At 67.0% G+C, this 41021-nt stretch carries 42 protein-coding genes; 15 read left to right on the forward strand and 27 right to left on the reverse strand.

Annotation, left to right across the window (positions count from 1 at the left end):
* Positions 1-199 precede the first annotated feature (199 nt).
* Positions 200-1288, reverse strand: a complete 1089-nt coding sequence (dinB, locus tag D7Y61_RS20045) for a DNA polymerase IV (RefSeq protein ID WP_180868845.1) — start codon at positions 1286-1288, stop codon at positions 200-202.
* A 190-nt stretch (positions 1289-1478) separates the two neighbouring features.
* Between dinB and fabA the strand changes: the two genes are divergently transcribed.
* Complete coding sequence (gene fabA / locus D7Y61_RS20050; RefSeq protein ID WP_049432293.1) at positions 1479-1994, forward strand: 3-hydroxyacyl-[acyl-carrier-protein] dehydratase FabA; 516 nt, start codon at positions 1479-1481, stop codon at positions 1992-1994.
* Complete coding sequence (fabB, locus tag D7Y61_RS20055; RefSeq protein WP_180868847.1) at positions 1994-3202, forward strand: beta-ketoacyl-ACP synthase I; 1209 nt, start codon at positions 1994-1996, stop codon at positions 3200-3202. The genes fabA and fabB overlap by 1 nt, the downstream gene beginning before the upstream one ends.
* Before the next feature lie 99 nt (positions 3203-3301).
* On the opposite strand, the gene D7Y61_RS20060 is transcribed toward fabB, so the two are convergent.
* The 3 genes from D7Y61_RS20060 to D7Y61_RS20070 are packed head-to-tail and all read right to left on the reverse strand — an operon-like array spanning position 3302 to position 5744.
* Complete coding sequence (locus D7Y61_RS20060) at positions 3302-3985, reverse strand: HAD family hydrolase (RefSeq protein ID WP_180868849.1); 684 nt, start codon at positions 3983-3985, stop codon at positions 3302-3304.
* Positions 3982-4683: a pseudouridine synthase gene (locus tag D7Y61_RS20065; protein WP_180868851.1), complete on the reverse strand. Its 702-nt coding sequence runs from the start codon at positions 4681-4683 to the stop codon at positions 3982-3984. Before D7Y61_RS20065 ends, D7Y61_RS20060 begins: the two co-directional genes overlap by 4 nt.
* Positions 4680-5744: a class I SAM-dependent methyltransferase gene (locus D7Y61_RS20070; protein WP_180868852.1), complete on the reverse strand. Its 1065-nt coding sequence runs from the start codon at positions 5742-5744 to the stop codon at positions 4680-4682. Before D7Y61_RS20070 ends, D7Y61_RS20065 begins: the two co-directional genes overlap by 4 nt.
* Before the next feature lie 158 nt (positions 5745-5902).
* On the opposite strand from D7Y61_RS20070, the gene D7Y61_RS20075 reads away from it, so the two are divergent.
* Complete coding sequence (locus tag D7Y61_RS20075) at positions 5903-6166, forward strand: hypothetical protein (RefSeq protein WP_005407925.1); 264 nt, start codon at positions 5903-5905, stop codon at positions 6164-6166.
* A gap of 85 nt (positions 6167-6251) precedes the next feature.
* Here D7Y61_RS20075 and D7Y61_RS20080 read toward each other — a convergent pair whose 3' ends face one another.
* Both D7Y61_RS20080 and D7Y61_RS20085 read right to left on the reverse strand, forming a co-directional pair.
* Positions 6252-6545 (reverse strand): DUF3247 family protein, encoded by a 294-nt coding sequence (locus D7Y61_RS20080; RefSeq protein ID WP_180868854.1) that lies wholly within the window; start codon positions 6543-6545, stop codon positions 6252-6254.
* Between the two features lie 43 nt (positions 6546-6588).
* Positions 6589-8577, reverse strand: coding sequence for an ATP-binding protein (locus D7Y61_RS20085; protein WP_180868856.1), 1989 nt, complete (start codon positions 8575-8577; stop codon positions 6589-6591).
* A gap of 243 nt (positions 8578-8820) precedes the next feature.
* On the opposite strand from D7Y61_RS20085, the gene D7Y61_RS20090 reads away from it, so the two are divergent.
* The gene (locus D7Y61_RS20090; RefSeq protein WP_180868858.1) at positions 8821-9384 is read left to right on the forward strand and encodes a DUF3016 domain-containing protein; all 564 of its coding nucleotides are present in this window, start codon (positions 8821-8823) and stop codon (positions 9382-9384) included.
* Positions 9385-9474: 90 nt separating this feature from the next.
* Here the strand turns inward: D7Y61_RS20090 and alr are convergent, their stop codons facing one another.
* Together alr and D7Y61_RS20100 are read right to left on the reverse strand one after the other, a co-directional pair.
* The gene (alr, locus tag D7Y61_RS20095) at positions 9475-10542 is read right to left on the reverse strand and encodes an alanine racemase (RefSeq protein ID WP_180868860.1); all 1068 of its coding nucleotides are present in this window, start codon (positions 10540-10542) and stop codon (positions 9475-9477) included.
* On the reverse strand, positions 10521-11825 hold the full coding sequence (locus D7Y61_RS20100; RefSeq protein ID WP_180868861.1) for a D-amino acid dehydrogenase: 1305 nt from the start codon (positions 11823-11825) through the stop codon (positions 10521-10523). Before D7Y61_RS20100 ends, alr begins: the two co-directional genes overlap by 22 nt.
* Positions 11826-11974: 149 nt before the next feature.
* Here D7Y61_RS20100 and D7Y61_RS20105 point away from each other — a divergent pair, with 149 nt between their 5' ends.
* Positions 11975-12454, forward strand: coding sequence for a winged helix-turn-helix transcriptional regulator (locus D7Y61_RS20105; protein WP_005407919.1), 480 nt, complete (start codon positions 11975-11977; stop codon positions 12452-12454).
* A gap of 51 nt (positions 12455-12505) precedes the next feature.
* Here D7Y61_RS20105 and D7Y61_RS20110 read toward each other — a convergent pair whose 3' ends face one another.
* Both D7Y61_RS20110 and D7Y61_RS20115 read right to left on the reverse strand, forming a co-directional pair.
* Positions 12506-12688 (reverse strand): lana protein, encoded by a 183-nt coding sequence (locus tag D7Y61_RS20110; RefSeq protein ID WP_180868863.1) that lies wholly within the window; start codon positions 12686-12688, stop codon positions 12506-12508.
* Between the two features lie 124 nt (positions 12689-12812).
* On the reverse strand, positions 12813-13187 hold the full coding sequence (locus D7Y61_RS20115; RefSeq protein ID WP_180868865.1) for a classical arabinogalactan protein 4: 375 nt from the start codon (positions 13185-13187) through the stop codon (positions 12813-12815).
* 141 nt (positions 13188-13328) lie between these two features.
* Here D7Y61_RS20115 and msrB point away from each other — a divergent pair, with 141 nt between their 5' ends.
* The 5 genes from msrB (at position 13329) to D7Y61_RS20140 (ending at position 16611) form a co-directional block, all read left to right on the forward strand.
* Complete coding sequence (gene msrB, locus D7Y61_RS20120; protein WP_005412124.1) at positions 13329-13796, forward strand: peptide-methionine (R)-S-oxide reductase MsrB; 468 nt, start codon at positions 13329-13331, stop codon at positions 13794-13796.
* 91 nt (positions 13797-13887) lie between these two features.
* Complete coding sequence (motA, locus tag D7Y61_RS20125) at positions 13888-14742, forward strand: flagellar motor stator protein MotA (protein ID WP_126928770.1); 855 nt, start codon at positions 13888-13890, stop codon at positions 14740-14742.
* A 3-nt stretch (positions 14743-14745) separates the two neighbouring features.
* Positions 14746-15684, forward strand: coding sequence for a flagellar motor protein MotB (gene motB, locus D7Y61_RS20130; RefSeq protein WP_180868867.1), 939 nt, complete (start codon positions 14746-14748; stop codon positions 15682-15684).
* A gap of 143 nt (positions 15685-15827) precedes the next feature.
* A complete protein-coding gene (locus D7Y61_RS20135; RefSeq protein WP_180868869.1) occupies positions 15828-16322 on the forward strand; it encodes a hypothetical protein in 495 nt (164 codons plus the stop codon).
* Between the two features lie 13 nt (positions 16323-16335).
* A complete protein-coding gene (locus tag D7Y61_RS20140) occupies positions 16336-16611 on the forward strand; it encodes a DUF4031 domain-containing protein (RefSeq protein ID WP_180868870.1) in 276 nt (91 codons plus the stop codon).
* Between the two features lie 618 nt (positions 16612-17229).
* Here the strand turns inward: D7Y61_RS20140 and D7Y61_RS20145 are convergent.
* The gene (locus D7Y61_RS20145; protein ID WP_106549758.1) at positions 17230-17772 is read right to left on the reverse strand and encodes a DUF6630 family protein; all 543 of its coding nucleotides are present in this window, start codon (positions 17770-17772) and stop codon (positions 17230-17232) included.
* A 90-nt stretch (positions 17773-17862) separates the two neighbouring features.
* Between D7Y61_RS20145 and D7Y61_RS20150 the strand changes: the two genes are divergently transcribed.
* The gene (locus D7Y61_RS20150; protein WP_180868872.1) at positions 17863-18111 is read left to right on the forward strand and encodes a DUF3297 family protein; all 249 of its coding nucleotides are present in this window, start codon (positions 17863-17865) and stop codon (positions 18109-18111) included.
* 49 nt (positions 18112-18160) lie between these two features.
* Here D7Y61_RS20150 and D7Y61_RS20155 read toward each other — a convergent pair whose 3' ends face one another.
* The 3 genes from D7Y61_RS20155 to D7Y61_RS20165 all read right to left on the reverse strand — a co-directional run bounded on the left by D7Y61_RS20155 (position 18161) and on the right by D7Y61_RS20165 (position 21158).
* Complete coding sequence (locus tag D7Y61_RS20155) at positions 18161-19810, reverse strand: Na+/H+ antiporter (protein WP_180868874.1); 1650 nt, start codon at positions 19808-19810, stop codon at positions 18161-18163.
* 117 nt (positions 19811-19927) lie between these two features.
* A complete protein-coding gene (locus D7Y61_RS20160) occupies positions 19928-20716 on the reverse strand; it encodes a dioxygenase family protein (RefSeq protein ID WP_180868875.1) in 789 nt (262 codons plus the stop codon).
* 31 nt (positions 20717-20747) lie between these two features.
* Positions 20748-21158: a DoxX family protein gene (locus D7Y61_RS20165; protein ID WP_180868877.1), complete on the reverse strand. Its 411-nt coding sequence runs from the start codon at positions 21156-21158 to the stop codon at positions 20748-20750.
* Between the two features lie 95 nt (positions 21159-21253).
* Here D7Y61_RS20165 and D7Y61_RS20170 point away from each other — a divergent pair, with 95 nt between their 5' ends.
* Positions 21254-22135, forward strand: coding sequence for a LysR family transcriptional regulator (locus D7Y61_RS20170; protein ID WP_180868879.1), 882 nt, complete (start codon positions 21254-21256; stop codon positions 22133-22135).
* Positions 22136-22363: 228 nt separating this feature from the next.
* Here the strand turns inward: D7Y61_RS20170 and D7Y61_RS20175 are convergent, their stop codons facing one another.
* On the reverse strand, positions 22364-25426 hold the full coding sequence (locus D7Y61_RS20175; protein WP_180868881.1) for a bifunctional diguanylate cyclase/phosphodiesterase: 3063 nt from the start codon (positions 25424-25426) through the stop codon (positions 22364-22366).
* A gap of 176 nt (positions 25427-25602) precedes the next feature.
* On the opposite strand from D7Y61_RS20175, the gene D7Y61_RS20180 reads away from it, so the two are divergent.
* Positions 25603-27714 carry a M13 family metallopeptidase gene (locus D7Y61_RS20180; protein WP_180868884.1) on the forward strand — a complete coding sequence of 704 codons (2112 nt, stop codon included), beginning with the start codon at positions 25603-25605 and terminating at the stop codon, positions 27712-27714.
* Between the two features lie 113 nt (positions 27715-27827).
* On the opposite strand, the gene D7Y61_RS20185 is transcribed toward D7Y61_RS20180, so the two are convergent.
* Both D7Y61_RS20185 and D7Y61_RS20190 read right to left on the reverse strand, forming a co-directional pair.
* Positions 27828-29000, reverse strand: a complete 1173-nt coding sequence (locus D7Y61_RS20185) for an MFS transporter (protein ID WP_180868886.1) — start codon at positions 28998-29000, stop codon at positions 27828-27830.
* A complete protein-coding gene (locus D7Y61_RS20190; RefSeq protein WP_180868888.1) occupies positions 28997-30211 on the reverse strand; it encodes an MFS transporter in 1215 nt (404 codons plus the stop codon). Before D7Y61_RS20190 ends, D7Y61_RS20185 begins: the two co-directional genes overlap by 4 nt.
* A 133-nt stretch (positions 30212-30344) precedes the next feature.
* Here D7Y61_RS20190 and D7Y61_RS20195 point away from each other — a divergent pair, with 133 nt between their 5' ends.
* Entirely contained in the window at positions 30345-30932 is a 588-nt protein-coding gene (locus D7Y61_RS20195; protein WP_180868890.1) for a TetR/AcrR family transcriptional regulator, read from the forward strand.
* A 153-nt stretch (positions 30933-31085) separates the two neighbouring features.
* Here the strand turns inward: D7Y61_RS20195 and D7Y61_RS20200 are convergent, their stop codons facing one another.
* Positions 31086-32015: an oxygenase MpaB family protein gene (locus D7Y61_RS20200; protein ID WP_180868892.1), complete on the reverse strand. Its 930-nt coding sequence runs from the start codon at positions 32013-32015 to the stop codon at positions 31086-31088.
* Positions 32016-32324: 309 nt separating this feature from the next.
* On the opposite strand from D7Y61_RS20200, the gene D7Y61_RS20205 reads away from it, so the two are divergent.
* On the forward strand, positions 32325-32939 hold the full coding sequence (locus D7Y61_RS20205; protein ID WP_180868893.1) for a hypothetical protein: 615 nt from the start codon (positions 32325-32327) through the stop codon (positions 32937-32939).
* 39 nt (positions 32940-32978) lie between these two features.
* Here the strand turns inward: D7Y61_RS20205 and D7Y61_RS20210 are convergent, their stop codons facing one another.
* From D7Y61_RS20210 to D7Y61_RS20250, 9 genes are all read right to left on the reverse strand, one after another.
* Entirely contained in the window at positions 32979-33323 is a 345-nt protein-coding gene (locus D7Y61_RS20210) for a hypothetical protein (protein ID WP_180868895.1), read from the reverse strand.
* 18 nt (positions 33324-33341) lie between these two features.
* Positions 33342-34112: a LytR/AlgR family response regulator transcription factor gene (locus D7Y61_RS20215; protein ID WP_180868897.1), complete on the reverse strand. Its 771-nt coding sequence runs from the start codon at positions 34110-34112 to the stop codon at positions 33342-33344.
* Positions 34102-35361: a histidine kinase gene (locus D7Y61_RS20220; protein WP_180868898.1), complete on the reverse strand. Its 1260-nt coding sequence runs from the start codon at positions 35359-35361 to the stop codon at positions 34102-34104. The genes D7Y61_RS20215 and D7Y61_RS20220 overlap by 11 nt, the downstream gene beginning before the upstream one ends.
* A gap of 174 nt (positions 35362-35535) precedes the next feature.
* Positions 35536-37185 carry a M28 family metallopeptidase gene (locus D7Y61_RS20225; protein ID WP_180868900.1) on the reverse strand — a complete coding sequence of 550 codons (1650 nt, stop codon included), beginning with the start codon at positions 37183-37185 and terminating at the stop codon, positions 35536-35538.
* Positions 37186-37427: 242 nt separating this feature from the next.
* The gene (locus tag D7Y61_RS20230; RefSeq protein WP_180868901.1) at positions 37428-38714 is read right to left on the reverse strand and encodes an RNA polymerase sigma factor; all 1287 of its coding nucleotides are present in this window, start codon (positions 38712-38714) and stop codon (positions 37428-37430) included.
* A 45-nt stretch (positions 38715-38759) separates the two neighbouring features.
* Entirely contained in the window at positions 38760-39116 is a 357-nt protein-coding gene (locus D7Y61_RS20235; protein ID WP_180868902.1) for a DUF1428 domain-containing protein, read from the reverse strand.
* Between the two features lie 23 nt (positions 39117-39139).
* Positions 39140-39550 (reverse strand): VOC family protein, encoded by a 411-nt coding sequence (locus D7Y61_RS20240; protein WP_180868903.1) that lies wholly within the window; start codon positions 39548-39550, stop codon positions 39140-39142.
* Positions 39551-39584: 34 nt separating this feature from the next.
* On the reverse strand, positions 39585-40007 hold the full coding sequence (locus D7Y61_RS20245) for a VOC family protein (protein WP_180868904.1): 423 nt from the start codon (positions 40005-40007) through the stop codon (positions 39585-39587).
* 65 nt (positions 40008-40072) lie between these two features.
* Positions 40073-40486, reverse strand: coding sequence for a YciI family protein (locus tag D7Y61_RS20250; protein WP_180868905.1), 414 nt, complete (start codon positions 40484-40486; stop codon positions 40073-40075).
* Positions 40487-41021: the final 535 nt, after the last annotated feature.

The following is a 41021-nucleotide window of genomic DNA, read 5'->3' on the forward strand; positions in this document are numbered from 1 at the left end:
CTGTTTCCTGAGAGKGGGSGGGGKGGGTCCGGTKGCGGGGGACGCCGTAAACCCGTCCTTGGGGGCTTGGCTGCGGCATCCATGCCGCGGACACCCCCGCAACCGGACCCACCCCGCCTTCAACAGTTCCCTGCGATCTGTCTGGCTGGCATGGCCTGCTTTTGGTGGGTGTCGACCTTGGTCGACACATGGATCAGCTTCACGGGGAATCGTTGGGTTCGTGCTCGAACAATTCCCCCTGCACCACCGGCTCCTTTTCGCGGAAGCCACCCAGCCCGACGCCGACCAGGCGGTAGCGCGTCTCGGCCGGCAGATCGACCCTCGCGCGCAGCGACAGGGCGATGTCACGCAGCTCTTCCATCGATTCCGGCGGGCGCTCGGGGGTGAAGCTGCGGGTGAGGATGCGGAACTGCGCGGTCTTCAGTTTCAGCACCACGGTGTGGCCGACGCGTTCGGTCTTGCGCGTGGCATTCCAGGTCTTCTCCGCCAGCTGCACGATCGCTTCGGTCAGATCCTCCAGAAGCAGGTCTTCGGCAAAGGTGTCCTCCGAGGAAATCGACTGCACCTGCTGGTCCGGTTCCACCGGGCGCTCGTCGATGCCGCGTGCGCGGTTGTACAGACTGCGGCCGAAACTGCCGAACGCCTCTTCCAGATCGATCAGTGCCCACTGCCGCAGGTCGCCGCAGGTGACGATGCCGCGCGCAGCCAGCTTGCCTTCCATGACCTTGCCGACGCCGGGCACGCGGTTCACCGGCAGCGGCAGCAGGAACGCGTCCACCCGCTGCGGTGGAATCACGAACTGGCCATCGGGCTTGCGCCAGTCCGAAGCGATCTTGGCCAGGAACTTGTTCGGCGCGATCCCGGCTGAAGCGGTCAGGTTCGTCTCCTCGCGGATCTGCGCACGGATGGTGCGGGCGATGTCGGTGGCCAGTTCGATGCCGCTCTTCGGCTCGGTCACGTCCAGATAGGCCTCGTCCAGCGACAGCGGCTCGACCAGGTCGGTATGGCGCAGGAAGATCGCGCGTACCTGTTGTGACACCGCCTTGTAACGTGCGAAGTCCGGCGGCACGAAGATCGCATCCGGGCACAGGCGTTCGGCACGCACCGCGGGCATCGCCGAACGCACGCCGAACACGCGCGCCTCGTACGAGGCCGCGCACACCACCGAGCGTGCGCCACGCCATGCCACCACCACCGGCTTGCCGCGCAGTGACGGATCGTCGCGCTGCTCCACCGACGCGTAGAACGCGTCCATGTCAACGTGGATGATCTTGCGCAGTCGGGTCATGTCAGGTGGAAGAGGCGGAGGCGTGCTGGGCGGGCCACACGCCGAAGTATGGTCGTTGCACATCAACAGGATGCGCGTATTCCCTTGAAAACACTACGGTTGCGTACGGTTGAAATGTTTGATCGCCGCAGATTCCACGGGCATCCTCAGGCGCTTGTTTCCCTGTTCTTCGCTTCCAGGATTGTGCTTCATGACCCGTCTCCACGCGTTCAACCGCGAACAGCTGCTGGCCAGCGCACGCGGTGAACTGTTCGGCACCGCCGCCGGCCGTCTGCCCAACGACCCGATGCTGATGTTCGACCGCATCACCGAAATCCGCGAGGACGGCGGACCGCATGGCAAAGGCATGGTACGCGCCGAACTGGATATCCGCCCGGACCTGTGGTTCTTTGGCTGCCACTTCATCGGCGACCCGGTGATGCCCGGCTGCCTGGGCCTGGATGCAATGTGGCAGCTGACCGGCTTCTTCCTGACCTGGCTGGGCGCCCCCGGCAAGGGCCGCGCGCTGGGCTGTGGCGAAGTGAAGTTCACCGGCCAGGTGTTGCCGGACGCCAAGCTGGTGCGCTACGAGATCGACATCAGCCGCGTCATCAACCGCAAGCTGGTGATGGCCCAGTCCGATGCCCGCATGTACGTGGACGACCGCGAAATCTACAGCGCGCGCGACCTGCGCGTCGGCCTGTTCACTGAAACCGGGAGCTTCTGATGCGTCGCGTCGTCATCACCGGCATGGGCATCACGTCCTGCCTCGGCAATGATCTGGATACCGTTTCGGCCGCGCTGCGCGAAGGGCGCTCGGGCATCACCGCCCTGGCCGACCACGCCGAAGCGGGCCTGCGCAGCCAGGTCGGTGGCCGCGTCGACCTCGACCTGGACGCACTGATCGACCGCAAGCAGAAGCGCTTCATGAGCGATGCGGCGGCCTTCGCCTACCTGGCCATGCGCGATGCCATCGCCGATGCCGGGCTCAGCAACGAGCAGGTCAGCAGCCTGCGTACCGGCCTGATCGCCGGTTCCGGTGGTGGTTCCAGCGAATGGCAGATCGGTGCGGTCGACCTGCTGCGCGAACGTGGCGTGCGCAAGGTCGGCCCGTACATGGTGCCGCGCACGATGTGCTCGACCGTCTCGGCCTGCCTGGCCACGGCCTACCAGATCAAGGGCGTGAGCTACTCGCTGTCGGCCGCCTGCGCGACCTCGGCGCACTGCATCGGCGCCGCCGCGGACATGATCCGCCATGGCGCGCAGGACATCATGTTCGCCGGTGGCGGCGAAGACCTGCACTGGTCGATGAGCGTGATGTTCGATGCGATGGGCGCACTGTCGACCAGCTTCAACGACACCCCGGCCAGCGCCTCGCGCCCGTACGACAAGGACCGCGACGGCTTCGTCATCGCCGGTGGCGGCGGCATGCTGGTGCTGGAAGACTACGACCACGCCATTGCCCGCGGCGCACACATCCACGCCGAACTGATCGGCTATGGCGTCACCTCCGACGGTGCCGACATGGTCGCCCCGTCCGGTGAAGGCGCGGTGCGCTGCATGAAGATGGCGCTGCAGGGCGTTGATCGCCCGCTGGACTACCTCAACACCCACGGCACCTCGACCCCGCTGGGCGATGTCACCGAGCTCAACGCGATCCGCGAAGTGTTCGGCGATGCGGTACCGCCGCTGTCGTCGACCAAGGCGTTGTCCGGCCACTCGCTGGGTGCAGCGAGCGTGCATGAGGCGATCTACTGCCTGCTGATGATGCGCGACGGCTTCGTCGCCGGTTCGGCCAACATCGGCGAGCTCGACCCGAAGGTGGAAAGCTTCCCGATCCTGCACGAAAGCCGCGCGCAGCAGCTGGATACGGTGATGTCCAACAGCTTCGGCTTCGGTGGCACCAACGCCGCGCTGGTGTTCGGGCGGGTGTGATGGGAACAGGCGTGCCGACCAACGGTCGGCACCCACCAGGGCAGTAAAGAGTGCCAACCAAGGTTGGCACCCACCGTCAGGGGCGGTTGGCACCCACCGTTACTTCGGCAACAACGGCACCAGCAATGCGTGCGCGTCCACCAGCGATCCAACGATGCGGTGGCCCAGGGCACGCAGCTCTTCGTCCGGATGCACAAGGTCCGGCACCTGGATCACGGTCATGCCGGCGGCCAGCGCCGCGCGCGTACCGGCCGGTGAATCCTCCAGCGCCAGGCAACGCTCAGGCGCCTGGCCCAGCCGCTGTGCGGCCAGCAGGTAGATGTCCGGCGCCGGCTTCGGCCGCGCCACGTCACCACTGGTGATCACCGCATCGAAGTACGGGAGCAATCCGGCAGCGGCCAGCTTGCGGTTGGCCCGTGGCTGCCGCGTGGTGGTCGCCACCGCGCGCGGAATCGCATGCGCCTTCAGCAGTTCCAGCAGGTCCAGAATGCCCGGCCGCAACGGCAGGCCGGTCTGCGTGCGTGCTTCATATAATTCATGACAACGCGCGGCCACCGCCTCGATCACGCTGTCCTCGATGCCCTGCGCGCGCAGGAGCGCGTGCGAATCGCGGTCGCCAAGGCCGACCATGCGCAGGAACACCGCCTCGTCCAGGCCCAGCCCGAACCCGTCGGCGGCCTCGCTCCAGCAGGCCAGCGAAACCCGCTCGCTGTCGATCATCAGGCCGTCCATGTCGAAGATGACGGCGTCGGGAAGAAACGGCAGCGCAGCGATGGTGGTCATGGAGCAAACAGCGTATCCAGGTCGGTGGGGGTGAGCTGCCGCCATTGCCCTTCGTCCAGTCCCTGCAGGTCCAACCCGCCGACACGACTGCGGTTCAGGGCCTGCACGTGGTTGCCGGTGGCGGCGAACATGCGGCGTACCTGATGGTAGCGGCCTTCGTGCAGCACCAGGCGCGCGCGACGGGCGTCCAGTACTTCCAGTTCAGCCGGCAGCAGGGGCGTCTTCTCGGACTCCAGCATCAGCGTGCCGCTGGCGAACAGCGCCACCTCGTCACCGCGCAGGTCGTCGCTCAACTCGACCTCATAGACTTTCGGCAGCTTCGACTTCGGCGAGATGATCCGGTGCAGCAGGCCACCGTCATCGGTCAGCAACAGCAGGCCGCTGGTCTCGCGGTCGAGGCGGCCGACCGTGGACAGCACCGGATCACGGTCGCGGAAGCGCGGCGGCAGCAGGTCGTAGATCAGGCGGCCGGTGTCCTTGGTCGAACAGGTATAGCCCGCCGGCTTGTGCAGCGCGATCGACAACCCGGCCGGTGGATCCAGCGGTTCGCCATCAACCCGGATGGCCTCGTGCGGCACCTGGTCGTCGGCGTACAACACCTCGCCCTCGGCATCGGTGACGCGGCCTTCGCGGAACATCCACTGCACCTGCTTGCGGCTGCCGTAACCCAGGTTGGCGATGTGCTTGACCAGTTTCATCGGCCTTTCCCCTTCACCGCTTCAACCAGCTTGAAGCCGTCGCGCTCGGCAACCACGCGCACCGCGCCGAAGCTGTCGTTGAGGGTGTGCTCGTACGGCAGATGGCGGTTGGCCACCACGTACAGGCGCCCGCCCGGGCGCAGTGCCTGCGCGGCCACGGCGATGAAGCGCTGGCCGATGTCCGGGCGATCGGCACGCGACGGCGTGTGGAACGGCGGATTGCTGATGATGACGTCGTAGCCTGGCTCGACGCCGGCGGTGACGTCACGCCACAGGAACCGCAGCGGCAGCGCGCGTGGCGGCGGCGCCAGATTCAGTTCGGCCAGTGCAAGCGCACGCTGCTCGGCCTCGTACAGATCCAGCGCAGTGATCTTCGGGCAGCGTTCCAGCAGTTCGCGCGACAGATAGCCATAACCGGCGCCGAGGTCTGCGGCACGACCGGCGAGGTCGGCCGGCAGATGCTCGGCCAGCAGCGCGGACGCCGGATCGATGCGATCCCAGGCGAACACCCCCGGACGGCTGAGGAAGCGGCCACCGACGATCGGGCGCACGGCGTCCAGCGCCGACCAGCGCTTGGCCAGGTCAGCGTCGTGCTGGCCCTGCAGCGGGGCGGTCCAGTACACGCGGCAGTGGTTCTTGGTCAGGCTGCCACCCAGGCCGGTCAACTGCTTGAGGTCGCCCTCGCCCGAGCGCGCGCCTTCGTTGTTGGACTGGCAGGCAACGATACGGCCGCCGTCGGCCACCAGCGCCAGCGCGCGGGCGAACAGCGCACGGGCTTCCTCGCGCTGGCGCGGCGGCAGTACCAGCACCAGCGGGTAGCGGCCCTTGCCCGCCTCATCATCCAGCTGGCCGCTGACGGTCCAGCCGGCGGCCTGCTGCAGCGGCTGCGCGAACGGGGCAAAGCTCTGCTCACAGTGCACTTCGCGGTTGCCCGCCACCTCGCGCAGCGGCCAGCCGTCGCGGGCACGCAGGAAGGCCACCGGGCCCTCGGGCCAGCGCAGGGCGCCTTGGGAGAACGGCAGGAACAGGGTCTGCAGGGGGGCGTCGTCGCTGGAGGCCATCGGCGCGGGTACTTCAAGCGTGAGGGCCGTCCATTGTACCGGCTTGGCCGGGCCGGCCCCGCCAGGCCTCTTTGCGAAACCCGAACGGGCCCTTGATGTGCCAGCAACATTGAAACGTTCAGGGTAGAGGCTCCCCCGGAAACCTCAGGAGAACCTGCATGCGAGCCTTGTTCGTCGGTGGCGTGGTCGACAACAGTGAAATGGACCTGGAAGGCAGCCATCCGCCCGTGCATTACCCCGAGGACACCGGCGGCGGCCACTCACGCTATCGGCTGCACCAGGTCGGCCACGGCGCCGACGGCAGCGTGGCCTATGCGGTATACGGTGCACCGGACCTGGCCGATGACGAGGTGGCGCGGGTGGCCGAGGAACGTGCCTATGCGCGCCGGTTCGAGGCGACGCCGACATTGTTCGAGCACTGACACATCTGCAGCGCCCGAGCCCACGCTCGGGCGGCGGCGCAGCCGCGCAGACGACAGCCGAGCATGGGCTCGGCGCTACATCGGATCAAGGCGCCCGGGGTGGCAGGCGATTGACGCTGGCGATCTCGTCCAGCCACACGTGGTGCTGCTGCACCGGCGTGTCGTAGTCGTCCAGCCGCAACTGCCCGTTGCTGCCTTCATCACCGGCATCGTTGCGGTACTGCTGCACGGTCGGCTTCACCGCCACCGTGCCGAGCAGGCGACGGCCATCATGCAGGATCGATTCCACCTGCGTTTCGCCTTCCAGCTGCGGCAGCAGGGCTTCCAGGCGCGCGATCTGCGCCGGATCGGTATGGATGCGGGGAGCTGTACGGGACATCGGCGACCTCCTGCGTGCAGGGTCGCCGACCAGCCGTGAATGTTCAGTGCAGCGCGCTGTCGGCGCGCGGCACCTGCACCTTGCGGACCGCAGACACCAGCTGCGCCACCGAGTAGGGCTTGGCTACATGCTCCTGGAAACCGGAGGCCAGCGCACGACGACGGTCATCGGCACGCGCAAGCGCGGTAACCGCCACTGCAGGCAGCGTTGCCGCATCCACGCCCATGTCCTCACGCAGCGTACGTACCAGCCCATAACCGTCCATGCCCGGCAAGCCGATGTCGGTCAGCATCACGTGGTACTGCAGGTGGCCGGTGTCGGCCAACAGCGCCAGCGCTTCACCCGCCGAACTGGCTGCCGATACGCTGGCACCCTGCTCTTCCAGCATGCGGCGCAGATACTCCAGCACTTCCGGCTGGTCTTCCACCGCCAGCACATGCATGCCGCGCAGCGGATACGGCTCCACGATCACCGGTTCGGCGATCGGCCCGCTGATCACTTCACGCAGTGGGCGCCGCTCGGCATCGGGAATGTGCTTGGGCAGGCGCACGGTGAAGGTGGCACCGTGGCCATGGCCCTCGCTGGCAGCAGTGACCGTCCCCCCGTGCAGTTCGACCAGCTGTTGCACGATCGCCAGGCCCAGGCCCAGGCCGCCATGGCGGCGGGTGGTGGTGCCGTCGGCCTGGCGGAAGCGGCTGAACAGATGGTTGAGGAATTCCGGCGCGATGCCGTCGCCGGTATCGCGCACGGTGATCATCCAGTGGTTGCCATCGGCCTGCAGCTGCAGGTCGATGCGGCCCTCCGCCGGGGTGAACTTGATTGCGTTCGACAGCAGGTTCCAGAACACCTGCTGCAGGCGGGTGGCATCGCCCAGAACCAGGCTGGGCTGTTCGGGCAGCTGCAGGTGCACATCCAGCGCCTTGCCTTCCGCTACCAGTTCCTGCGCGCCGATGGCTTCGCCAAGCAGCGTGCGCAGCTCCAGCACTTCCACTTCCAGCTGCACCTTGCCCAGCAGCATGCTGCTGAGGTCGAGCATGTCCGAGATCAGCCGCTTCTGCGCACCGGCGCTGTTGGCGATCACGTTCAGGCCCTTGTACAGCGGGCTGGTGTTGTCCACGCGCTGCAGCAGCAACTCACTCCAGCCCAGGATGGTGGTCAGCGGCGTGCGCAGCTCGTGCGACAGCGTGGCCAGGAATTCGTCCTTCAGCCGCGCCATGTTTTCCGCAGCGCTGCGCGCGGCGCGCTCGGACTGCAGCAGCTCCTCGCGCGCCAGTTCGATTTCACGGCGCTCGGTCACGTCAGGGCTGCTGCCGGCCAGACCGATGAAGCGCCCCATCCGCGAGAAGCGCGGGCGCGCGTTCATTTCAAGCCAGCGCCATTCGCCATCGGCACGGCGGGCACGCACCAGCGCGTGCATTGAACGCTGCGCCTTCAAGGCTTCCTGCAGTTCGTACTCGAACACCGAAGCGTCATCGGGATGCACCAGGCCACGCCACACATCCTCCGGCACGCGCGTTTCGTCTCCGCCGAAGAATTCGCTGAAGGCACTGTTGACGAAGCGCGCATGGCCACGTTCGTCGAGCACCCACACCGGCATTGGCAGGCCATCGGCCAGGGCACTGAAGCGGGCCTCGCTTTCGCCAAGCTCCACTTCCATCTGCTTGCGCGCCGTGATGTCGAAGAACAGGATGCCGACCTTGTCCTCACCCGGCCGTCCCACGCGCACCGCGTCGACCGCGAACGAACGCCCCAGCGCGCGCGCTTCCATCTCGAACTGGGCCGGGCGGCCGCTGCGCGCGACCTCGCCGTAGATGCGGAACCAGTCCTGCTCGTGGTTCGGCTCCAGCGCCGTCATGCGCTGCCCGCGCGCATCCTTCAGGCCGGTATGGCGCTCGAAGGCGTCGTTGACTTCGATGAAACGGTAGTCCACGGCGCGTTCGCCCTCGAACAGCACCTGGATCACGCAGAAACCGGCGTTGATGCGCTCAAGCACGCCATGATGCAGGTCGGGTTCGGGCGCCGGCACCATCATCGGTGGGCGCTCCACGAGGGGCGGCAGTGTGGACAAGGGCGTCTGTGCAGGCCGGATTGGAGGCACAGCATCTTCCAAAGGACGTATTCACAGCGTCAAGCGCCGTCAGTCAGGGTTGACGAGGATGAATTGGCGGCAACCGCCCTTGCGCGTGACGCATTCGGCCATTGCCGTAGTCCAACAGCAGGATCACACTCGATCTGTGATCAACATCGCCCCAGTAAGGGGACGCAGGAGACCGTCATGAAACGCGCACTCGCGATTGCCCTGCTGGCAGGTGCCCTGGTGGCGGGCGGCGCCCAGGCTGCAGCTCGCACCGTAACCGATACCGACGCCCCTCGTGCGCTCCAGGCCGATGGCCCGGTCAGCGTGAAATGGGACGATCCGGCGAAGTTCACCGAGATCCGCCAGAGCAGCAACCGCTTCGAGGCCGAGCGCGGCGACTGGGTACAGCAGCTGGCCCGCTACGTGCAGACCACCGCTGCCAAGCCGTTGCAGCCGGGCCAGACCCTGGACGTCACCCTGGTGGACATCAAGCGTGCCGGCGACTATGAGCCGTGGCACGGCCCGCGTGGCCGCGACATCCGCATCATGCGCGACATCTACCCGCCGCGGATCAGTCTGCAGTACACGTTGAAGGACGCCAGCGGGCGCATCGTCAGCGAAGGCGACGCACGCCTCAGCGATACCGGCTACCTGCACAACATCGGGCTGAAGAGTGACAGCGACCCGCTGCGCTACGAGAAGCGCCTGATCGATGACTGGGTCAAGCGCCAGCTGGCCAGCCAAGCCACCGCTGCGCGGTAAGGCCCCTCGGTAGGTGTCGACCTGGGTCGACACGCATTACACGGTGCCGACCAAGGTCGGCCGCTACCGAAGCCGAGCGTGGGCTCGGCTCTACACGTACACCTTCGCCACGCGCTTGACCGCGCACGGCAGCTGGTACGCGCTCACGCCGCAGCGTGGCGCCAGTTCGGACAGCGTCGGTGCACTGCCCCACAGTTCCACAACGCTGCCGACGCCCGCCTGCGCATGCGCGGTCAGGTCCACGGTCAGCATGTCCATCGACACGCGCCCGATCAGGGCTCCCGGCTGGCCGTCGATCAGCACCGGCGTGCCATTCGGGGCGAACTGCGGATACCCATCGGCATAGCCCAGCGCCACCACGCCAACGCGGGTGCGCACCTTGGACACGAAGCGCGCGCCATAGCCCACCGGCTCTCCGGGCTCGATCCAGCGCTCGGCAATCACCTTGGACTGCATGGTCATCACCGGGCGCAGGCGTTCGGTCAGCGTGGTGTTGTCCGGCAGCGGGTTGGCGCCGTACAGCATCAGCCCCGGGCGCACCCAGTCGCTGCGTACATCCGGCCAGCCCAGCAACGCCGGCGAGTTGCAGACGCTGGTCTCGCCTTCCAGGCCATCGATGGCGCGCGCGAAGGTCGCGGCCTGTTCATGGGTGCGTTCGCTGTCCAGCTCATCGGCGCGCGCCAGGTGGGTCATCAGCACGATGCGCTCGACCTGCGGCAGCGCCGACAGGCGTGCATGCGCGGCACGGAAGCTGTCCACGTCCAGGCCGAGGCGATGCATGCCACTGTCCAGCTTCAGCCACACCGTCAACGGGCGCGGGCTGTCGAAGGCAGCAACGGCCTCCAGTTGCCACGGCGAACCGACGGCGAACCAGAAGTCATGCTCGGCCACCAGCGCCATGTCGCTGGGCTCGAAGATGCCTTCCAGCAGCAGGATCGGCGCACGGATGCCGGCCTGGCGCAGTTCCAGCGCCTCTTCGATGGTGGCCACGCCGAAACCATCGGCCTCGCCTTCCAGCGCCTGCGCACAGCGCACCGCGCCATGGCCGTAGGCATCGGCCTTGATGATCGCCAGGGCCTTGCCACCGCCCAGTTCACGGGCCAGCCGGTAGTTGCTGCGCAGGGCGCCCAGATCGATCAGCGCGCGGGCAGGACGCATGTGCGGTTCTCGTGTTGCGGCGCGTGACCGTACTGGCCGTAGCGGAAAATATCCAGGCCTTCGGTGCTGATCTGCGGCTGGCGCGCGCTCATCAGGTCGGCCAGGTAGCGGCCTGAGCCGCAGGCCATGGTCCAGCCCAGCGTGCCGTGGCCGGTATTGAGGTACAGGTTGCGGAACGGCGTGGCGCCGATCACCGGCGTACCGTCCGGCGTGGCCGGGCGCAGGCCGGTCCAGAACTGCGCGCGCGACAGGTCACCGCCCTTCGGGTAGAGGTCGCTGACCACCAGCTCCAGGGTCTCGCGGCGGCGCTGCGACAGCGACAGGTCGAAGCCGGCCACTTCGGCCATGCCACCGACGCGGATGCGGTCGTCGAAACGGGTGACCGCCACCTTGTAGCTTTCATCGAGGATGGTCGACGTGGGTGCCATCGCCGGGTCGGTGATCGGCAGGGTCAGCGAGTAGCCCTTCAGCGGGTACACCGGCAGGCGCATGCCCAGCGATGCGACCAGCGCCGGCGAATAGCTGCCGAGCGCGACCACGAAGCGGTCGGCGGTTTCCAGCTTGCCGTCAATGCGCACGCCGGTGATGCGGTCGCCATCGACCTCCAGGCCGGTGATGTCCTGGTCGAAGCGGAACTCGACACCGGCATCCACGCACATCTGCGCCAGGCGGCGGGTGAACAGCTGGCAGTCGCCGGTCTGGTCACGCGGCAGGCGCAGCGCGCCGACCAGGCCGTCAACGTGGGCCAGGGCCGGTTCGGCCTGGATGATGCCGGCGCGGTCCAGCACCTCGTACGGCACGCCGTACTGGGCCAGGATCTCGATGTCCTGCGCCGAGGCATCCAGCTGCTGCTGGGTGCGGAACAGCTGGGTGGTGCCCAGGTCGCGGCCTTCGAACTCGATGCCGATCTGCGCGCGCAGTTCGTTCAGGCAGTCGCGGCTGTACTCGGACATGCGCACCATGCGCGCCTTGTTGATCGCGTAGCGCACATGGGTACAGTTGCGCAGCATCTGCCACAGCCAGCGGTACTGGGCCAGGTCCATGCCCGGCTTGATCGCCAGCGGCGCGTGCTTCTCGAACAGCCAGCCGATGGCCTTCTTCGGCACGCCCGGTGCCGCCCACGGCGAGGTGTAGCCGAACGACAGCTGGCCGGCATTTGCGAAGCTGGTCTCCAGCGCCGGGCCGGGCTGGCGGTCGATGACCGTGACTTCAAACCCGGCCTGTCGCAGGTACCAGGCACTGGTGGTGCCGATCACGCCGCTGCCGAGAACTAGGACTCGCATGGGACTTCTCCAACCCGATCATTCCCTGCACTGGAGCGTGCCGGGACCATAATTGGGGAAGTATAGACAGCCGATACCAGTTGATTTGCCTGATTTGCAATAGACCGGCAGGATGTTCTCCTGCAATTCATTCCCCAAGGTTGACGGCCATGGCCACCCGTACCCGCGAACTGGACAAGATCGACCGCAAGATCTTGCGCATCCTGCAGGCCGAAGGCCGCATCTCCTTCACCGAACTGGGCGAGCGCGTCGGCCTGTCCACCACTCCGTGCACCGAGCGCGTACGCCGGCTGGAGCGCGAGGGCGTGATCACCGGCTACCACGCCCACCTGGACCCTGCGGCGGTGAAGGCCAGCCTGCTGGTGTTCGTGGAGATCAGCCTGGCCTACAAGTCCGGCGACATCTTCGAGGAATTCCGGCGTGCGGCCCTGAAGCTGCCGAACGTGCTGGAGTGTCATCTGGTGTCGGGCGACTTCGATTACCTGCTGAAAGCACGGATCAGTGAAATGGCCTCCTACCGCAAGCTGCTCGGCAGCACGTTGCTGACACTGCCGCACGTACGTGAGTCGAAGAGCTACATCGTGATGGAAGAGGTGAAGGAAACGCTGAGCCTGCCGATTCCGGATTGAGCCGAGCGTGTGGGGTCAGATCCCGCAACGCGGGCTCTGACCCCGGATCCGTCAGCGCTGCTGCGGATGCTTCTGCGAGCGCTGCTCCTGCTGCCTGCCGCCCTTGTGCGGCTGCTGCTGATCCATCTGCTGCTGTTGCTGCTGCTGTTGCTGCGGGTTGCGGCCCTGCGGTTCCTTGCCGGGATGACGGTTCTGCTGGTTTTTCATGATCGCGATCCAATGGACAAAGGACATGCGGCGGCGGGATGCCGGCGCAGGGCCACGGTGGTCCCGGGACGGTTAATCACAGGCGAAAAAGCAGTGATCGGCAGGATCTTGTTTTCGGAGGTTCAGCTGCGCCGCCGGGCATGGCGCGGCGCTATCGGATCTGCTGCCCGTCGCCCTGCGGCACGCTGTCGTAATAGCGCCCCGTGCGCGAGTCGAACACGCGGTTGGGACCGGCCGGGCGCACCCCGGGAATGATGCGGCCATTGCGGTCGTAGACCTTGTCGGCCGGTTTCGGCGACGGCGACGGCGCGACCTGTGCCGGACCGGTGGACTTGATCGGCTGCGCCGGCTGCGGCGAAGGCAATACCTGCGGTTGCGGGCGTGCAGCCTGCGGCGGCGGCGCCACCGGCGGCGGGCTCACGCGGGTCGCGCCACGCGTGGCGGTCGGGCTGGAGGACGTCGGCATCTGGGCCTGGGCGAACAGCGGCAGCAGGGCCATCAACAGCAGGGGAAGGCTCGGTTTCATGTTCACGCTCCGGCGTGGATCGTCTTCACCATGCGCCTGCCCCCGTGTGCCCGCCATGAACGGCCATCACACTTGCAAGGTCGCGCCTTCACCCCCACGTTCTCCCGCATCCCCAGGCCATCGACCCCACGGAGCGCCGCCATGACCGCCTTCGACCTGACGCCCCCCACTGCCACCCAGACCGAGGCGCTGGTCGCCGGCCTCAGCAGCGAGGAGCGCCGCGTGCTGCTGCAGCACGGCACCGAGGCACCGTTCTGCGGGGTGTTCCTCGACAACAAGCGCGAGGGCGTCTACTGCTGCCGGCTGTGCGCGCTGCCGTTGTTCCGCTCCAGTACCAAGTTCGATTCCGGTACCGGCTGGCCCAGCTTCTTCGCGCCGTTCGACCCGGCGCACGTGCGCGAGATCCGCGATACCAGCCACGGCATGGTGCGCACCGAGATCACCTGCGCCCGCTGCGGCAGCCACCTCGGCCACGTATTCCCGGACGGTCCGCCGCCGACCTACGAGCGCCACTGCCTGAACTCCGTCTCACTTTCGTTCACCGGCAATGGCGAGCCCTGGCCCGACCCGTTGCAGCGTGGCGGCGCAGAAAGCGGCGTGGCGGGCTGAAACACCCCGCTGACCGGTTTCACAGAATTCCCTCTTCAGAAATCCGGGCGATGGGCCGACAAGGAGATATCCCCTCTCCTTGCGTCGCCCCATGCTCATCATCGTTGGATTCCTGGTCGTCATCATCAGCGTGCTCGGGGGCTACCTCGGGGCCCACGGACGCCTGGGTGCCCTCTGGCAGCCCTACGAGCTGGTCATCATCGGCGGCGCCGCGCTCGGCGCCTTCCTGGTCGGTACCCCGGCCAAGACGGTCAAGCAGACCCTGCAGGCCATGGTCGGCGTGTTCAAGGGCCCGCGCTACAAGCAGCAGGACTACATCGATGTCCTCAGCCTGCTCTATGAACTGCTCAACAAGGCCCGCCGCGAAGGCTTCATGGCGCTGGAAGACCATGTCGAGCGCCCGGCCGAGAGCGCGCTGTTCGGCAACTACCCCAAGGTGCAGGCCGACCACCACCTGATCGACTTCATCACCGACTGCCTGCGCCTGATGATCGGCAGCAACATCGAGCCGCACGAGCTGGAACCGCTGCTGGAACTGGAGCTGGAAAAGCACCACGCCGAGGCGATGGCACCGTCGCAGGTGATGAACAAGGTCGCCGACGGATTGCCCGGTTTCGGCATCGTGGCGGCGGTGCTGGGCATCGTCATCACCATGGGCTCGATCGGCGGCGACATCGTCGAGGTCGGCGGCCACGTGGCCGGCGCGCTGGTCGGCACCTTCCTCGGCATCCTGCTGGGCTACGGCTTCGTCGGCCCGATGGCGGCCGCGATGGAAGCGCGCGCCGAGCAGGACAGCCGCATCTACGAATCGGTCAAGACCGCCCTGCTGGCCTGCCTGCGTGGCTACAACCCGAAGATTGCGCTGGAATTCGCCCGCAAGACGCTGCCGTCGAACGTGCGCCCGGCCTTCTCCGATTTCGAGCAGCACCTGAAGACGGTCAAGTAAGCCATGGCCGAGACCAAGCCCACCGTCATCGTCCGCCGGGTCAAGAAGGCCGGCCACGCCGCCCACCATGGCGGTTCGTGGAAGGTGGCCTATGCCGACTTCGTGACCGCGATGATGGCGTTCTTCCTGGTGCTGTGGCTGATGGCCACCACCAACAAGAACGACCGTGCGGCCATTTCCGAGTACTTCCGCAACCCCAGCCCGCTGAGCGGGCAGAACGCCACGCCGGCGCCCGGCATGGCCGGCCCGGGGGGCGCCAGCACCTCGATGATCAAGCTCGGTGGCGCCACCGACATCTCGCGGGGCAGCAGCAACGATCCCTTCCAGAACCAGAAGGAAGCAGTATCGCAGCCGGTGGACCAGCAGCAGCGCGACAAGCAGCAGCTGGAAGCACTGATGAAGGAGCTGCAGGAAGCGATCAGCAGGAGCCAAGCGCTGGAACCGTTCAAGGACCAGCTGCTGCTGGACCTGACCCCGGAAGGCCTGCGCATCCAGATCGTGGACAAGCAGAACCGGCCGATGTTCGACCTTGGCAGTGCCACGCTGAAGCCGTACACACAGCAGATCCTGCACGAGCTGGCCGAGTACCTGAACCATGTGCCGAACCGGATCAGCCTGACCGGCCATACCGACATCACCGCCTATTCGGCCGCGCGCGGCTATGGCAACTGGGAACTGAGTGCCGACCGTGCAAATGCCGCACGCCGCGCACTGGTGGACGGCGGCCTGGAGGACAGCAAGATCACCCGCGTGGTCGGCCTGTCCTCGTCGGTGCTGTTCGACAAGGCCGATCCGCAGAACCCGATCAACCGCCGCATCAGCATCGTGGTGATGACCCAGGCCGCCGAAGCGGCCGCCCTGGCCGGTGCCGGCCCGCAGGTGGGGCTGTCGGCTCCCACGGCCGATCCGGATGTGCAGGCCGCGCAGGGTCCAGCAAAGTAATTGGTGGGTGCGGACCTTGGTCCGCACATCGGGCACAGAGCGTGCGGACCAAGGTCCGCACCCACCAAGGCCATGCCCGGCGAGCGCACCCTGCAGCACCCGCTACAATGGCGGTCTTTCCGTTCCCAGGTGATCCCACCCCCATGTCCCAGAATTCCAAGGCCAAGCGCGACAAGCGCAAGAAGCAGCAGGCCAAGCGCCCGTTCCTGCGCCTGAACGCCCAGCAGCAGGTGCAGAACCATGCCGTGCTGACCAACGAAGACGGCCAGGTGGTCGCCGCCATCGGCCTGCAGGGCCGTGAATGGCTGCTGGCCATTGGCGGCCAGACCATGGGCAACGCCGAAAACCCGGTGCCGATGCTGGCCATGCTCAAGCACCTGTCCAACGTGCAGGAAAAGGAAGGCCGCAAGGTCAACCTGGAATACTCCGAGCTGCTGCAGAAGCTGCTGGACACCCTGGCTGCCGAATCCGGCCAGACCGCCGACGAGTACCTGGACAAGCTGGTTGCCGAGTTCGAGACCGTCGAAACCGAAGAAGGCGAAGAAGCCGCTGAGGCCGCCGAAGGCGATGTGGTTGAACCTGCTGCCGATGCCGAGGCCACCCCGGCCGCTGACAGCGACAGCAAGCCGCAGGCCTGAACCGGCCGCGGCGGTGACGGTCTACGTCGATGACGCGGTGCATCCCTGGCGCGGACAGCGCTGGGCGCACCTGATGGCCGACACCCTTCCCGAGCTGCACGCCATGGCGGCGCAGCTCGGCATTCCACCGCGGGCCTTCCAGAACAAGGCCAGCGGTGCCCATTACGATGTCACCGCCGAGCTGCGCGCACAGGCGATCACGCTCGGTGCACGGGCCATTTCCCGGCATACCGACCGCGAGCTGGTCAAAGCGGTGATCGCCAACGCCAGGGCGCAGTACTCGCCATAGGCCGCGCCAGGCGACGACCGGGTAGAGCCGACTGGGTAGAGTCGACTGTCAGTCGACTATCGCGCGCAGCGCGGGGKTTTCGCGGCCGGATGGGAGAGCAGTCGACYAACAGTCGAMTCTACCCCGTCGGGCCAYGCCGCCCACTACGATGTCACCGCCGAGCTGCGGTGATCGCCAACGCCAGGGCGCAGTACTCGCCATAGGCCGCGCCAGGCGACGACCGGGTAGAGCCGACTGGGTAGAGTCGACTGTCAGTCGACTATCGCGCGCAGCGCGGGGKTTTCGCGGCCGGATGGGAGAGCAGTCGACYAACAGTCGAMTCTACCCCGTCGGGCCAYGCCGCCCACTACGATGTCACCGCCGAGCTGCGGTGATCGCCAACGCCAGGGCGCAGTACTCGCCATAGGCCGCGCCAGGCGACGACCGGGTAGAGCCGACTGGGTAGAGTCGACTGTCAGTCGACTATCGCGCGCAGCGCGGAGTTCTCGCGGCCGGATGGGAGAGCAGTCGACCAACAGTCGACTCTACCCAGTCGGGCCTCCCCGGCGGAGCGCCCCCGGTCGGGCCGCGTCCAGCGGACCACCCCGCCAGGCCGTGCCCGGCGGATCGACCCATCAATCAGAACGGGTCGCTGCCCAGCCGGATTTCCACGTTCAGCAACGAGCACAGTGCCAGCATCGCGTCATCGTCGCGGGTCAGCGCCATCATCCCGGTGAAGCCGTCGCTGCCGGCATCCACGCTCCACAGCGTGTAGTTGTGCTCGCGCAGGCGATCAAAGGCGGTGGACATCAGCTGCACGCCGTCCAGGTCTTCGGCGAAGTCCTCGTCGTCCAGGTCCCCGCCCCAGTCCAGCTGCAGGTTGAAGCGCGCCGACAGCTCGTTCACCGCCGACTGCAGGGATTCCAGGTCATCACGCTCCACCTCGAAACCGGACTGCCAGGCAATGGCCGTGAACAGGGCCGGCAGCCAGTCGCTGTCCGCTTCCAGCGGCTGCCCGTCCTCGGCCAGGTGCTCGCGCCAGCGGTTGAACTGCTGCAGGGCCAGTTCTTCGTCGCCCGGGTTGATCAGCACCAGCAGGTTCCAGACCCGCGCCTCGAAGCCATCTTCGTCGAAGTCGTGGATGTCTTCCTCGAAGTCGAAATAGTCGCTGTTGTCGGGCATGGCGGAACTTCCTCTGGGGCAGGCCGGCATTCTACGGTTTATCCTGTGCCGCTGAAGCCGGCCGTGGTGGCCGTCACTGTGAATGATGCGATGAGCGATACCCCTCCCGACCACCTGGCGATCAATCCGGCCAGCCCCTTCCATGATGCGCAGGCGCTGGAGCGCGGCGTCGGCGTGCGCTTCAACGACGTCGAGCGCGACAATGTCGAGGAATACTCGGTCAGCGAAGGCTGGATCCGCGTGCAGGCCGGCAAGGCCCGCGACCGCCGCGGCAACCCGATGACCATCAAGGTCAAGGGCAAGGTCGAGGCGTATTTCCTGGAAGCGAAGCCGGAATAAGGGTTGAAAGGTGTGCGGACCAAGGTCCGCACCCACCCGGGGTGTACGGTCACTCGCGCTTGCGCGACTCCAGCAGGTCCAGGTTGCGGATCAGGCGCCGCGAGATCTCATCGGAGATCACTCCGCGCCGGGTCAGCCGGAACAGTTCCTCGCGTTCGGCATTGAGGCCGGCGCTGCGCAGCTGGCGGTAGCCCAGCTCCATCCGCCGCACCTTCTCCGGGTCCACGTCGGGCCCGTCGCTGTCCTTCTCCAGGTGGCGCTGGTACAGCAGGCTGACCCGCGAGGCGGCGTCGTTGTACAGCTGCACGTTCTCGGTGTTCTGGTTCATCACCAGCTGCTGGCGCATGCGCTCGACCCCGGCCAGCGCCGCCTTCGACGACAGCCGGCGCGCCAGGTCTTCTTCCTTGCGCTCGCCCGAATCGGACGGCAGCTGCAGGCCCTTCAACAGCCGCGGCAGCGCGATGCTGGCGCCCAGCAGCGAGAACAGGATCACCGACGCGGCCAGGAAGATCACCAGGTCACGCGCCGGGAACGCACTGCCGTCGGGCAGGAACAGCGGCAGGGTCAACACACCGGCCAGGGTGATCGCACCGCGCACACCGGCCACCGAGGTCGCCACCACGATGCGCCAGTTCGGTGCCTCGCCCCGCTCCAGGCCGCGACGGCGCGCGCGCAGCAGGTTCCAGCGCAGCGACAGCCACACCCATAACAGGCGCAGCACGACCAGTGCCAGATTGATCACCACCACATACACCAGCAGCCACCACGCACTCTGGTGGCCGCTCTCGTTCATGGTGGTGGTGGCGCGTTCGACGATGCCCGGCAACTGCTCGCCCAGCAGCACGAACATGATGCCGTTGAAGCTGAACTGCAGCATGTTCCAGACCCCGGCACGCTGCACGCGCATGCTGCCGGAGACACGACCGGTCAGCTCCACGTAGCTCATCGCGATGCCGGCGGCGACCGCGGCGAGGATACCCGAGGCATGGATCTCTTCAGCCAGCAGGTAGGCCGCGAATGGAATGAGCAGGTTGACCAGCATCGCCGCGCCGGGCTCCTCGCCGAAGCGGCGCCACAGCCAGCGCTGGAACGTGGACACACCCAAGGTGACCGCCACGCCCACCGCCAGGCCGGCCACGGCCACCCACACGAAGGTCAGCGAGGCGGTGGCCAGCGAGAAGGTGCCGGTCATCACCGCCGCCACCGCGAAGCGGAAGCAGACCAGACCGGACGCATCGTTGAGCAGCGATTCGCCTTCCAGGATGTGCATCAGGCGCTTGGGGATCGGTGCCTTGGACGCAATCGCACCCACCGCCACCGGGTCGGTGGGCGAGACGATCGCCGCCAGCGCGAAGCACACTGCCAGCGGCATCACCGGAATCAGCCAGTGGATCAGGAAGCCGGCGCCGATGACGGTGAACACCACCAGGCCGAACGCCAGCTCGAGGATCGCGCCCTTGTCGCGGAACAGGCCCTGCTTGGGAATGCGCCAACCATCAAGGAACAGCAGCGGCGGCAGGAACAGCAGGAAGAACACTTCCGGCTCCAGCGCGTGGCCGCGGTTGAACACCCCGGCAATCACCGCACCCAGGCCGATCTGCACCAGCGGCAGCGGCAACGAGAACGGCAGGACGCGAACCAGATAGCCGCTGGCGACAACGGCTACCAGCATCGCCAGGACGACTTCGATGGTATGCATGCTTCTTCCAGGAAGCGGCGCGGGGGGAGGCTCGAGGGCCAGCGCCGGAAACCCGGAAAAAACTACCACATGCGGCTGCAGGCGCGACGATCGTGATCGCCGGCCGTCAGCCTCGGCTCATGCCCCGTCGAAGCGGTACAGGTCCATGGCCAGGAAGCCCGCATCAATCCCGGCATCGATGCGGCGTGCACCGAAACCACCCTCGCCCGCCGCGCCCATCGCGAAGAACAAGGGCAGCAGATGCTCGTCGGTCGGATGCGCGCGTTCGGCGAACGGCGCCTGCCGGCGATAATCGAGCAGGGCCTGGTGGTCATCGGCAGCCAGGCGCTGTTCCACCCATTCGATGAAGGGCCGCACATACGGCGCTTCCTTGCCGTCCTGGTAGTCGCCCCAGTCGTGCAGGTTATGGGTGATGCTGCCCGAGCCGACCAGCAACACGCCCTGCTCGCGCAGCGGCGCCAGCGCACGGCCCAGCGCGAACTGATGCTCGGGGCCGAGCAGCGGCTGGATCGACAGCGGCACCACCGGGATGTCGGCCTGCGGGCGCAGCAAGCGCAGCGGTACCCACGCGCCGTGGTCCAGGCCACGCTGCGGGTCGATGGCCACTGGCAGTCCGGCGGCGGCGATGCGGCCAGCCACTTCTTCGGCCAGTGCCGGATCACCCGGCGAGGGGTACTGCAGTTCGAACAGCGCGCGCGGGAAACCACCGAAGTCGTGGATCGTAGGCGGTTGCGGATGCGCACCCACCAGCGGCTGCCGGCCCAGCCAATGCGCCGACGCCATCACGATGGCGCGCGGGGTCGGCAGATCGCGCGCCAGCTCGGCCAGGCGCACGCCGACCTGGCCCGGATGCAGGGCGGTCATCGGCGAACCATGCGAGATGTACAACGAAGGCAAGCGGGACATGGAAATCTCCAGTTGCAGTATCAGGCGGCGATCAGCGCGAACGCAGGGTCCACTTGCCGTCGCCGACCAGGAACAGCACCACCAGCGCCAGCGCCCAGAACGCCGGGTATTCCCAGCCACCGCCGGTGTTGGCGAAGCTGAAGCCGTTGGCCCCGTGCACGGTGATGATGGTGCCCAGCAGCAGCGGCACCCCGACCAGGCCAACCCAGCGCGCATAGATGCCCAGCAGCAGCGCGGCGGTGATGGCCAGTTCGACCGCAATGGTCAGGTAGCCGAACACGCCGGGCAGGCCGATCGACTCGAAGAAGGCCGCGGTTCCGGCCGGGGTGAACACCAGCAGCTTGGTCAGCGCATGGACCAGGAACAACACGCCCAGGGCCAGGCGCAGCAGGGTGGCGCCATACGGGGCCAGCGAAGAAACAGGAGCGGTGGTGGTGTGCATGGGAAGCACCTCAGAGGGAATGGGCACAGGTTATTGCGCCTTCACGAGCCAATAAATACGATCGTTTGACCGTATTTATTTCAAAAGGCGCAACAATGGACACCCTTGAGGCGATGCGCGTGTTCGTGGCGGTGGTCGAGCGCAACGGCTTCAGCGCCGCCGCCCAGGCACTGGACATGTCCACCGCAGGGGTCACCCGCCAGGTTGCCGCGTTGGAAAAACGCCTGTCCACCCGCCTGCTCCACCGCACTACGCGCCGGGTCAGCCCCACCAGCGCGGGTGCCGCGTACTACGGCCAATGCGTGCGCCTGCTGGCCGAGTTCGACGCGCTGGAGGCCAGCATCGGCGCGCAGGCGCTGGAGCCTTCCGGCACCCTGCGCATCAACGCACCGGTCAGCTGGGGCATCGCCCGGATGGGGCCATTGCTGGCCAGCTACCGCCAGCGCTTTCCGCAGGTGGAACTGGATCTGGCGCTGTCCGACCGGCTGGTGGACATGGTCGAGGAAGGTTACGACGTCGCCATCCGCATCACCCGCGAGCCCAGCCCCACGCTGATCGCGCGCCGCCTGGGCGAATCGCGGGTGAGCCTGTGCGCCGCGCCATCCTATCTGGCCGCGCACGGTACCCCGCAGGTCCCGCAGGACCTGCAGGCGCACGCCTGCCTGGGCTACAGCTACTGGTCGGCCGGCGATCACTGGCCCCTGCAGGGACCGGGCGGCGAAGTGAAAGTGGCGGTGCACAGCCTGCTGCACGCCAACAATGGTGACGTGTTGCGTGAAGCGGCGATTGCCGGCATGGGGGTGATCCTGCAGCCGGACTTCCTGCTGGAAGACGCGCTGGCCGATGGCCGGCTGGTACGCATCCTTCCCGAATGGGAAGCCGCGCCGATCGGCATTTTCGCGGTGTACACCAGCCGCAGCCACCTGGCGCCGAAGGTGCGCAGCTTCATCGACCATCTGGTGGAAGCCGGGGTGTAAGGGTGCGTCCGCCGGGTATGGCCCGGCGCTACCGGCGCATGGATCCGCCGATGTTTCCGGCGGATATGGCCCGGTAGAGTCGACTGTCAGTCGACTCCCGCGCGTAGCGCGCGTCTTTCTGCCAAACGCCAAGAGCAGTCGACTAACAAGAGCAGTCGACTAACAAGAGCAGTCGACTAACAGTCGACTCTACACTACACGTCGCCGGCTCCTTGTCCGGCGCGCGGCCTAGGCCGCCACCTCGTCCAGCGCATCGATGATCTGTTCCAGCGGCGCCGGTCGCCCCAGCAGGTAGCCCTGCACCTGGTCGCAGCCATGCGCGGCCAGCCAGTCCAGCTGGCCCGGCGTCTCCACGCCTTCGGCGATGATGGTCAACCCCATGCTGTGGCCCAGCGACAGCAACGCGCGGCAGATCGAGGCGTTGCGCGGATTGGTTTCCACGTCCGCCACGAAACTGCGGTCGATCTTCAGGATGTCCAACGGCAGGTGCTGCAGGTAGGACATGCTGGAATAGCCGGTGCCGAAGTCATCCAGCGACACGCTGATGCCCTGCTCGTGCAGGCGCTGCATGGTCTGCATCGCCTGTGCCGGCTTGCGCATCAGGCTGCTCTCGGTCAGCTCCACGTGCAGCGCGCCGCGGGCCAGCCCGAATTCCTGTTGGACGCGGGTGAACTCGGCCACCAGGTCACTGTTGAAGAACTGCACCGCCGATACATTCACCGCGATCGGCAGCTCGCCCCAGCCGGCCTCGACCAGCCGCCGCTGCGCCTTGGCCGCCGCCCGGATCACCCAGCGGCCCAGTGCCAGGATCAATCCGGTGTCCTCGCACAGTGGGATGAACTCGTTGGGTGGGATGAAACCGCCATCGGCCTGCGGCCAGCGCAGCAGCGCCTCCAATGCCGCCGGACTGCCGTCGCCGGCATGCCGGATCGGCTGGAAGTACAACTGGAACTCGTTGTCGATGGCGGCATGGATGCGGCCCGCCAGGCGCAGACGGTCGGCCAGCCGCGTGGTCACCGCCGCGTCGAACCAGACCACCACGTTGCCCTCCGCGCGCGCCGCATGCGCGGCCTGCGCGGCCATGCCGATCACCTGCTCGGCGCTGTGGCCATCACCGGCAGTGTGCACGGCTACGCCGATGCGCGGTTCGAACTGGTGTAGTGAATCCTTGCCGCGCATCGGCGCCGACACGATCTGCAGCAGATCGTCCAGCACGCGCTGGGTGTCGTGCTCGGCACCGATGGCAAACACGAAGTCCTCCGCTGGCTGGAACGCCAGCGTGCCACAGCGCGCACCCAGGCCACCGAGCCGGGTCGCCATCGACTGCAGCACCGCATCGCCGATCTCGCGGCCCAACGTATCGGCCACCAGCTGCAGGCCACGCAGCTGCACAAAGGCGATGGTGTAGCCCGCGTCCTGCTCGTCCAGCTGTTCGGTCAACGCGCGCACGTTCAGCAGGCCGGTGGCCGGGTTGTGCCGTGCCTGGTAGGCCAGGTCACGTTCGTAGGCCAGCCGTTCGCTCACATCCTCGGCCAGCACCAGGCAGGCCGGCTGGCCATCAAAATCGAGCCTGGACAGGTGCGCGCGCACTTCGAACACGCTGCCATCCTTGCGTCGGTGCAGGCGCACGGTGGCGTCCTGCAGCTCACCGACCCGGGCCTTGGCGATCGCTCCCTTCACCTCGTCCCAGCCCTCGCGAGGGCGGATGTCGAGGATGCTCATCGCCAGGAATTCCTCGCGGCTGTAGCCATACTGCCGCACCGCGGCGTCGTTGACCTCGATGAAGCGCAGCGTGTCCGGGTCGAACACCCAGAATGGCGCCGGGTTGCGGTCGAACAACAGGCGGAAGCGGCGTTCCACTTCACTCATCTGTTCACGCGCCTGGTAGCGCTCGCTCAGATCGGTGAGCGCGCCGATCATGCGCCGCTCGCTGTCGGCCACCTCCACCCGTTGACCGCGCGCGCCCACCCAGCGCACCTCGCCACCGGGCAGCACCAGGCGGAACACCTGGTCCAGCACAGCACCACCGGCGAAGGCCTGGTCGAAGGCCTGCTGCAGGCGCGCGGCATCATCGCGATGCACGCGTGCAAAGAAATCGGCCACCGGCAGCGCATCGGTCTGCACGCCGAAGATTTCGCGCGCCAACGGCGACCAGCGCAGCAGTGCGGCATCCTCGTCCACGTACCAGGTGCAGACACGCCCAACCTGATGGGCCAGGCGCAGCTCGGCATGGCCCGCCTTCAGTTCCTCGGCCATCGACTGCTGGCGGCGGGTCGTGCGGCGCACCGCATAGAGCAGCACCAGCAGCACCGCGATGTAGGCCAGCACGATCGCCACCGAGGCCTGCAGATAGGGCCACCATGGTGCCAGCACGTCCTCGTCGGCCAGGCCCACCTGCACCGCCAGCGGACTGCGCTCCAATGTACTGATGGTGATGATGCGCGGCACGCCGTCAACCGCGCCCGGCAGGCTGCCCAGCTCCACCACCGCCTGCTTGCCGAGCAGTTCGCGGTGCGGCAGGTCATAGCGGCGGCCGACCGTACCGTGCGGATCGGGCACGCGGGCCAGCATGTAGCCCTCGGCATCGCTGATCGAAACCAGCCCGTTCGGGCCGACATCGAGCCCTCCGATGATGCGCTGCAGTTCGCCGCAGCGCAGCCGCGCCAGCAGCCAGCGGTCACCGGCCATGGGCAGGGCCAGCGGCACTACCCAGCCGCCCTCGCTCACGCGCAGGGGCGGGCCGATGTACAGCGCGCTGCCCAGGCCGCGGCGCTGCGGGTCTGTCCACAGCGGCAGGTTCAGATCGCCTTTGCCGGCCGTCAGCGCACGGCCATGGCCGTCCAGCACCACGATGCTGTGCAACTCAGCATGGCGGCGCAGTACACCGCTGATGGAGGCATCCAGCAGGGCGGGGGCCTGCACCGGCACGCTGCGGAATACTTCAACGGCATCGGCCGCGATGCCGGACATCGCCCGCTCCAGATTGCGCAGCTCCAGCGCCAGCAGCCGCTCACTGCCCACCGCCAATGCACGGCTCTGACGCTGTGCCGCCTCCAGCCGGCGGTGATGGTCATTGGCCAGCATGGTGGCCAGCCCGGCCACCAACAGGACGCCCAGCAACACCCCGCCCCAGGTGATGGCGCGCAACGGCCGGGCCAACGCCCGTTTCAGCGCGGGCATCGGTTGATCTTCCTTGTGCAGTCGGCTGGCTTCATGCGCGAACGAATCCTCCACATCCCCGACCTCAACGGCCGGCGGACGCCATTCTTGACGCCTGACCCGCCTCTGCATGGCCACCTCCCCGTGTCCGCGCAGGGCTCCCGGGCCCAGCATGCACCACGCCGGTGACGGCGTGAAGATCGCATTCGCGCGTTCAGCCAGATCCCGCACAGGGCAGGCGGCACAATGGGAGGGCCAGCCGGGCCGGAGCGGATTAGACTTGGCGTTTTCCGCTGCAAGAGAAGTCCATGTCCAAGCTGCGCCGTCCCACCCTGGCACTGGCCATCGTCGCCAGCCTGTCCCTGGCCGCCTGCGACCGCCCGGCTACGCCGGCTGCCGGTACCGCCACGCCGACCGATGCCGCCCCGGCCGCCGCCAAGCCGATGCTGGGCAGCTTCGGCTTCGATGCCAGCGGCATGGACCGCAGCATCAACGCCGGTGACGACTTCTTCGGCTTCGCCAACGGCACATGGGTGAAGAACACTGAAATCCCAGCCGACCGCTCGCGCTTCGGCAGCTTCAATGTCATCGCCGAGAAGACGCTGGCCGACACCCGCGCCATTCTCGAAGGCGCCGCCGGCAACACCCAGGCCACGGGTGACGACAAGCTGATCGGCGACTACTACGCCGCCTACATGGACGAGGCCGGCATCGAACAGCACGGCATCGCACCGGTACAGCCGCAGCTGAAGGCGATCGATGCGATCGCCGACAAGGCCGGCCTGGCCCGTGCGCTCGGCGGCGACGTGCGCGCCGACGTCGACCTGCTCAACGCCACCAACTTCTACACCGACCGCCTGTTCGGCCTGTGGGTGTCGGTGGACCTGCTGCAGCCGGACCGCAATGCGCCGTACCTGGTGCAGGGTGGCCTGGGCATGCCTGATCGGGACTTCTACCTGGGCGGCGGCCGCATGGCCGAGCTGCGCAAGCAGTACCAGGCCTACATCGCGCAGATGCTGCAGCTGGCCGGCGTGGCCGATCCGGCCGGCAAGGCCCAGCGCATCCTCGCGCTGGAAACGAAGATCGCGCAGGCGCACGCCACCCAGGAAGAAACCAACGACGTGACCAAGGGTGCCAATCCGTGGACACAGGCCGATTTCAACGCCAAGGCGCCGGGCATGGACTGGACCGCCTTCCTGGATGCAGCCGCACTGGGCAAGCAGCAGGACTTCATCGTGTGGCAGCCCAAGGCCGTGGCCGGCCTGTCCAGGCTGGTCGCTACCGAGCCGCTGGACGTCTGGAAGGACTACCTGGCCTTCCACGCGCTGGACCGTGCCGCCGCTTACCTGCCGAAGAAGTTCGCTGATGCCCGCTTCGCCTTCCACGGCACCTCACTGAGCGGTACGCCCCAGCAGAGCGACCGCTGGAAGCGCGCGGTGGACGACGCCAACCACGCGGTTGGCGAAGCCATCGGCAAGCGCTACGTCGAGAAGCATTTCGACGCGAAGACCAAGGAGCGTGCCGACGAGATGGCGAAGAACATCATCGCCGCCTTCGCCAAGCGCATCGACGCGCTGTCGTGGATGTCGCCGCAGACCAAGGCCAGCGCCAAGGCCAAGGTGGCCGGGCTGACCGTGGGCATGGGCTACCCGGAAAAATGGCGTGACTACAGCGGCCTGGAGATCCGCCGCGATGACGCGCTGGGCAATGCGCAGCGCGCCGAGCTGTTCGAGTACCAGCGCAACATCGCCAAGCTGGGCAAGGCGGTGGACCATGGCGAGTGGGCGATGCTGCCGCAGACCATCAACGCAATGAACGTGCCGCTGGAAAACCGTCTGGTGTTCCCCGCCGCGATCCTGCAGCCTCCGTTCTTCGACGGCGCCGCAGACGACGCGGTGAACTACGGTGCCATCGGTGCGGTGATCGGCCACGAGATCAGCCACGGCTTCGACAACGCCGGCGCGCTGTTCGACGAAACCGGCAAGCTGCACAACTGGTGGACAGCTGAAGACCTCAAGCAGTTCAACGCCGCCGGTGATGCGCTGGCCGCGCAGTTCAGCAGCTACGAGCCGTTCCCGGGCGTGCATGTGAATGGCAAGCTGACCCTGGGCGAGAACATCGCCGATGTGGCCGGCCTGGGCACCGCCTACGATGCCTACCAGCTGTCGCTGCAGGGCAAACCGGGCCAGACCCTGGAAGGCTTCACCCCGGACCAGCGCTTCTTCCTGGGCTTTGCCCAGGCCTGGCGCAGCAAGAGCCGCGAGCAGGCGCTGCGCAACTCGCTGCTGACCGATGTGCACGCACCGGGCCAGTTCCGCGCACTGACCGTGCGCAACATCGACGCCTGGTATCCGGCGTTCGAAGTAGAGGAAGGCCAGAAGCTGTACCTGGCCCCGGACAAGCGGGTCAAGGTGTGGTGATGTAACCGGAACGGGCGCCGCAAGGCGCCCGTTTCATCTGCGGGTAGGTGCCAACCTTGGTCGGCACATCCCCTGCTTCGGTAGGTGCCAACCTTGGTTGGCACGGCGCGGATCTACCTGCGGGTAGTGGCAACCATCAGCAGTGCCCCCGCAGCCAACACCGCCGCCGCCCACAGCGTGGCGTGCAGGCCGATGCCATCCAGCAGCCGGCCACCACCCCAGGCCCCGAGCGCAATGCCAACATTGAACACACCGACGTACAGCGCGGTGGCGATCTCCACGGCCTGTGGCACCGCCTTCATCATCCAGCTCATCAATCCCACCGACACACCGCCGTAGGCCAGGCCCCACAGCAACAGCACCGCAATGCCGCCAGTTGGCGTGCCGCCCAGCCACAGGAACAACAGCGGCGTCAGCAGCAGGCCCGATGCGATCGCCAACACCGTGCCACGCGGGTGGCGTGCCGCCAGCGGTCCAACAATGAAGTTGCCAGCGATTCCGGCCATTCCATAAGCGAACAACAGTCCGCCGATCCACGATGCATCCAGGCCCGATACAGAGGTCAACAGCGGTCGTACATAGGTGAAGGCGACGAAATGACCGGCCACCAGCAGCAGGGTCAGCCATAGGCCACGTTGCAGGCCGCGATGGCCGAGTTGTTGCAGGAACTGCGTCGGCCTTACCGATGCAGCAACCGGCAGCGCCGGAAGCACCATGAGATGCAGCACCAGGACGGCCGCACTGAACAATGCCATCGCCGCGAATGCGAAGCGCCAGCCCAGTGCATCCCCGATCAGCGCGCCCAGCGGAACGCCCAGTACCGAAGCGGCGGCCACGCCTCCGAAGATGATCGAGGTGGCCAGGCCGATGCGCTGCGCAGGCACCAGACGCGCGGCCAGGCCACCGGCGATGGCCCAGATGCCGCCCATGCAGAACCCGACCAGCACGCGCGCAGCCAGCAGCCAGCCGATGCCCGGCGCCAGCGCCGAGGCGATGTTGGCCACCAGAAGCAGCCCCAACAGCGCGCACAGGATGCGGCGACGGTCCATGCCACCGGCCGCGATCACCACCAACGGTGCGAACAGTGCCGCCAGCAAGGCCGGCAATGAAATCATCAGCCCTGCAGTACCGGTGGATGCATCGAGGCTTTCGGCAACAGGGGTCAGCAGGCCGACCGGCAGCATTTCGGTGGTGACCACCGAGAACGTGGCAAGGCCGACGGCGGAAACCGCCCACCACGGATGGCGGGCGACAGGCGCGGCATGCGCAGGTGATGAAACGCTCATGGGATGATTCCTTCAGGGGATGTGGATGCAGCAGGCAGGCGAAGTGCACGATGCGCGAGCACGGCGAACAGCAGCACGCCACCACCTGCCACCAGCGCAACGACAAAGCCGCTGCGCACGCTCCCGGCATCGACGCTTTGCCCGGACAGCGCCGCGCCCAGCGCCACGCCGATGTTCAATCCGGCCAGCAACCAGGTCATGCCCTCGGTCAGGCGTGATCCGGGCACGTGCTGTTCGACCAGTGACATCGCCACGATCATCGTCGGCGCGAAGAACAGCCCGGCCAGCAGCACCGCCACAGCCAGCCCCGGCAGGCTGCCGACCCACAGCAGCGGCAACGTGGTCAGTGCCGTGGCCGCTGCTCCGGCCAACAACAGGCGCGGCAACGGCATCTGCAGCTTCAGTGCACCGAACAGCAGGCCCGCCACGCAACTGCCCAGTGCATAGGCCGAGAGCACCGCGCTGGCGGCGATTGGCTTCCCGCGCTGTTCCGCAAAGGCCACGCTGGTGATGTCGATCGTGCCGACGATCACGCCCATTGCCAGCATCAACAGCGCCAGCAGGCGGATCTCCGGCTGCCGCAGCAGCGAGCGGGAGGGTGCTTCGCTAGCGGCGGTCTGCAACGGCGGCTCGGTGTCCCGCTGCAGCACCAGCGCGGCCACGCCGATCATCAGCAACAGGGCAGCCGCAAGCACGCCGGCCTGCGGCCATACCGCCACCGACAGCCCAACCGACAACGGCGGCCCGGCGATGAAGGTCACCTCGTCGAACACGGTCTCCAGCGAATACGCGGTCTGCAGCTGCGGGCGGCCGCGATGGATCGCGGTCCAGCGCGCGCGCACCATCGCCGACACGCTGGGCATGCAGCCGGCCAGCATCGCCGCAATGAACAGCGTCCAGTCGGGCGCGGCCAGCAGCGTGCACGCGAGCAGCAACAGCAGACCGGCCGCACTGGCCAAGGTGGCCCACGGCAGCACCCTTCCCTGCCCACGCCGGTCGACCCAGCGTGACACCTGCGGTGACAGCAGCGCGTAGGTCAGCACGAAGGTGGCCGACACCGCACCGGCCAATGCATAGCTGCCGCGCAGCTGGGACAGCAGGGTGATGATGCCGATACCGGTCATCGGCAACGGCAGGCGTGCCAGCAGCCCGGCCAGGGCAAGGCCGGCGGTGCCGGGGGCCGCGAACAGGTCGCGATAGGGGGTGGCCATCAGGATCTCCAGGGCAGCGACTTGTCTGGCGCACGGCGCGCCACGACAATACGTACAGAGCGTATGAATAAGAGGCTACATTCATACGCTTCGTATGTAAATAATCATGCACTTCGTATGTAAGGAGCTCCGGATGGTCCGCCGCACCCGCGCCGAGATGGAAGAAACCCGCGCCACCCTGCTGGCCACCGCCCGCCGCGTATTCAGCGAGCACGGCTATGCCGCCACCTCGATGGATGACCTGACCGCCCAGGCCGGGCTGACCCGCGGCGCGCTGTACCACCACTTCGGCGACAAGAAGGGGCTACTGGCGGCTGTCGTCGCCCAGCTCGATACCGAGACCGACCTGCGCCTGCAGGCGATCAGTGATACCGCCGACGATGCCTGGGAGGGCTTCGTGCAGCGTTGCCGCGCCTACCTGGAAATGGCGCTGGAGCCGGAGATCCAGCGCATCGTGCTGCGCGATGCGCGCGCCGTGCTGGGTGGCGCCTCACCGGAATCGCAGCGCCACTGCGTGCACTCGATGCAGCGCTTGATCGAACAGTTGGTCACGCAGGGTGTGGTGGCACCGGTGGAGGCGCAGGCGCTGGCGTCGCTGATCTACGGCAGCCTGGCCGAGGCCGCGTTCTGGATCGCCGAGGGCGAGGATGGCGACGCGCGCCTGCGGCAGGCAACGGCGGCGCTGGAGATGCTGCTGCGTGGGTTGAAGTCAGCTGGGTGAGGCCCGTCCACGCATGGCGTGGATCTGCTGCGGAATCCGCTCTGGTAGATGCCAACCTTGGTTGGCGCTTCTGCCGCACCGCGCGAAACGCGTGCCAACCAGGGTTGGCACCTACCAGAACCATGGTGCCGGCGTGCTGGTCAAGGTTGGCACCTACCGGAGCATTTCGGGCCACCCGCGCAGGATCTCCACCGGCACCCCCATGCGCGCGCAGGCTCGGCTGGCCAGGCCATCGGGCAGCGCGTGGCGGAACAGCGGCGCCATGCCCTGCATCAGCTTCGCAGAGGCTGCTGCCTGCGCACGCTGGCGGCCAGTGCGTTCCAGCGTGCTCTCGGCCCAGTCCGGCAGCAGTGCGGCGCCCGCGCCAAGGAACACCTCACGCGACAGCCCCGGCACCGGTACCGGCAGGCGCACGCCAGACAACACCTCCAGCACTTCGCGCGAACGCTCGTCCACACGCAGCTCCGGCTGCCGTGCGCAGAAGTAGGCCGCCACTTCCGCTTCACTGCGCGGCACCTCCACCGCGCCCAGCGCCTCGGCCACGCAGCGATACTCGTCGTAGTAGCGGTCGGCGATGTGCGCCGGCACGTCGCGCCCGTAGCGGCGGAAGCCCTGCAGGAAACCAAACGCTTCGGTCACATGCACCCAGGTCAGCAGCTGCGGATCATCGGCAGCATAGGGCTCGCCCTGCGCAGTCTGGCCGCGTATCCGCGCATGGATGCGACGCACCTTGGCCACCAGCGCTTCCACCTCGCCGCTGGGTGCATAGCTGGTGCCGGCAACGAAGGCGGTGGTACGACGCAGGCGCCCCACCAGGTCCTGGCGGAAGTTGGAGTGGTCGTAGACACCGGCCAGCGCACGCGGATGCAGGGTCTGCAGCATCAGCGCGCACAGGCCGCCGGCCAGCATCGAGGGGAATTCGGCATGAAGCCGCCAGGTCACGCTGTCCGGCCCGAACCAGCCGGGATCGCCCACCGGATGGTCGTAATCGATGCCGCTCTGGCCGCGCGGAAATGCGTCCAGCACCCAGCGCCGGATCGGCGCGGTGACAGGGCGGGAGAGTCGCTGCAGCAGAGCTGGCATCACAGGTCCAGGAAAAGCGGAAGAACGGCGGCACGTTGCGCGGTCGGCCCCGATTCTGGGCGATCACGACGTCGGCGGCGAGTCTCCGCGCTCAGCCACGGTTTCATGTGCGGCCGCAGCACGTTTCACCCTGCGACATCCTGTCGCAGGCTGCGGCCGCTATGCTGCAATGCATCAATATTCACCCATTCAGACAAAAGCCTTACGCCGCAGGGCATCGCGCCCATTGCACCGCTCGCTGGAAGTGCTAGAACTGAACCCGCCACACCGTCCAATGCTGATCGACGCACGTTCCACAAGGAGCCAGCCATGATTGCTTTGTTCAAGGGTTTGGGAATTCTGCTTCGCGACAACGAGCTCTACAGCAGCCCGTTCGACAAACAGGTCGCGCACTGGCGCAATCTCAGCGAGCAGCAGATCCGCGATGAAGTAGCGGTGCTGGCCCAGGCCAAGTGCCAATGGCTGATCGCCTCGATCGTGGGCTGGCAGGCGGCGTCCCTGCTGATCCTCGGCCTGATCGCCAACTACCTGTGGCGCGATGACTTTCATATCACCTTCACCCGCGTGGTGATCGTGTTCGGCTCATGGGTGTCGATCCTGTTCGTGATCTGGTTCATGGCCAACATGTTCGATCAGCAGGCCGGTTTCGAGCGCTGGATGAAGGCGTTCAACAGCCGCGCCCGCATCAGCTCCAAGGCCGACAGTGTCGAGAACGTGGCCGAGGCGCTGGATCTGGCCGAGCACTACCCGGAAGTGCTGGACTACAAGCAGGCGGTCACCGCCAGGCGCGAACTGCGCCACGAGGACATCCGCATCATGACCGAGATCGGGCGCATGAAGCAGCACTCCGAGCTGGTCGGCCGCCTCAATCATGTGGGCGAGAACGAGCACCACCACGATCTGACACTGCAGCCGGCCTACTGACCCTTCAGGGAAGCGGGGGGACCCACACTGCCACCGTGATCACTCACGGTGGCAGTGTTCTATCGGGTCCTGGCTGACACACTGGCGGAAGCCCTTGGGCAGATCGCGCATGGCTTCGGTTTTTCCCACCGCCACCGCGAACCGGCGCAGCGGTGGCGTCGCGCAGGCCGCATCGGTCGTGCAGGCCGGGTCCAGCACCAGGTAGTGGCATTGGCCACTGCTGCTGGCGATGCACTGGAACCGCGCCTCGCCATCGACCACGGTGCCCTTGCTGTACAGCGTGTCCACGCCGTTGGCATGGGTGCGGGTGATCGAGGTAGTGCTGGACTTCTCGCAGCCGGCCAATGACAGCGCGGCGACGCAGGCAATCAGGAACAGGCGCATGGTGCCTCCGGAATGCGGCTACATGCCGCGGAACAGGCTCATGAAAGGTTGGCTGACCACCAGCGTCTCGGCACGGCCACGCAGGCGCAATACCCCCCGGCCGGTGTCGTCGCGGCTCACCGCCGCCACCGCCTTCATGTTGACGATGGTCGAGCGATGGATCTGGCGGAAATGCTGCGGGTCGAGCACTTCCAGCAGTTCACGCAACGGCGTGCGCAGCAGGCTCTCGCCTGCGGCGGTAACCACGGTGGTGTACTTGTTGTCAGCGCGGAAGTAGGCCACGTCTTCCAGCATGATCAGCTGCGTCTCGCGGCCGTTGCTGGCGGTGATCCAGGCCAGCGGCGGACGCTCTGCAGTGCCCTGCGATGGGCCCAGCCGCTGCAGCAGACGCTCAAGCACGGCGTCGTCCTGCCGCGTGGAGGGCAAGCGTGAAAGAATTCGTTCGCGCGTGGCCAGCAGGCGCTCGTCGCTGACCGGCTTGAGCAGGTAATCCATTGCGCCCTGCTCGAAGGCATCGATGGCGTACTGGTCGTAGGCGGTGACGAACACCACCTGGGTGCGTGGGCTCAACTCTGACAGCGAGCGTGCCACTTCAATACCGCTGATGCCGGGCATGCGGATATCGAGGAAAGCGATGTCCGGCTGCTTCTCGGCCAACTGCTCCAGCGCGCTGGCACCATCCTCGCACTCGGCCACCAGCTTCAGGTCCGGCCACAGCCGGCCCAGCTGCCCCACCAGCGACTGCCGCAGCAGTTCCTCGTCTTCAGCGATCAGCGCCTCAAGCGGCATGGCTGCGCTCCTTGCTCGTCTGCGGCAGGGTCATGGTTGCGGCCACGCCGCTGGGGAAGTTGGCAACGATCGCCACACCGGCCTGCTCACCGCAGGTCAGGCGCAGGCGCTCGCGCAGGTTCTTCAGGCCGATGCCGGTACCGCTGGTGCCCTGGCCGAAGCCGAGCCCATCGTCAGCCACCGTCACTGTCACGTGGTCATCGAAGCCACGGGCCAGGATCCAGATCGTGCCACCGCCGGGCTTGGGCTCGAGGCCGTGCTTGATGGCGTTCTCCACCAGCGTCTGCAGTGCCATCGCCGGCAGGTGCACGCCGTGCAGTTCGTTCGGCACCTGCACTTCCACCCCCAGGCGGGCCCCCATGCGGATACGCAGGATCTCCAGATAGGCGCGGGTGCGTTCCAGCTCCACGCCCAGCGTGGACACCGATTCGTCCACCTGTGGCAGCGAACTGCGCAGGTACTGGATCAGATGGCCCAGCATCTGATCGGCCCGCGCCGGATCGGTGCGGGTCAGCACCTGCGCGTTGGCCAGCGTGTTGTAGAGGAAATGCGGTTCCACCTGCGCATGCAGCAGGTTCAAGCGTGCAACCGACAGTTCCTTTTCCACCTGGGTCTGCTCGGCCGCAGCCTGCTCGTCACGGCGCTGGTCGGCAACACGGCGGCTGATCGCACGGGTGACGGCCTCGGCGTTTTCGAAGTTGCTGCCCTCGTCCAGGGCCAGCAGATCAGCCCACCAGCCCGCGTCCGGCTCGAACAACAGGGTGACGGTGCTGGTGCCCTGCCCCGGGGTAACCGTGGCCAGCACGCTGTTGCGCTTGATCGCCAACCGCGCCGGCAGGTTCCAGCGCGACGGCTGGCGGCCGTTCCAGGCATCCACCCGGCGCACGTATGCCCTCACCTGCAGGCTGCCAGCCGAACTTTCCACGTCTTCAACGCGCGGCAGTTCGGCAATCGCCGCTTCCACCACCGAGAAGGCCTGGCCGGCATCCATCGGCAGTTCCACCTGGCGGCGTTGGCGGCCGGAGAGCGTGGTCGAATCCAGGCGTCCGGCCACAAGCCAGACGCGGCGGACATGGGTGATGGCACTGCCCAGCGCCGAGATCATCAGGAACATCGCCAACAGGCCGAAGATCCAGCCCGGACCATCGTTCATGCCACTGAAGATGCCGCTCCAGACCATGCCGGCGACAACCAGTGCAGCGGCCCAGGCCAGCAGGTGGCGAATCAGGAGAGAGAGGCTGGCAAACACGGCAGCGCCTTGGAGGAAGGGGGTGAGCCGAGCATAGGGCGGCCCGCCGGGCAAACAAGCGGGTTGCGACGAAGGGCCGGAAAGCGGGGATGGAAGCCGTTACGGAAACGCCGGGACAACCCGGCGTTTCCGGGGGCGGCAATGCCGGCCAGTGGCCGGCACTACCGAACGCCGTTACTTGCGCTGGTCGGCGCTGGCGTCGCGCACGGTGCGGAACGACTCGTCCTTGCTCCAGTTCGGCCAGCTGCGCGCGTTGGCCAGCTGGCTGCCCAGCGTGTACAGCACCTCCAGGTCGCGGGCGGCACCGGCGAACACCCAGTCCGGCTGCCATTCGTCGCCCTGCTGGTGGTAACGCTTGGCGGTGTAGTCCTCCGAGGCCTTCCTGCCTGCGGCCACGCCACCGTCCACCCAGTCCTGGCCGGCCGACCACGACAGCGCCGGCACACCACGCTTGGCGAACGGGAAGTGATCGGAGCGGAAGAACAGGCCCGCTTCCGGCTTCGGGTCCGGGGTGTAGCGGATGTCCCAGCCCTTGGCCACGTCCTTCAGCTGGTCCAGCAGCTCGAAGCGCGCCGCGCCGTAGATGCCGAAATCACGCGACGGACCGAACGGCGCCATGCCGTCCATGTTGATCACCGCCACGGTCTTTTCCAGCGGGTACAGCGGATGGGTAGCGTAGTACTCCGAACCCAGCAGGCCCTTTTCCTCGGCGGTGACCGCCAGGAACAGCACCGAACGCTCGGGGCGCTTGGCCTTGGCGAAGCCGCGGGCCAGTTCGATCAGCGAAGCGGTGCCGCTGGCGTTGTCCAGCGCACCGTTGAAGATACGGTCACCGCGTGCGTCCGGCTCGCCCACGCCGATGTGGTCCCAGTGCGCGCTGTAGATGATCGTCTCGTCCGGATGGCGGGTGCCTTCCAGGCGTGCGGCCACATTGTGCGAGGTGATCACTTCGGTCTTCACCGCGTACTTCGCGTCCAGGCTGGCGCCGGTCAGCGGCACCGGAGTGAAGTCGCGCTGCTGCGCCTTCTTCTTCAGTGCCTCGAAGTCCTGGCCGGCCGAGCGGAACAGTTCCACGGCCAGGTCGCGCTGGATCCAGCCTTCCAGCAGCGGATGGCTGTCGGCCGGATTGTCGCGCACCACATCGAACATGGTGTTGGTGTTGGAACCGGCCACCGTGGCCCAGCCATAGGAGGCCGGTGCGGTCTCATGCACGATCAGCACGCCCAGCGCGCCCTGGCGTGCACCTTCCTCGTACTTGTAGGTCCAACGGCCGTAGTAGGTCATGCCCTTGCCGTCGAAATCGCCCTGGCCGGTCTCGAAGTCCGGGTCGTTGATCAGCACGACGGCGATCTTGCCCTTCAGGTCCACGCCCTTGAAGTCGTCCCAGTTGCGCTCCGGTGCCTTCACGCCGTAGCCGAGGAACACCAGCGGTGCCTTGCTGATGTCGACGTTGCTGGCGCCGTTCATGGCCGCGCGCACGGCAATCTGCTTGCCCTGCTCCAGCGGCAGGGTCTTGCCACCCTGGTGCAGCGCCAGCTGCGGGGTGCCAACGATGTCGCCCTTGCGCAGCGGCACGGCCTGCGTCCACAGGCGCTTGCCGTCCTTGAGGTCGCCGCCGGGTTGCAGGCCTGCGTCGGCGAACTGCTTGCTGAGGAAGGCGATGGTCTTCTCTTCACCGGCAGTGGCCGGGGAACGGCCTTCGTACGCGTCGGAGGCCAGTTCCTTGACGTCGGCGGAGATCCGCGCGCCATCGAATTTCGGGGTGGCCGCCATCAGTGCGCTCGACACCGACAGGGCCAGCACGCCCAGTACTACTCGTTTCATTGCTCTCTCCAGCAGGGAAATCCTTCCGGAGTGTAATGGGATTCGGCAGGGCTGCGCCCTGCACCTGCCGAAGCCAGAGCAACAGCAACGGCCGAAGCAACGACAACAGCTGGCTTGCTGAGGATAGGCAGACTCCCGCTGCTGTTGGCGGGTGCCGACCGTTGGTCGGCACGGATCCCGCTCTGGCWGGTGTCGACCTTGGTCKACACGCCACGCCATGCATGGATGAGCCCCCCGAGGGCTCAGTTTTCCTGTCCCCCGGAACGGATATCCGAGCCGACGTGTTCGGCTCGCGCCAGCAGCAGCGCCTGCTCGCGGGCATTGCCGGTGAGCGCGGCCGCCTCGCGGAAAGCCGCGGCGGCATCGTCATGCCGGCCCAGCTGCTGCAGCAGATCGGCACGCACCACCTGCAACGGCGCATAGCCCTGCAATCGTGCATCGGCCAGCAGAGGCTGCAACAATGCCCAGCCCGAAAACGCGCCGTCGCTGCGCGACACCGCCACCGCCCGGTTGAGGGCCACGACCGGCGAAGGCATCACTTGCAGCAGTTGTGCATACAGCGCGGCGATGCGCGACCAATCGGTGTCTTCGGCACGCCGTGCCGCCGCATGGCAGGCCGCGATACGCGCCTGCAGGACATAGGGGTCATCGCTACCACCGGCCGCCAGTGCGCGCGCCAGCACCTGCTGCCCACGTTCAATCTGCAGCCAGTCCCAGCGCGCACGGTTCTGCTGGTCCAGCAGCACCGGCATACCCTGCGCATTGGTGCGCGCGGCCGCACGCGATGCCTGCAGCTCCATCAACGCCAACAGGCCCAGCACCGGCGGCGCCGGCAACCGGTGCGCCAGAATGCGTGCCAGCCGCAGCGCTTCCTCGCACAATGCCGGGCGCATCCAGTCATCACCGGCACTGGCCGCATAGCCCTCGTTGAACACCAGATAGATCGCCTCCAGCACCGAGCCGAGCCGCTCGGGCATCGCCTCTGCACGCGGGACCTCGTAGGGCACCTGCTTCTGCGCCAGCGAGCGCTTGGCACGCACGATGCGCTGGGCGATGGTCGGCTCGGGCTGCAGGAAGGCGCGGGCGATCTCGGTGGTGGTCAGGCCACCGAGCAGGCGCAGGGTCAGTGCCACCCGCGCATCGGCCGGCAGCACCGGATGGCAGGCCACGAACATCAAGCGCAGCAGATCATCGCCCAGGTCATCTTCCAGCGCCTGGCTGTCATCCGGCGCCGGCAACGCCGCCGGATGCAGTTCCTCACCCCACTGCGCATGCTGCTGCGCCACCCGCTGGTGCTGGCGCAGCACATCGATGGCACGGTTGCGCGCAGTGGTCATCAGCCAGGCTCCGGGATTGTCCGGGATGCCCTGCTCCGGCCAGCGCTCCAGCGCGGCCAGCCAGGTGTCCTGGGCCAGCTCCTCGGCACGGCCGACATCGCCACCGAGCAGCCGCGCCAGGCGCGCGATCAGCACTGGCGACTCCATCCGCCAGAGGGTTTCCAGACGCTGCGTCAGTGCGGGATCAAGCATGCGCCGATCACAGCACGCACGCCCGGCCTGCACAAGCGCCGCAGCTCACGCTTCGACGATGGGCTTGAAGCCCCCCCAGAACATGCGCTGGGTATCGAACGGCATGTCCTTCGGGCCCAGCGATGCCAGCCGGGGGTCCGCCATCACCTTCGCGTTGATCCGATCCCGCGCCGCGCGCGAGCGGAACACCACGAACGCGACGATCACCGTTTCGCCAGGCTTCGCCTTGACCGAACGGGGAAACGACGTGCGCTTTCCCGGCTCAACATCGTCCGCCACGCACTCCATGTACTGCAGCGCGCCATGTTCCTTCCACACCGCGCCTGCCTTGCGGGCAAGGCGGCGGTAGGCCGCCACCTTGTCCTGCGGGCACGGCAGCACGTAAGCATCCACGTAAGCCATGAGCGTTCTCCCTACGGCGGCCGTCAGCCCGGCTCGCCGTCCATGTGTGCGATTTCCCAGAGATGGCCATCCAGGTCCTGGAAGGCGCGCTGGTACATGAAGCCATAGTCGCGCGCCGGCTGCGGTTCGCTGGCTCCGGCGGCCAGTGCCTTGTCCACCATCACGTCAACGGCCTCGCGGCTGGGCGCAGAAAGTGCATTGATCACTTCCGTGTGGGTGTGTGCGTCGGCAATCGCCTTGTTGGTGAACTGCTGGAAAAAAGGTTGGGTCAGCAGCATCACGTAGATGCTCTCGCTGATGACCATGCCGGCCGCGTCGTCATTGGTGTAGGTTGGATTGAAGCTGTAGCCCAGTGCGGTGAAGAAGGCCTTGGATTTTTCCAGATCCTGCACGGGCAGGTTGACGAAGATCATCTGCGGTTGCGGTGCACTCATCGGTGAAGCTCCTTGTGGATGAAGGGAAGAGGAATCAGGGCTGTTTCATGCAATTGACCATCCACGGCTTGCCGTAGCGGTCGATCAACATGCCCCAGCGATGGGCCCAGAACGTTTCGGCAATCGGCACCTGCACCTGGCCACCTTCAGCCAGTGCCGCGAACACACGCTCGGCTTCCTCGATGCTGTCCACATCGACATTGATGGTGGTCGAGCCACCTTCGCCACCGCCGGGGCCATCGGCGGCCATCACGATGGCGTTGCCGATCTCCAGCTGGCTGTGCGCGACGTGGTCCAGCGTTTCCGGTGGCATCTCATTGCACCCCGGCGAGCCATCGGACGGCGGCATGTCGCGGTACTTCATCTCCGAAGTGACCTGGCCGCCGAGCGCCTTGGCATAGAACGCCATCGCATCGTGGGCCTGGCCGCTGAAGCCGAGGAAGGGAATCAGTTTCATGGCAGTACTCCTTTGGGTAGGTAGGGGGGCCGGGCCACACCCGGCAGAGGCACACCAGGGTCGAATCAGTTTTCCAACTGTTCCCGCAGACGCTGTTCCTGCTGCTGTAAGTCGGGGGTGAAGGCTTCACCGAAGTCTTCCGCGGTGATCAGCGGGCGCAGCTCCAGGGTGCCACCGCTGCCGAACGGCGCACGGCTGGCCCATTCGACGGCCTCCTCCAGTGAACGCACGTCCCACAGCCAGAAGCCGGCGATCTGCTCGCTGGCGGGGCCGAACGGACCGGCCTCGACCCTGGGCGCGCCGCTGCCGAAATGAATGCGACGGCCGCGCTGGGTGGCGTGCAGGCCTTCACCAGCCAGCATGATGCCGGCGGCCACGAGTTGTTCGTTGAAGGCGCCCATTTCGGACAGTTCCTGTTCGCTGGGCATGCCGCCGGCTTCGGAGTCGGCGTTGGCCTTCACGATCACCATTACTTTCATTTCGGTCTCCCGTGGGGACGCATGGTGCGTGCCCTTCACTGGGTACAACGAACCAGGGGGCTGGGAATCGACACGTCTGTTGGGAATTTTTTTCTTCCGCGGAAAGCGCGCCTTCGGCGGGGGTGGCGAACGGCGGAGCCCCTCCGTGGTGGGGTGGGGTTGGTCGCTGAGAGCTTGGGCTCTTGAGCTTGGCCGGGTGGGTAGGCGGGKCGGGGGACGCCGTGAACCCCTCCATGGGGGCTTGGCCGCGCCATCCATGCCGCGSACACCCCCGCCCCGCCTACCCACCCGGCCACGGACAGTTTCCTGCCTCCGATACGCACCACGGGTAGATCAAGAGAAAAGGCAACAGCAACAACGATTGGCTGGCGGCCTCGGCTTTGCGAGCGCAGCGACCCGCTTCTGCTCTTGTTGTTGATTTCCCGTGGTGGATCGGCCGCCGGAATCTGTCTGGGGCCGGGSGGGKGGGGTTGGCGGGGTATCCGCGCCATGGATGGCGCGGCCAAGCCCCCATGGACGGGTTCACGGCGTCCCC

Source organism: Stenotrophomonas maltophilia, assembly GCF_013464485.1.
In the GTDB taxonomy this organism is placed as follows: domain Bacteria; phylum Pseudomonadota; class Gammaproteobacteria; order Xanthomonadales; family Xanthomonadaceae; genus Stenotrophomonas; species Stenotrophomonas maltophilia_AW.

What these genes read in the sequence shown, in the direction of transcription:
- D7Y61_RS20155 (WP_180868874.1), bottom strand. Translation starts at nt 19,810, where the DNA reads ATGCATACCATCGAAGTCGTCCTGGCGATGCTGGTAGCCGTTGTCGCC.
- D7Y61_RS20085 (WP_180868856.1), bottom strand. Translation starts at nt 8,577, where the DNA reads ATGATGGTGCCGGCGCCCGAACCCGACCTGCATCATGGCGTGCTTGAG.
- D7Y61_RS20225 (WP_180868900.1), bottom strand. Translation starts at nt 37,185, where the DNA reads ATGAAACGAGTAGTACTGGGCGTGCTGGCCCTGTCGGTGTCGAGCGCA.
- D7Y61_RS20060 (WP_180868849.1), bottom strand. Translation starts at nt 3,985, where the DNA reads ATGACCACCATCGCTGCGCTGCCGTTTCTTCCCGACGCCGTCATCTTC.
- D7Y61_RS20145 (WP_106549758.1), bottom strand. Translation starts at nt 17,772, where the DNA reads ATGCCCGACAACAGCGACTATTTCGACTTCGAGGAAGACATCCACGAC.
- D7Y61_RS20115 (WP_180868865.1), bottom strand. Translation starts at nt 13,187, where the DNA reads ATGAAACCGAGCCTTCCCCTGCTGTTGATGGCCCTGCTGCCGCTGTTC.
- D7Y61_RS20110 (WP_180868863.1), bottom strand. Translation starts at nt 12,688, where the DNA reads ATGTCCTTTGTCCATTGGATCGCGATCATGAAAAACCAGCAGAACCGT.
- D7Y61_RS20075 (WP_005407925.1), top strand. Translation starts at nt 5,903, where the DNA reads ATGCGAGCCTTGTTCGTCGGTGGCGTGGTCGACAACAGTGAAATGGAC.
- D7Y61_RS20150 (WP_180868872.1), top strand. Translation starts at nt 17,863, where the DNA reads ATGAGCGATACCCCTCCCGACCACCTGGCGATCAATCCGGCCAGCCCC.
- dinB (WP_180868845.1), bottom strand. Translation starts at nt 1,288, where the DNA reads ATGACCCGACTGCGCAAGATCATCCACGTTGACATGGACGCGTTCTAC.
- msrB (WP_005412124.1), top strand. Translation starts at nt 13,329, where the DNA reads ATGACCGCCTTCGACCTGACGCCCCCCACTGCCACCCAGACCGAGGCG.
- D7Y61_RS20175 (WP_180868881.1), bottom strand. Translation starts at nt 25,426, where the DNA reads ATGCAGAGGCGGGTCAGGCGTCAAGAATGGCGTCCGCCGGCCGTTGAG.
- D7Y61_RS20195 (WP_180868890.1), top strand. Translation starts at nt 30,345, where the DNA reads ATGGTCCGCCGCACCCGCGCCGAGATGGAAGAAACCCGCGCCACCCTG.
- D7Y61_RS20100 (WP_180868861.1), bottom strand. Translation starts at nt 11,825, where the DNA reads ATGCGAGTCCTAGTTCTCGGCAGCGGCGTGATCGGCACCACCAGTGCC.
- D7Y61_RS20070 (WP_180868852.1), bottom strand. Translation starts at nt 5,744, where the DNA reads ATGGCCTCCAGCGACGACGCCCCCCTGCAGACCCTGTTCCTGCCGTTC.
- D7Y61_RS20105 (WP_005407919.1), top strand. Translation starts at nt 11,975, where the DNA reads ATGGCCACCCGTACCCGCGAACTGGACAAGATCGACCGCAAGATCTTG.
- D7Y61_RS20065 (WP_180868851.1), bottom strand. Translation starts at nt 4,683, where the DNA reads ATGAAACTGGTCAAGCACATCGCCAACCTGGGTTACGGCAGCCGCAAG.
- D7Y61_RS20200 (WP_180868892.1), bottom strand. Translation starts at nt 32,015, where the DNA reads ATGCCAGCTCTGCTGCAGCGACTCTCCCGCCCTGTCACCGCGCCGATC.
- D7Y61_RS20190 (WP_180868888.1), bottom strand. Translation starts at nt 30,211, where the DNA reads ATGGCCACCCCCTATCGCGACCTGTTCGCGGCCCCCGGCACCGCCGGC.
- D7Y61_RS20185 (WP_180868886.1), bottom strand. Translation starts at nt 29,000, where the DNA reads ATGAGCGTTTCATCACCTGCGCATGCCGCGCCTGTCGCCCGCCATCCG.
- D7Y61_RS20245 (WP_180868904.1), bottom strand. Translation starts at nt 40,007, where the DNA reads ATGAAACTGATTCCCTTCCTCGGCTTCAGCGGCCAGGCCCACGATGCG.
- D7Y61_RS20080 (WP_180868854.1), bottom strand. Translation starts at nt 6,545, where the DNA reads ATGTCCCGTACAGCTCCCCGCATCCATACCGATCCGGCGCAGATCGCG.
- D7Y61_RS20160 (WP_180868875.1), bottom strand. Translation starts at nt 20,716, where the DNA reads ATGTCCCGCTTGCCTTCGTTGTACATCTCGCATGGTTCGCCGATGACC.
- fabB (WP_180868847.1), top strand. Translation starts at nt 1,994, where the DNA reads ATGCGTCGCGTCGTCATCACCGGCATGGGCATCACGTCCTGCCTCGGC.
- D7Y61_RS20135 (WP_180868869.1), top strand. Translation starts at nt 15,828, where the DNA reads ATGTCCCAGAATTCCAAGGCCAAGCGCGACAAGCGCAAGAAGCAGCAG.
- alr (WP_180868860.1), bottom strand. Translation starts at nt 10,542, where the DNA reads ATGCGTCCTGCCCGCGCGCTGATCGATCTGGGCGCCCTGCGCAGCAAC.
- D7Y61_RS20205 (WP_180868893.1), top strand. Translation starts at nt 32,325, where the DNA reads ATGATTGCTTTGTTCAAGGGTTTGGGAATTCTGCTTCGCGACAACGAG.
- motB (WP_180868867.1), top strand. Translation starts at nt 14,746, where the DNA reads ATGGCCGAGACCAAGCCCACCGTCATCGTCCGCCGGGTCAAGAAGGCC.
- D7Y61_RS20240 (WP_180868903.1), bottom strand. Translation starts at nt 39,550, where the DNA reads ATGAGTGCACCGCAACCGCAGATGATCTTCGTCAACCTGCCCGTGCAG.
- D7Y61_RS20170 (WP_180868879.1), top strand. Translation starts at nt 21,254, where the DNA reads ATGGACACCCTTGAGGCGATGCGCGTGTTCGTGGCGGTGGTCGAGCGC.
- D7Y61_RS20215 (WP_180868897.1), bottom strand. Translation starts at nt 34,112, where the DNA reads ATGCCGCTTGAGGCGCTGATCGCTGAAGACGAGGAACTGCTGCGGCAG.
- D7Y61_RS20250 (WP_180868905.1), bottom strand. Translation starts at nt 40,486, where the DNA reads ATGAAAGTAATGGTGATCGTGAAGGCCAACGCCGACTCCGAAGCCGGC.
- D7Y61_RS20230 (WP_180868901.1), bottom strand. Translation starts at nt 38,714, where the DNA reads ATGCTTGATCCCGCACTGACGCAGCGTCTGGAAACCCTCTGGCGGATG.
- motA (WP_126928770.1), top strand. Translation starts at nt 13,888, where the DNA reads ATGCTCATCATCGTTGGATTCCTGGTCGTCATCATCAGCGTGCTCGGG.
- D7Y61_RS20090 (WP_180868858.1), top strand. Translation starts at nt 8,821, where the DNA reads ATGAAACGCGCACTCGCGATTGCCCTGCTGGCAGGTGCCCTGGTGGCG.
- D7Y61_RS20165 (WP_180868877.1), bottom strand. Translation starts at nt 21,158, where the DNA reads ATGCACACCACCACCGCTCCTGTTTCTTCGCTGGCCCCGTATGGCGCC.
- D7Y61_RS20180 (WP_180868884.1), top strand. Translation starts at nt 25,603, where the DNA reads ATGTCCAAGCTGCGCCGTCCCACCCTGGCACTGGCCATCGTCGCCAGC.
- D7Y61_RS20235 (WP_180868902.1), bottom strand. Translation starts at nt 39,116, where the DNA reads ATGGCTTACGTGGATGCTTACGTGCTGCCGTGCCCGCAGGACAAGGTG.
- fabA (WP_049432293.1), top strand. Translation starts at nt 1,479, where the DNA reads ATGACCCGTCTCCACGCGTTCAACCGCGAACAGCTGCTGGCCAGCGCA.
- D7Y61_RS20210 (WP_180868895.1), bottom strand. Translation starts at nt 33,323, where the DNA reads ATGCGCCTGTTCCTGATTGCCTGCGTCGCCGCGCTGTCATTGGCCGGC.